27 protein-coding genes (1 of these 27 only partly in view) are annotated in these 57671 nt (G+C 70.1%); 11 read left to right on the forward strand and 16 right to left on the reverse strand.

Features of this window, described 5'->3' with window-relative positions; all coding sequences use genetic code 11:
* On the reverse strand, nucleotides 1-1739 hold the 5' portion of the coding sequence (locus OHT61_RS31325; RefSeq protein WP_329042842.1) for a hypothetical protein. Its footprint begins 7819 nt before the window's first position; 1739 of the gene's 9558 nt are visible here — the first part of the coding sequence; the start codon lies at nucleotides 1737-1739; its stop codon lies beyond the left edge, outside the window.
* An 833-nt stretch (nucleotides 1740-2572) separates the two neighbouring features.
* Nucleotides 2573-3244, reverse strand: a complete 672-nt coding sequence (locus OHT61_RS31330) for a TetR/AcrR family transcriptional regulator (protein ID WP_329042844.1) — start codon at nucleotides 3242-3244, stop codon at nucleotides 2573-2575.
* A 92-nt stretch (nucleotides 3245-3336) separates the two neighbouring features.
* Between OHT61_RS31330 and OHT61_RS31335 the strand changes: the two genes are divergently transcribed.
* Both OHT61_RS31335 and OHT61_RS31340 read left to right on the forward strand, forming a co-directional pair.
* The gene (locus OHT61_RS31335) at nucleotides 3337-4233 is read left to right on the forward strand and encodes an SDR family NAD(P)-dependent oxidoreductase (protein WP_329042845.1); all 897 of its coding nucleotides are present in this window, start codon (nucleotides 3337-3339) and stop codon (nucleotides 4231-4233) included.
* A 570-nt stretch (nucleotides 4234-4803) separates the two neighbouring features.
* Nucleotides 4804-11376 (forward strand): toxin glutamine deamidase domain-containing protein, encoded by a 6573-nt coding sequence (locus tag OHT61_RS31340; protein ID WP_329042847.1) that lies wholly within the window; start codon nucleotides 4804-4806, stop codon nucleotides 11374-11376.
* Nucleotides 11377-11641: 265 nt separating this feature from the next.
* On the opposite strand, the gene OHT61_RS31345 is transcribed toward OHT61_RS31340, so the two are convergent.
* From OHT61_RS31345 to OHT61_RS31360, 4 genes are all read right to left on the reverse strand, one after another.
* Complete coding sequence (locus OHT61_RS31345; protein ID WP_329042848.1) at nucleotides 11642-26020, reverse strand: hypothetical protein; 14379 nt, start codon at nucleotides 26018-26020, stop codon at nucleotides 11642-11644.
* 99 nt (nucleotides 26021-26119) lie between these two features.
* A complete protein-coding gene (gene eccCa / locus OHT61_RS31350; protein ID WP_329042850.1) occupies nucleotides 26120-30181 on the reverse strand; it encodes a type VII secretion protein EccCa in 4062 nt (1353 codons plus the stop codon).
* Nucleotides 30182-30613: a hypothetical protein gene (locus tag OHT61_RS31355; RefSeq protein ID WP_329042852.1), complete on the reverse strand. Its 432-nt coding sequence runs from the start codon at nucleotides 30611-30613 to the stop codon at nucleotides 30182-30184.
* 2 nt (nucleotides 30614-30615) lie between these two features.
* The gene (locus OHT61_RS31360) at nucleotides 30616-30912 is read right to left on the reverse strand and encodes a WXG100 family type VII secretion target (RefSeq protein WP_329042853.1); all 297 of its coding nucleotides are present in this window, start codon (nucleotides 30910-30912) and stop codon (nucleotides 30616-30618) included.
* Nucleotides 30913-31101: 189 nt separating this feature from the next.
* Here OHT61_RS31360 and OHT61_RS31365 point away from each other — a divergent pair, with 189 nt between their 5' ends.
* On the forward strand, nucleotides 31102-31728 hold the full coding sequence (locus OHT61_RS31365; protein WP_329042855.1) for a hypothetical protein: 627 nt from the start codon (nucleotides 31102-31104) through the stop codon (nucleotides 31726-31728).
* 35 nt (nucleotides 31729-31763) lie between these two features.
* On the opposite strand, the gene OHT61_RS31370 is transcribed toward OHT61_RS31365, so the two are convergent.
* The 5 genes from OHT61_RS31370 to OHT61_RS31390 all read right to left on the reverse strand — a co-directional run bounded on the left by OHT61_RS31370 (nucleotide 31764) and on the right by OHT61_RS31390 (nucleotide 39398).
* Nucleotides 31764-34457 carry a right-handed parallel beta-helix repeat-containing protein gene (locus OHT61_RS31370; RefSeq protein ID WP_329042856.1) on the reverse strand — a complete coding sequence of 898 codons (2694 nt, stop codon included), beginning with the start codon at nucleotides 34455-34457 and terminating at the stop codon, nucleotides 31764-31766.
* Between the two features lie 28 nt (nucleotides 34458-34485).
* Entirely contained in the window at nucleotides 34486-35844 is a 1359-nt protein-coding gene (gene eccD, locus OHT61_RS31375) for a type VII secretion integral membrane protein EccD (RefSeq protein ID WP_329042857.1), read from the reverse strand.
* A 73-nt stretch (nucleotides 35845-35917) separates the two neighbouring features.
* Nucleotides 35918-36244 (reverse strand): WXG100 family type VII secretion target, encoded by a 327-nt coding sequence (locus OHT61_RS31380; protein WP_329042859.1) that lies wholly within the window; start codon nucleotides 36242-36244, stop codon nucleotides 35918-35920.
* A 57-nt stretch (nucleotides 36245-36301) separates the two neighbouring features.
* A complete protein-coding gene (locus OHT61_RS31385) occupies nucleotides 36302-36658 on the reverse strand; it encodes a WXG100 family type VII secretion target (protein ID WP_329042860.1) in 357 nt (118 codons plus the stop codon).
* A gap of 742 nt (nucleotides 36659-37400) precedes the next feature.
* Complete coding sequence (locus OHT61_RS31390) at nucleotides 37401-39398, reverse strand: DUF5010 domain-containing protein (RefSeq protein WP_329042861.1); 1998 nt, start codon at nucleotides 39396-39398, stop codon at nucleotides 37401-37403.
* A gap of 759 nt (nucleotides 39399-40157) precedes the next feature.
* On the opposite strand from OHT61_RS31390, the gene OHT61_RS31395 reads away from it, so the two are divergent.
* A complete protein-coding gene (locus OHT61_RS31395; RefSeq protein ID WP_329042863.1) occupies nucleotides 40158-42053 on the forward strand; it encodes a glycerophosphodiester phosphodiesterase in 1896 nt (631 codons plus the stop codon).
* Between the two features lie 390 nt (nucleotides 42054-42443).
* On the opposite strand, the gene OHT61_RS31400 is transcribed toward OHT61_RS31395, so the two are convergent.
* From OHT61_RS31400 to OHT61_RS31410, 3 genes are all read right to left on the reverse strand, one after another.
* The gene (locus tag OHT61_RS31400; protein ID WP_329042864.1) at nucleotides 42444-43148 is read right to left on the reverse strand and encodes a hypothetical protein; all 705 of its coding nucleotides are present in this window, start codon (nucleotides 43146-43148) and stop codon (nucleotides 42444-42446) included.
* Nucleotides 43148-43669, reverse strand: a complete 522-nt coding sequence (locus OHT61_RS31405; RefSeq protein WP_329042865.1) for a SigE family RNA polymerase sigma factor — start codon at nucleotides 43667-43669, stop codon at nucleotides 43148-43150. Before OHT61_RS31405 ends, OHT61_RS31400 begins: the two co-directional genes overlap by 1 nt.
* Before the next feature lie 151 nt (nucleotides 43670-43820).
* A complete protein-coding gene (locus OHT61_RS31410; RefSeq protein ID WP_329042866.1) occupies nucleotides 43821-44390 on the reverse strand; it encodes a hypothetical protein in 570 nt (189 codons plus the stop codon).
* Nucleotides 44391-44657: 267 nt separating this feature from the next.
* Between OHT61_RS31410 and OHT61_RS31415 the strand changes: the two genes are divergently transcribed.
* The 7 genes from OHT61_RS31415 to OHT61_RS31445 all read left to right on the forward strand — a co-directional run bounded on the left by OHT61_RS31415 (nucleotide 44658) and on the right by OHT61_RS31445 (nucleotide 54332).
* Nucleotides 44658-45092, forward strand: a complete 435-nt coding sequence (locus tag OHT61_RS31415) for a VOC family protein (protein ID WP_329042868.1) — start codon at nucleotides 44658-44660, stop codon at nucleotides 45090-45092.
* A 439-nt stretch (nucleotides 45093-45531) separates the two neighbouring features.
* Nucleotides 45532-47712 (forward strand): discoidin domain-containing protein, encoded by a 2181-nt coding sequence (locus tag OHT61_RS31420; RefSeq protein WP_329042869.1) that lies wholly within the window; start codon nucleotides 45532-45534, stop codon nucleotides 47710-47712.
* Between the two features lie 258 nt (nucleotides 47713-47970).
* Nucleotides 47971-50085, forward strand: coding sequence for a discoidin domain-containing protein (locus OHT61_RS31425; RefSeq protein ID WP_329043446.1), 2115 nt, complete (start codon nucleotides 47971-47973; stop codon nucleotides 50083-50085).
* A gap of 264 nt (nucleotides 50086-50349) precedes the next feature.
* On the forward strand, nucleotides 50350-51201 hold the full coding sequence (locus OHT61_RS31430; RefSeq protein WP_329042870.1) for a septum formation family protein: 852 nt from the start codon (nucleotides 50350-50352) through the stop codon (nucleotides 51199-51201).
* 400 nt (nucleotides 51202-51601) lie between these two features.
* The gene (locus OHT61_RS31435; protein ID WP_329042871.1) at nucleotides 51602-51955 is read left to right on the forward strand and encodes a VOC family protein; all 354 of its coding nucleotides are present in this window, start codon (nucleotides 51602-51604) and stop codon (nucleotides 51953-51955) included.
* Between the two features lie 295 nt (nucleotides 51956-52250).
* The gene (gene fabV, locus OHT61_RS31440) at nucleotides 52251-53459 is read left to right on the forward strand and encodes an enoyl-[acyl-carrier-protein] reductase FabV (protein ID WP_329042872.1); all 1209 of its coding nucleotides are present in this window, start codon (nucleotides 52251-52253) and stop codon (nucleotides 53457-53459) included.
* A gap of 492 nt (nucleotides 53460-53951) precedes the next feature.
* Entirely contained in the window at nucleotides 53952-54332 is a 381-nt protein-coding gene (locus tag OHT61_RS31445) for a hypothetical protein (protein WP_329042874.1), read from the forward strand.
* 177 nt (nucleotides 54333-54509) lie between these two features.
* On the opposite strand, the gene OHT61_RS31450 is transcribed toward OHT61_RS31445, so the two are convergent.
* Nucleotides 54510-55520 (reverse strand): LLM class flavin-dependent oxidoreductase, encoded by a 1011-nt coding sequence (locus OHT61_RS31450; protein ID WP_329042876.1) that lies wholly within the window; start codon nucleotides 55518-55520, stop codon nucleotides 54510-54512.
* A gap of 162 nt (nucleotides 55521-55682) precedes the next feature.
* The gene (locus tag OHT61_RS31455; RefSeq protein WP_329042878.1) at nucleotides 55683-57614 is read right to left on the reverse strand and encodes an N-acetylmuramoyl-L-alanine amidase; all 1932 of its coding nucleotides are present in this window, start codon (nucleotides 57612-57614) and stop codon (nucleotides 55683-55685) included.
* Nucleotides 57615-57671: the final 57 nt, after the last annotated feature.

Here is a 57671-nt window from a genome sequence, read left to right on the forward strand (position 1 = left end):
AGGACGGCGGCCGCGGTGCCTTCCTTCACATCGATCTGCCGCAGCGCCCAGTCCCGGATGTGCGCGACCGGACCGTACGCCTCGGTGTTGGCCATCCGGAAACGGGACCCCGGGCCCAGGGCCAGGCGTTCCGGCATCGGCTTCTGGGGCGTCCGCGGCACCGTGATGCTGTCGGCGAGCCGCACCATGAGGCCGTCGCGCACCGCGAACCCGAAGGCCAACGGCGTCCGGGACGGGTCGCCGGCGAGGACGATCTCACCGTCCGGGCCGACCGGACGGCCGGATCGGTCCGTCAACGAGAACTCGTACCAGACGTCGTCCAGATGCGCGTGTGAGCCGTCCGTGGTGCGGGTCTCGGTCTGGTTCACCACCTGGTTGCGGAGGTTGTACTGCGCCTGTTTGCCGATGGCTACCTGCATGAACACCCGGCCCCAGACGGTGACGACGTGCTTGAGCGGACCGAGCGGAGCCGTCGGCGCCAGCGCCAGTGAAGTGCTGTTGACCTTCATCTCTCCGCTGGTCGCCGTCGACCTCTGCATCGTGTCGATCTTCACCGGCTTCCCCGCGCCGAAGGTGAAGCGCTCCCACTGCCCGTAGGGCCGGGCGGTCACGTGCAGCGTCCGGGTCTTCCTGCCGGCCGTGCGGTAGACGAAGCGCCGACCGTCGCCGAAGAACGACTGGGGGCCGGCCCGCAGACCGGCGTCGATCGCGTCGAGCAGACCGAACCCGCTCTCCTCGGACACGGGCCGGATGCCCGCCGACCCGGAGAGCGCGCGACCGAGTTCCTCCACGACGAGTTCGGTGCCACGCAGGGCGCGCGCGCTCTGGCCGAAGCTGAAGGACCGCTGGACGACGTCCTGGGGGAGCCCGGGCAGCCGGGAGGCCACGCCCCCGCTCATGTACAGGGGAAGCCGCGCCGAGTCCGAGAACCGTACGGGCCCGGTGGTGACGGGGGCTGCCGGCAGATCACGGTCCAGCCTGGGCGGACGCCGGGTGTCCAGGTCCTGCGCTATCGGCACGCGCCGCGGCACAGCGGCGGCGAGCGGAGCGAGGGCGGCGGCGATCCGCTCCTCGGGTATCGGAGGGAGCGGGGAACCGGGCACGTGTGGTGGCGGCACGGGGACGGCCGCACGGGGAGTGGTCACCAGGGTGCTGTCCGGCTCGTCGGTCCGGCCCCGTGCCGACGTCGAAGCGACCGGTCCGCTGCCGGACGGGAGGATTTCCGAGAGCCTCGCACCCGCCCGGATCCCCGAGCGGGCCCCGGTGCCGAACGCGTCGCGCAGTTGGATCGACAGTCTTCGTGCCGGGTGCTCCGCACTGCTCGGGGCGAGCCCTGACTCGTCCAGGGCGATGCTCTCGGCGACGAGATGGACGACGTCCTCGTGCCACCGGCTGTACCGGCCGGCGGCGACGCCTTCGCGGCCCGTCGCTCGGATGGGAGGAGGTGCGCGATGGGCTTCGGCGACGATGTCGGCCGCCTGTTTCAGATGACCGGCGGCGTCCGGGCGGTCCAGACCGCCCAGACTCTCCCGCGCCCGCGCGAACTCGTCGTGCCAGTGATCCCAGATGTCCTGGTCCACGGCGGGATACGTGCCTGCCGCGTGCCCGGTTTCGGCCGACTTGTCGAAGTACGTGGTCAGCGCCGCCAGGCGCCGCCGCGGATCGGTGAGCCGTTTCACCTCACGCGCGAGATCCTGCGGTACTTCGAAACACACCAGACCTTGGGGGACAGCAGCCATCCCCATCACATCCCCATCACATGAACGGGTCCGAGAACCGACTGGCACTCCCGCCGGCCAGGCGTCGGACGTCGGGAACGATCTTGCAGGATGCCCGGCCGGCACATGCGCCGATCGGCAAACGTTCACGTGAAGTTGAGGCGATGTGCGGTCACTGCTAGGAACTGTTTCCGGAATCTGCCTACGTGCGTGGGGTGTTGGGGTCAGGCTGTCGGTATGGGCCGTGGTCACGCATGCGGAGAAACGTGCCTCTACCTACCTCGGCACCGTCACCCTCGCAGCCCTCGTCATCCGGCTCGGAACATGATCCGAGAAGCAGTGGCCAAGCCGCTTCGGCAGACGGATGACGCGGTCGGAACGGTCCCTCCGCGGTCCGGCCCGGCTCGGAAATCCCGGTTCGTGGTGCCGTGAGCGTCCACCCCGCGTATGGCGCATTCGGCGCTCACCTCTTCGACTTCGACCCCGACCGCACGAACAACAAGGCCGTCCTGACGGTCGACTGACCAAACGGGGTTCGCAGCGCCCGCCCGGGCGGATGCTCCGGACCTGGCCCTTAGGCGGACGACCACGTCGCATTGTTGCGGGACGCGGTCGAGGACGGCGGTCACGAGAACCTCCTGGACGAAGCCCTGCCCACATCGATGGAGGTCTTGTTCCGGGTCAGGAGGCTGGAGCCCCACTCCTCACCGCTTTGAGATCACCTGGGGGCCAGGCCGGCCCCGGCGCGTTCGAAGGGCTGGTAGCCGACTTCGCCGACCACGAGGACGACCGGCCGGAGGTGGCTGCCGAGTGTGCGGGATCCGAGTGCCGGCGGGTGAGGTCCCACGTGCCGTTCAGTGCCCCGCGCGGCCCTCGTCGGCCAGGCCGGTGAGCAGGGCGGTGAGGAGGCGGCGCAGGCGGGGTTCCAGTTCGACGACGGCGTGACCGAGCTGCGGGTCGCTCGTGTAGAGCTCGCGCAGGCGCGGGCCGGGCGTGGCCATCTGCCACAGGGCCCCGGCCATGCCGGTTGCGGTGGCGATCGTGTCGACCGCCTGCCCTTCGGCCAGGCCGAGCAGCCGGAACAGCTCGCGGGCTATCAGGTCGACCTCCTCGAGCGTGCCGAGTTTGAAGGTGCGTACCGCCTCGATGGACACGTTGCGCTCCAGGTTCAGGGGCGCCTGTGCGAGCAGGTCGCAGAACAGCGGGCGGGCGGACAGCGTGGCGGCGAAGGCGTCCGCGACCAGGCCGGGTGTGGCCTGCTCGTGCTCGGCGAGGCCCGTGCGCAGTGCGGCGGACCATTCCCGCCACCCCTCGGCGGTGAGGTCGAGGAAGATCTGCTCCCGCGTCTCGAAGTAGCGCAGCAACGCCGACTTGTGCATGCCGACCTCGGTCGCGATGTCGGTGAGGGTGACGTCCCGGATGCCGCGGCGGCCTCCAAGGGCGCGGGCCGCGTCGAGGATCGCGTCCTCGCGCGCACGCTTGGCCTGGACGCTGCGTGCCCGCTGGAAGGCGGCCTGATCAGTCATGCCACCATCATAGAAGTTAGTACCGCAACGGTGTTGCGGTATTAAGGCAACAGTGTTTCACTAGAGGTATGAGTGACAACGTAAGCACTGGCATGAGCAACGAAACGGCAGCCGTCCCGGGGCGCGGCGGCGAAAAGCAACGGGTCTGGTTCATCACTGGTTCGTCCCGCGGTCTCGGTCGCTCCCTGGCGACCGCCGCCCTGGAGGCGGGCGACCTCGTCGTGGCCACCGCCCGTCGCCCGCAGGTCCTCACCGAGGTGTTCGGGGCGTACGGCGACCGCGTGTTCCCCCTCGCCCTGGACGTCACGGATCCCCAGGCGGCACTCGATGCGGTCGACGCGGCGGTCGAGCGCTTCGGGCGCATCGACGTGCTGGTGAACAACGCGGGGTACGCGAACGTCTCGCCGATCGAGACCTCGGACGACGCCGACTTCCGTGCGCAGTTCGAGACCAACTTCTGGGGTGTGTACAACGTGACGAAGGCTGCTCTGCCGATCCTGCGCCGCCAGGGCTCTGGCACCGTCGTGCAGTTCTCGTCGATCGGCGGGCGCGTCGGCGGCTCGCCGGGCATCGCTTCCTACCAGGCGGCCAAGTTCGCGGTCGACGGTTTCAGCCGTGTCCTGGCGACGGAGGTCGCGCCCTTCGGTGTGCGGGTGATGGTCGTCGAACCGAGCGGCTTCGCCACCGACTGGGCGGGCTCGTCGATGACGGTGCACGACATTCCGCAGGCGTACGACGCGACGGTCGGCGAGATGAACCGTCGGGTCCGGCAGAACACGGCCGGCGCGGCCGGGGATCCGCAGCGCGCCGCCGAGATCATCGTTCGCACGGTCCACCGCGACGACGTGCCCAGCCACCTCCCCCTCGGTGTGAACGCGGCGACCATGGCCTTGGACCACTCCCGCCGCCGGACGGCCGCGGCGAGTGCCTGGGAACAGGTCAGCCGCTCGGCGGACTTTGACGAGCCCTATCCGGTGGACCTGCCCTGATGTCCCGCCGTGCCCCCCCGCTCCAGGCATTTGTGCGGCATGGGGCGTCGGTTCGGCGTGTGCCCGTGCCGGACAGTGAGGAGCACGCTCCGGTCAGCGGGACGACTAACTGAAGTACGCCGCCCCACCGGCCGCGCAGCCCATTCGCGGTACAGTGCAGTCATCCCCGCGTGAACACCAGGCCGGCCGTGTGCCGCAGGCGGAGGCTGGTGTGGTCCAGGGGCGGCTGCTGTGCCCCGTGCTCGGTGGTGTTCGGGGGCAGATGCGACCCGGGTGCCGCTCTTCGAAGGCGAGAAGGGTGTCGCTTCGTGGCGACCGACGACGTGCCGGCGTGGAGAGTACGCGTCTCATGCCTTCGGACCGTCGGGGTGCTGGGCGCGAGGGAGCACGTCGCAGCCCCTCCCGGGCGCGCCGGCCGACTCCAGGCCGGTCATCGGCCTCAGGTGAACAACCGGACAGGTGTCGACCCTCCGTTTGAACCTGACGGCCGGCCCACCCCGAAGCATTTGCTCAAGCAAGTGTCTATTATCCTGGCGGACGCCCTCCGTACAACCGCACGACGGGAACAATATGACCGGCCTGTCCAGGATCTGCTTCGACGTCGAACCTCACGTCGCGAGACAGGTGAAGCGGCAACCCGACACGATCGTGCGGCTGGCCCTGCTCACCTCCTACTTCGCGCAGCAGGCCGCGGGTGAGCACCCGCAGTCGGTTGAGGTGACGGACGAAGGCGTCCGGGTACTGGAGACGGAGGCCGCCGACACGTCGGTCGTCGAGCCGCTGCCCACGACGCGTGCCGGGGAACGCACCCCCCTCCTGGACCCGGCCGGTCTGGCGGTCGCCGTCGACCGGGCCATCGCCGCGGCCGGTCGGGAACTCGGGGTGGAGGAGGCGGCCCTGGAGGCGCCCTCCCTGATCAACTGCGTCACCCTCCTCGAGGCGCTCGAGCGTCAGCTGTACCCGCCCCTCGCCGTCGGCCCCGGCCTTCTTCCCCCGACCTCGGCCGTCAGGGCTGCGGTGACGCAGGACGACCTTGCCGTGGGCAGCTCGAACCCCGAGCAACGTCTGGCTCGTGGACCTGGCTGGGGGCCGGTCACCTCCTGGCGGGACCTCGCCGCCGCCGTCGCCGATGCCGGGCCCGGTGCCACGGGGCTTGTCGTCACCCGCCGACGGCGGGGCCCCGGTCACGCCTTCGCCCTTCACCTCACCTCCGGCGGAATCCGCTGGATCGAACTCCAGTCGAAGTCCCGCCGGGTCGTCGAAGAGCACCCCGACGGCGAACCCTTCGACACCCGTGCCGTCGTCGTCGACCCGTACGGACGTGTCGTCCTTCACGGCATGGACAACCAGACGACGGAGGCGTCCCGGCAGGTCGACGCCCTCACCGATCCTCCCGCACAGCCCCACGCTGTCGGGGCCATCGGCGAGGAGGTGGAAGACCGCCACGTCCTGGGGGGTCGCCTCGCGGCGAAGACGGTCCTGGCCGAACACGACTCCGGCGTCAAGCTCGTCGTCGACAGGGAAGTGTTCTACCGGGGCACGGACGGCGGTCTGTACAACAGCGCCGACCAAGCCCGTGCGGTGCCCGGCAATGACGTTATACGGGAGGAGAACCGTCCTATCGTCGAGATCGTCGGCCCGCCCTTGGCGGTTCTGGCGGGGGACGTGGGACGTCTCAGCGTGCAGACCGGCAGGTCGGTTCGCCGTACGGTGCGACAGGCGCTGAACCAGACGGACTGGCAGGGCCGCGCCATCCCGCTGGGACAGCTCCTGCGGAACATCCCCGGCTGGCGCGTGAAGAGCATCGCGCGCGACGTCCCCGTGGAGCCTTCTCCCGCCGGACCGAATCACCCCGCCTACACGCAGTTCACGGTCGGTGTCGCGGCAGGCGGCCTCAAGCACATCCTCCATGTGGCGGAAGCGCGTATCGCCTACCCTGACCTCGCCCCCCTGATGGCAAGTGGCCGCGGCTTCGGGGACATCGTCGCCGCACGGTACGCCAGTGCCGTGCTCCAGCGGCCGGTCTCGCCCGACGACATTCCGTTCCTGACGGAATTCGCCGGGGTGGACGAAGTCCACGGATACGCATGGCTCGTCTACCTCCACGCGGCTGCGTCACCCGTCCTCGACCGGTTCTTCATGGACACTTTCGGCCTCTCCAAGAACATGCTCATCGTGGCGTTGCGAAACCCTTTCCACGTCCTGCGTGCAGCCCTGAGTCCGTCCGTCGCGCGTTACCTGTCCGTCGACACGCCTGCAATCATTCGGGCGTTCGAGGGACACCTCAGAGGGCTCGTCGCGCAGTACTCCGCGAGCGGTTTCGGGTCGGTGGGCGACGAGGACCTCATGGAGACCGGAATCGACCAGCACTCCCTCACCGATTATCTGATATATACATTGCGAGGCCACACGCCGAGCGGGCACACCGTCAGTCAGAATGACGTTTTCGGCCTTCAGGACTACCCCGCGTTGGACACGAACGGGCAGCGTTACCGCGTCCCGGCAGCGCTGCTCGAAATGCGCGACTTCGCCGCCGAACCGGCGCAGCGCGTGCCGGGCTGGCAGCCGACCGACATGACCGATGACGCGATCGACGCCTCGTTCGACCAGCTTGCCAGCTCCGCCGTGGAGGCCAATCGCCTGGCAGAACGCTTCAGGCCGGGCGGGGTGCCCGGCCTGAGCGCGTCGACCGCGGCGGCAGTACTGGAGCACCCCCTGATCCCGGCCGTGCGTGGTCTGTTCGCCGAACTGAACGGGCTTCTGCGTCCCGGACCTATGGGACAGGTCCCGATCGCGCCCCTGGCGACGCGCGCGTACACCATGGCCTCGGTCGCCCGGCATCTTGCCGCAGGCACAGCACCGCCGCAGGCAGTCGTGCAGGGGATGGTCGCTGTCCACCAGGAGGTGCTGAGGATGCTCAACAGCCGGACGCAGATGCCTGGGGAACTGCGTTCAAGGCTTCAGCGTGCGGCGTCGTACGGCGACCAGGCACTCCGGGGCATCCAGTCCCTCACGCGGCACGCTCCCACGCAGGCTGTCGCGAGCGGGTCCCGGCACCACGGGGCACAGCAGGGGCACTCCAGCGGCTGGGGCGCGGGTGAACCTCCCACCGTCTTCGGCGAGCCGGTCCAAGAGCCCTCCTCGGCGCACGGCAGTGCCGACTGGTACGCACCGCTGCCTGAAAGCACCGTCGGGGAACTGGCCGCGCGCCTCATCCACGTGCCGGACCAGGTGGAGCAGCCGGTCGCGGCCCGCCTGGAACTCACCCGGCTGCTCTCTCTCGTGTTCGCTCACCCGGATGCCGTCGCACGCGTGGAAAACATCCTCGTCGGCGCCGGCGACGCCACACGCCGGATCACCGGCATCCACATCGTCCCCCGCAACACTCCACTGCCGGAGTACATGAGCGCGATCGGTGTCGACCCCGCCCTGCACACCCACGACGGTCGTTCGGCCGACGCGTTGCGTTCCGTCGCGGATCTCCACCATCAGGTCGTGTTCGTCGCCGAGGAGAACCTCCTCGGCGAGAAGACCACGTACGAGAACGCACCCGCGCCACACCCGGACGGATACTCGTCCGTCCTTCACGAACTCGCCCACTACCTCTACACCTTCGGCCTCGGCGATGAGGACCGCAGCCTCGTCGAAGAAGTCCACGGCGAACGCATGGGAGCCGGAAACGAGATCCCCTGGGTCGACGGACCGCGTCTCGACCTGCACGGTGAACCGGTCGACAACTACGCGTCGCAGAACCCTGAGGAGTTCTTCGCCCAGCTCACGAACGCCTACTTCGGTGCCAACGCGGGCAATGACCCGCTCACCGGCCGGGCGCGCAACAACGGCGCGGCCTGGATCGAGGCGAACGAGCCTCGGATCCACGCTCTGCTCCACCGTCAGTACGGGGATTCCGCGCCGCTCAATCCGTACAACCCCGTCGGTCGGACGTCCGCCGAGAACGACCTCTGGCGGGGCTACCGCGAGTTCACCGGCCTCACCGAGAACACCGCGGTCGACCGGCCGGCGCCCGATGCGACGGACCAGGCCGCGACCGTTCGCGCGGGGGTGACCACGGCCGCCGAGGAGCGCTCCGCGACCCAGGACGTCGCCACCGTGCACTACGAGGCCGACGACCGCGAGGAGCGGCACGTCCTCGCAGGGCCGGAGACTCGCGAGGACGGTCGGCAGGACGTCGAGCCGGTTCGAACGGGGAGTACGGGCGAGCGAGTCGAGACGGATTCGTGGTTGGGGTCCGTCGAAGGAGAACCGATTCCCCGTGCGGCCAGCCCTGAACCAGCGGAGCACGAGAGCCTCTCCACGAGGGCCCACTCCGGCCGGAAGCCGTCACTGACCCTCGATGTCGCTGTTCCCTCCGTGACGCATGCGAGTTCACCGCAGTCCCCGAGGTCGGCGTATCTCGCGCTGGTTTCGCCCATCGACACCACACGCTCACACTTCGGTTTGGTGCGGACCCCGGAAGGGCCGCTGCAGTCTCCGATCCGACTCATTCGCACACCGTTGACCGCGCGGCCGGAAGCGTACTCCGTGCCGTGGTCCTCCCCTGGCGTCCATGATGTGCCGACCGAGGCCGAGGAAGAGAACGGCCGGCCGCTCGACGAAACCGCACTGACGTCGGCCGCGGCGATCCAGATACTTTCCGGCTGGATCGAAGGCGACATCGAGGTGACAGCCAGGGGACGTCTGGGCGCCGACCTCTTCGGTCTGCACACCCCCTCGCCCACGCCGGAGTTCCTGGTGGATCCGGAGTCCAATGCTCCCTACGACTTCAGGTCCCTGGACACCGACCAGTCGTCGCACTTCCTGCACCTCATGGACATGCGAGGTCACGCGACCCCGCCGTTGATGGACCCGCAGGCGTGGAACGACGTCACCGGAAAGTACAGTCTCGGCCGGGCGCAGGACCCGCTTGAGGCGACCGAGGTCGCGGACGCGCCCTTCCCGCCCGACCGGCAGGTGCGAACGCCCCTACTGGTACACGCCATCTGGCTTGGAGGCCCCCTGCGGGAGTCGGGGCCGAGTGCGGGCTTCTGGAGCCGCTTCGGGGACGCCGCGAAGCGGTTGAACGGTGAAGCCCTCTTCGCCCTCTGGACCGATGTCCCGCGCTACCAGATTCAGGAGGTCATGAACCTTTCAGCGACCCCGGAGGATCCGGTTCTCGCCCAGGTGTGGGGCATGGTCGAGTGGGCGAGGATCAATGGCGTCAAACTCCTGGACGTCCACGAGGTGTTCAACGAGTCCGCACCCATGGAACTCCACGATCATTTCATGGTCGAATCCGGAAAGGCCGTCGGGACCGGCTGGGCGGCGGCGAGCGACATCCTCCGCCTGGAGATCCTGGATCGCTTCGGCGGGCTCTATTCCGATGGTGACAACGTCATCAAGGATCTTTCCTCCCTCCACCAGGTGACGCAGAGCGAGGAGGGCTACGCCATCGCGGCGACCACCAAGTTCTTCTCGAACGCCGCGGTTGCGGTGACCAGCAAGAATGCCTTCCCGGGTATAGCGAAATCAATCATCGCGTCGAACTATCAGAAATCCCAGGTCGAATTGATCGGGAGAGGCGGCGCTGCGGCCTCGAACGACTTCTGGACCAGGGGTCCAGGGCGTTCGAAGAGGCATTCCGTGATCGTCCGGACCGGTCCGGACGCCTACGTGGGAATGCTCGACCGGCTCGGCCTGGAACGAACGACGGACATGCCGCGCCTGCGCGGGATCGACGTACGCTCGGACTTCAGCTGGTCCGCAGAGGAGCAGGCCAGGAAGGACGCCGCGGTTCCGGCGAACGTGTACACCGCCGAGGACACGATGCGTGTCGTCGCCGGGGTCGTGCAGACGATGGTGCGCAGTCTGCTCAACAGGCAGGGCGATCTTCACCTCACCCAGATCGAGCCCGTCGTCCGGCGCCACCAGGACCCCGACTTCGTCTGGGAGAGCGCGTTCGGTTTCCTCGCCTCCCGGGAGGAACTCCGGTCGCTCGTCCGGGGTGTGACGCGGACGACCTACCTCGGCAACGGGGACTTCTACCGGGTCGAGCTGCCGCAGACGGTGGAGTCGCTGCTGCTGACGCCCGAGGAGCACTCGGCTGCTCCCCTCGGCAACGCGGAAGGCTGGTGGCTGGGAGAGCAGTCGACGCCGGTGGAGCTGGCGCCTTCGCCGCTTGCCTTCGACCACCCCGCCGTGTCCGATGCGGACACGCGCACGGACCTCCCGGCAGCGTCCTATTCCTCCGAACTCCTCGACGATCTGGCTTCGCGCGTCCGGAGAGAACTGGAGCGGCTGGGCCGGACCGATCTGAGCATCGGTGCCGAGGACGTGGCCGACTACTTCGGCAGGACGCAGGAGAGCGCGGACGCCGGGCCTCGCGGCCACCTGGCCGGACGCATGGCGGGCTGGTTCGCCAACGACGGGCAGCATGTTGCCGAACCGTCCACCGAGAGCGGGCAGTCGACCGAATCCGCCGGCCGGGCACTCCGTGATGCCGAGGCCACGTCGCGAGCTCCTCGTGAACCGGGGCTTGTGGCATTCCTCGACGCGCCGCGTGGGAACGCCGGCCCGGCAAGGGGGGACGAAGTGGTGGAGCAGGGCAGCGATCCGGTGGTCACGGCCGCGCCGAAGGCGGTGGGTCCGCTGTCGTCGGCTCACCACCCCCGGCACCGCGAGGAGTCCGCCGAGGTCGGATCGGAGCCCGAGACGCACCGCACCGAGGTCTCCTCCGCCAAGCGCCGCGTGGACGACCTCGTGGAGCAGTTCAAGGAGGACGTCCGTCCGGCCTTGCGCGTCTGGGACCGGCCGGTCTCCTACGAGATCCAGGCGCTCAAGGGGATCCTGGGGTCGCCTGGCGCCCGGTCCCTCGTCTTCGGCCTGGATGCCGACGGCCCGGTGTGGGCGGTCAACATGGGTGGCACCCTCACTTGGCTCACGAATGTGCTCGTGCCCCTGTCGCCTCCCGAGGTTGTCGACGGACCGGTCATCTCCATCGACATCGACAGTCACGGCCAGCTGACGGGCCCGGCGGAGCAGAACCTGAGGGAACACGGCATCACGCTGTCGGACGGGGTGAAGACGGGGTTCTGCGACCTCAACTTCGGCACCGACATCGGGAAGGTCACAGGGTGGAAGGCCTGACGAGGTGATCGCCAGGAGGGCCGGGTTCCGGTACCGGCCCTCCTGGCGGTACGGCCCGGGGTCCTGCCGCACTTCTTCGTGAAGGGTGTGGAGACCCGGCCGTGCGTACACGCCACGGACGGGTCCTACCGGCACCACCCTCGGTCCGGGCAGGGCCCGCCGGGCCCGATGTGCGCGCTTCGCCGGCTCGGCCTAGATGAACAAGGGCGCCGGAGGAGCAGGGCCAGGACCCTGCTCCTCCGGCGCCCTTACGGCCAGGCCGGCCTCACATGAGGTGTTTCAAGTCCGCCCCCAGTGTCAGAGCACAGAAGTTCAGGCTGGTGGCTCGGGATTCTCCCGAGCCGGCCTCCTGGCGGAGCAGCATGCCCCCCGGATCCAGGTCGAGCGACTGCACGTGCATTGCGGTCAGCGGAGGATGCGTGTCCTGGGCCGTCGAGTTGTCCAGCCAGCGAACGGTGCCGCTCATGTTCCATGCCCACAACGGAGTGTCCGCCCGGGCACCCAGCACCAGGGACCGGGCACCGGGTCCTGCGTTCAGAAGCAGCTCCTGGAGTCGCTGGATCTCGTCCTCCACCGGTCCCGTCCAGTCCCGCTTGGCGAGCGCGACACGCTCCCGGAACCGGAAGAGATGTTCGATCTTCGCGAGCACCTCCGGGACGAATTCCCCTGCTGAGTCGACCGGGAGACTCGCAGTGAGCCCGTTCGGTACGTCGACGGTGAGCCTGCCCGGCTGTCCAGGGACACTGATGCGCACCCTGACGCCGAAGTCGACCAAGGCGTGAGGCCTGGTGGACTCTGCGTTGGTCTCGATCGTCTCGGAGACCCCGCGTTCGATCTTCTGATCCGTCGCCTGTCCCGTGTCGAGTGCCGACCGGACCAGCACGGCCACGTCGTCGACGCCCCCGCCCGCGTCCGGACCGAGTCCCCGGACGGTCTCTTCGACGCGCACGACGCCGGCCTCCCGGTCCTCGTCGACCTGTCGGTACTTCCGGTTCTTGGCGGTGTGCTCGCCCTCGGGCCGCCGTCGGGCGGATATCAGCTCGAAGCCGACGGTGACCGTCCGCCCCGCGACCGGGACTTCGTAGGTGTTCGCCAGCAGACGATCGATCCCCACCCGCATGGCGGTGATGCCGGTCGCCTGCGTGTAGGCCCATCCGGCGCTGGTTCCCGATCCGACGACGGCGACGTCCCGGGCGATGCCCAGAGGATCGCGTTCCCGTCGTCCGCCGGTGAACGCCACGGCCTTCGCCCATTGCTCGACGACGGCCGCTGCCGGCACGTCCCAGGGATGCATTCCCGCGATGGCGGTCTCCGCCTCGGAGACCTGGGGGCCCTCCGCGGGTACCCATGTGCGGTCCCAGGCGACGTTCCGTCCGGTGGCCTCGCGGATGAACGGCTTCTGGTCATGCCCCTCGGCGGGCACCGTGAGGAAGCGCGGCGTCAGGAGCCTGACCTGACCGGACAGCGTGTCGGGTGTGCTCTCGCGCCGCCACGTCCACGACCGGTGGGTGGGCCACGACTGCTCCCGCCAGTGCTCCTTCATCGCCTCCCGGTCACCCAGGGCAGTGGCCATGAGACCGACAGTTCCAAGGAACCTCGCCGGGGCCTGCAGGATCTCGGGCGCCTTCGAGGTGAGCGCCATCTCCACCGCGAAGTGGACCTTGTGGTTGAACTCGACGCTGCCCCCCTTGGGATTGGAGCGCGCGATGTCCAGCACCTTGTGCTTCTCCGTGGCCCCCCGGCCGCTCATCCGGAAGCGCGCGGCGCTGAAGTCCAAGCCCGCGTGGGCCTGCTGGTCCTGCCCGTGGCTCCCGCCCCGGCCGGCGAGCGCGACACCGTAGCGCACTGCTGTTCCCGCCAGCTCCCTGCTCTTCTCCTCCTCCACGCTCTCGCCCCGCAGCGTGAGCTTGACCTCGCCCCGGTCCCGGTGCTCCGTCGCAGGATCCATCCCCACGGCCCTGACGTTCACCCACAGGTAGTGGGACCTGCCGCCGAGCCCGGACAGGGTCGACGTCTCACGTCCGTCGAAGGGGAACCAGCCGGAGACTCCACCGGAGAGAAGCCGCGTCCAGTTGGTCGCCAGCGCGTCCGAGCGGAACCTGGCGAGCAGAGCGGTCCGGAGCGAGGTCGGGACGTCGTTTCCGGGCAGGACCCCCCGTTCCTTCAGCTTGTCGACGATGTACTGAAGGACCTCGTCGGCCTGGAGCGACTCGGCGTGCGTCCCCGAGACCATCAGACGTCCACCCGAGTACCCGCGCAGTGCGGACGCGGTTTCCGCTGACTTCGCGGTGTGCGTACGCGACGGCAGCACGTCCTCGAGCCGCCGCGCCGGAACCAGCAGGTCCATGCCGGACGCGATGCTGATCAGACGCGTGGTCGTCCGTGATTCGGCCTCCTTACCCTTCCGCCACCGCTGCATCGTGATCTCCCAGACGGCGTCGGCCCGGAACGGCTTCGACTCCGGGTACGTCGCGCGGGAGATCGAGATCTCGCCCCGGGACTCCTCCTTCGACGAGCCGCGCAGGTGAACGCCGTCCACGACGACCTGTGCAGCCTGCCGGCCCCCCGCCCCGTGGTGTCCGGGAGCCGCCTCGTGGGTTTCGACCGTGGTGACCTCCGCACCCGAATCCGAACCGAACCGGAGCTGCGGCCCCGCCGCCGCGGAGGCACCTGCCGACAACTGCCTTCCGGCCGTCCGCGAATGCGCCGTCTGCCCCTGGGAGTACTGCTCGATCTCGGTCGGTTGATCCTCTGCGAACGTCTCGACCGCCACCGGGTCGTAGCCGCGCAGCCTGACGGTCATCGCCGACTTCCAGCCCTTGACGTCCGGAAGCGGCACCACCAGGCCGGCGGGGTGGGTCAGGTGTCCGAAGGAGGCCGCCAGGGCGCTGGGCCGGAAGGCGCGCGTCAGCTGGACCGGCCATGCCTCCTCGTGATCCGCTCCGAGGGGCAGCCCGTGGACCGATGCGTACATTCGCCCGCCCAGCAGCATCAGCCGGTCGGTGGTGAGGAACGCCGGGTACAGGCCCGCGGCGCCCTTGGAGAAGTCGAACCGTGCACCGCCCTGGGGCCAGCTGCGCATGTACCGGACATCCGTGCCCGTCTCGAGCCGCTCGCGACGCGTGGCGGGAACGGCGGGCGCGTGGGACCGCGCGACGACCAGCTGGGCCACCAGGTTGCCGGGCTCGTCGAGCCAGTAGCGGAGCGCCTTGCGCGGACGGTCGACCGGCACCACCGACAACTCGTAGGCCACGTCGTAACGGTGCTCGTCCACCGCACCGACGTTCTCCATACGCCGGTAACTCTTGGCGGCACCGGTGAGCCCGCGTCCCTGGTAAGCGCCGTACGTTCCATGGATCCGGACCGCTCCCAGCTGCAGCCGTGCCTGGGGACCGCCGTCGACACGGGCCGCCGCACCGAAGCCGAAGCCGATCCGGTAGCCGTTCTCCATGCTGCCGGCGACCGTCTCGCCCAGCGCGGCCCGCCTGTTGACCGAGGAGTCGTAACCGACGGTGCCACGGCCGTCCAGCAGATGCGCCCTCACCTTGAGGCGGAACTCGCGGCCGTCGACCAGCACGTCCTGGTGGACGCCGGTGAGCAGGTCGGCCACCTCCGCCCCCTCCAGAGCAGGCCTGCCGAAGAAGGTGGCCAACTGACCGTCGGCCGCACTCCAGTCGAAGCCCGCGCCCGCCCCGACCGCGTCACGCAGGAGGACCCGGAACGACTCCTCCACGAGTTCGGCGCCGGGGAGCGCGGCGGTGGCCGCGTATCCGACTCCACGGCGCGCCGCCAGAGCCAGCGGCTCGGGTGCCGATCCGACGGCCCTCGCCGGCCGTGCTTCGCTCCTCAGTTCCTGGAGGCGCCGTTCCGTCCTTCCGGCATCGACCATCCACGTTCGCAGCCCTGAAACCTGTAGCAGCCTCCTGACGTTCGGCTGCGCCACCTCGGGCGACGTCTCGCCGACCGGCCGCGCCAGCAGCTCGGGGCTGCGTACCTCACCCAGGACAGCGGCCTCGAACTCACGCGCCGTGCGCCACGGGACGCCTGCCTCGCCGTACGTGCTCACCTCGACCGTATCCAGCTCCGGGTGTGTCGTGCTGTGCCACTCCAGGGAGATCTTGACGGTTGCTCTGTACCTCGCCATCTGCTCCTGGGTCTTGAGGATCGTGTGGTTGAGCGTCTGGCTGGTCAGGCCCAGTGACCTCTTGGAGTCGGAACCGACCACCAGGGACGTCAGCGGCAGCAGGCCCTTCGCGGCCGGGTGCTCCTGCGCGGGGTCCGCCACTCCCGTGAGACTGGCCACCGCGGTGACGGATGCCGCGCTCCTGCCGCCACGTTCCTGGACGATCGAGACGCCGGCACCCAGGTCCTCGCGGACCGCCCACTCGGCGGGGGCGTCGACGAGGCCGAGGTCGACGTAGTCGGCCTTGACCCTGAAGTACCCGTGGAACCCGCCCAGTCCCGGAGTGCCCACGGTGATCGGCACCGAGACGTCACCGCTGGTGAAGATCCACCGGCTGCGGTTGCGGGCGGCGGGCTCGGTCAGCCACCGCATGCTGTGACGGACGACCTCGGCCGCCGCACTCGGCGACACCCCGGCGTCCAGCAGTGCCGACGTGTTCGCGTCGACCAGACCGGTCAGGTCGACACTGTTCAGTACCTCGCCGGCCAGCCGGAAGCGCCGTCCGCCCCCGTGCGTGTGTGCGCCCGAGGGCACCGGCCGACCTTTGCGGAAGGTCGCGGGTACCCGGTCCGGCGTGCGAGGGGTCTCGACAGGACGCGACAGGACGGCCGGGAACTCCACCAGGACGCCGCGCGGCACCGAAGGCTCCCGCACAGGAACCTGCTGCACACCGTCCAGCGACAGTCTGAAGCGGACCTCCGCTCCGAAGCCGACGGAATTGTCCACGAACAGTTTGCGTCCGCTGATGACGTTCTGTTTCACCCCCCACTTCTCCGAGTCGGCGGAATGCACGCCGAACTGCGGCACGCCGATGACGGCAGTGGACGCGGCCACCCCCGCGATGCGTGTCGCGAGGAACACGGCCAGGTCGGCGCCCTGAATGTGCTCCTGCGCGTTGTCCACCGTCAGCGACGTCGAGGCGAACCGGACCGTGTAGTTGCGGACCGCGCCTGTGTCCACGTCGGTCAGTGCCCGCGGCTCGTGCAGCTCCGGCCGGAGCCAGGCCACCCGCCCGTCGGGAAGCACGAAGTGCTCGCCGCTCTCCAGCCAGACGCGCCACTGGTCGAGGTCGCCCGAGAGCAGCATGTCCGCGGTGTGTTCCGCGACGGCGGCGCGGACACCCGGTGCGGCGAACGCGTCCGCGACGCCCTGGGCGTGCTCCACCGCATCTGCGGCGTCCCAGGATTCGAGCCCCCGCAGCGTGAACTCACCGAGCATGCCGTGCTCGACGTACCACGGTGCCTGGTGGGGCGGGGCGGCCGTTTCCTGGGCACCCGTCTGCTCGTCCCGACCGTCCTGGGCCGTGACGGACTCGCGCTCGGCCGGCTCCGTGTTGGCCGTCTGCTCGGCCGCCTCGGCCGTATCGAGGAGGTCATGCCTCGGCGTACCGTCCGAATCCAGGAGGCCGGCCGTGAAGTGGAGGTCGTCGTCGGCGCGGTCGTGCGTGAGTGGTGACGCGCCGAGCGGTTCGGGCTGGTCGGAACGGACGTGAGCGGCTGACGGCTCCCGCTGCGATTCGGACGGGCCGAAGGCCGCGGATGCCGTCCCCGAACCACTGGCCAACGGGCGCGTGGACGAGCTCGGCTCCGGCGCGTACGACAACCAGTCGTCGGCGATGCGCTCAGCCAGCGCGTGCAGGGGCTGCCACCCCCCGTGGACTGCACGCGCCGTGCGGTACAGCTCCGCCGTCTGGGCCCGGCTCGGACGAACCTGCTGCGAAGGCAGATCGAGCAACTGTTCCAGCACCTGCTGGTACAGCACCTCCATGTCGTCGGGGCTGTGCCCGGGAGCGTGGACACCGTCCTGCTCGCCCTCGACTTGGTGAGCCCGTTCCTTGCCCTTGGCGGAATGGGTTCCGGCGGCGCTGGACCCCTGCCCGGGAGACATCGTGACCGCCGGCGGATCCGACTGAACCGATTCGATCGCCCCGGTAAGCGTTTCCCACGCCTCGTCGGCTGCGGCACGCGGAGAACGGGTCCCGTTGGGACCCAATGTGAGCAAGCCGCCTTCCAGCTCGGGCCATTCTCCGGACAGCCAGCGGTATGCGATGCGCTCGGCCAAGGCGTGCAGCGGGTAGCGCCGCTTGTACGTGTCGGCCATCGCGGCATAGAGATCGACGATCTCCTGCTCGCTCGGCCGTCCCTTCGCCTCCGTCGCATCCATCCTGCTCAAGGCGACCAGCACGTCCACGTGCAGGAGTTCCGTGTCGAGACCCTGTGCCCCGGATGTGGAAGACCTGTCCTGGACGGCTTGCGGAGCCTCCGTCGCCTCCTGCTGCCGCTCCGCCTGGCTGTCCTGCGTCGAGGCGGTCTTCACCTGGGACACGGCACTCATAGGCGGCAGCCAGGATGTCCTCGCCGACGCACGGGCTTCGCCGGGGGCGAAGCCCACCGGGCTCGGGAAGGCGCCGACAGGGCTCGGCGGCGCGAAGGACAGCGGTCGGTCCAGGCCGGCCGCCGTGGCCGGGGAGTCCAGCTTGAGGTACTCCAGGGTGTGATTCAGCGGCGAGGGAGCAGCCGTACCCGTCGGATGCATGTCGATCTCGAAGAGGGCCTGCCGACGCAACACGTCGGCGGGGCGCTCTTTGGAAGGCTGTGAGCCGAGGGGGAACGCACGCCCCCTGTTGTGGGGCGTGATGACGAACTGTCCGGCGTCCAGTGCGATGCCCGAGTGTCGGTCCGACCGCTTCTGCAGGTCGCGGAGGCTGTTTCGCAGCTCCTGCTGGAAGGTTTCCGTCAGGGCGTTGATGCGGGTGTCCGCCTGCTTGCGGGCGAGCTGCTCACGGTGCGGGACGAGCACCGACTGTGCGCCGTTGCCGCCTGCCGAGATCCGGACGGTGGGGAGCGGTCGCCCGTTGCGGGCGCTCCACAGGCCGATGCGGGCGACCCTGTGTGCCATGGACGAGATCTTCAGACGGTCGTCCGCGGTGACCTGGTCGGAACCAGGAGCGAAGTCGATCCTGCGCGAACGCTCGCTGATGTCGCCGTGGGCTCCGACAGCAACCGCGGTGAGCGGGTTCACCACGATCCCGGGACGGTCCTTCTCCAGCATGCCTGCCATCTGGTCGTGGAAGGTGGCGTGGTCCTTGCTGACGAACCTCATGTGCCACAGCTGCCCGGGGGTGGTCAGACGGCCTGTCTTCCCCGAGAATGCGACGATCTTCCGGCTGGCGGCCGCCGCAGCGGACTGCAGGGCGTTCTCGGCCGACCGGATCGCTTCGGGCTCCAGCGGCGCCTCCTGGGCGGTGAACAGTGCCGCCCGGGCATCACGCAGTTCGATCAGTGCCGCCGCTGCCTCCCGCCCGGCTGTCGCCCGTGCCGTCGCTGCTCTGAGCTCCTGCGCCGGCAGGGTGTCCGGAAGCTGTTCCACGCTGCGGGTGTAGGCATCCAGTGCCGTTTCCAGCGAGCCGTCGGGCAGCCCCAGGTTCCGTTCGACGGCCTGGTCGAAGGTCCGGCGTGTGACGCCCAGACGGTTGTAGTTCTCGAGTGTCACCTGCGACCTGCCGTCCTCGCTCTCGAGGACGACCGTCGCGTAGTGGTAGCCGAACGGATTGGTGATCGGGTGGAACGCTCCCGCGTGATCCTCGAGCGCGAATGCCCCGTCAGGGCCCCGATGCCCGATGGACTGGGACACGTACGCCTCGCCGGGCCGCGCCCACGCCTGGCTGTTGATACCGATCTGCGCAGAGATGTCCCACAGGGCCTGTCGCTCCGCCTCGTACGGCTGGGAAGGGCCGAGGAACGCGCCGTAGGTCTGGCCGGGCAGAGGCGTTCGCGGGTCTGCGGCGTTGTCCTGTGCGATGGACTTCGTCGCAGCCCATGAGACATCCGGTGTGGTCGCCGACAGCCGTCTGCCTGCCACCGTGTCGGTGACCGCCTGCGCGAGGTGGTGCAACTCGCTGACCTTCAGACCGTCGGCCGCCCGCAGGGGGCCGAGGGACGTCCGGCCGTGGTGATCGCGGTAGACGACCTTGTCCGGTGTTCCGCCGATCAGTTCACCGGCAAGGTCGCGGCAGACGTCCGTCGGCCTCGAGGCGAACTTCGGCCTGACCGGGTGCAGAGTGCGCCGTCTGCCGTTGTGCGTGAACGACAGCATCACACTCGTGTCCAGCTCGAGTGTCACACCGCTGTCCGCCTGCTTGAGGGCGAGTGACGCGCGGGCGACAGCGCCCTGCGTCGCGAAGGCCTCCTGCACCTCGCCCCGCGCGCTCATCGCGAGCGTACCGTCGGCGGACACGTGCAAGTCAGGGTGCTCGTCGGCGACGACTCCCTGAACGACGGTCACCAGACCTTCCGACGGTCCTGCCTTCTCGCCGCCCACCGTCTGCGCCGACCGGTCGTCCGAGAAGAGCAACGGGGTCACACGGCTGAAGACCGCGGAGGCGGTCGCGCCGTCCGCCTGCTTGATCACGTAGTTCCGGATGATCCGGGGCCTGTAGTCGAGCACCAGGCGGGCCGGCCGCGCGCGGGTGCCCGATACCGTGGAGACGGTGCCGCCTACGCCGGTCTGGCCGGCCTTCTTCTGCGTATCCGTCTGCGTCGCGCCTGCCACGGGCCCGTCCAGCAGATCCGTACGCGGGAAGCCGTTTCCGTCCAGCAGCCCGGCGGTGAAACGCAGCTCGGGGAAGTCCTCGTGCACACCGGTGTCCGCCGTGGCTGCCTGCCGCGAAGGGGCTGTCTGCGTGGCCTCCGCCGTCGGGGTCGCGGGCCTTATGAGTACGGAGGGGGGTACCGACGTGCTCCCGGGCGCCGAGAGGACGCCGACCGGGGCGGTGCGGGGGGCGAACGTCGCGAAGGTTCCCGGCTGTGCGTCCTGCGCGTACACGGTAAGCAGCGTCGTTCCGTCGGACGAGGACGTTTTCAGGGCCACTTCGCCGTTGGGGGCGTGCACGGTCACGCCGAGATCGTCCGCCAGTTGCTGGGCCATGCTCTGATGGCCCGTCAGCCCGGCCTCGCAGATGGCCAGTACGACATCGACCGGCTGTGCGGAGAGCTTCGAGAAGACGGAGTCCTGGCGCAGGATGCGGCTCAGCCCCTGTGCATCGATGACTTTCCGCCGACCGGAAAGCAGGTAGGACTTGGCCTTGTCGAACTCGCCGTGGGCGGTGACGTAGAAGACCGGACGGCCCGTGCCGCTCCAGGGCACCGGCTGCATGCGGGATGTGGGGGAGCCCGGGTACATCGAGGCGTAACGCCCCTCCGCACCCTGGTACTTCGCCCAGAGCGGCCGACGAGCGGTCCAGTCCTCGGCGTTGTGAAGACTCAGAACCCCCGTGGTCACGCCGTCGCCCGCCCGGTTGACCCGGATGTTGCTGACGTCGTGATCGCTGAGCACGTCCACCACGGCGTCGCCCGGCGCATCGGGATTGGCCGGAACCCGGAGCTCACCCCTGTTGCGCTCGCCGGGCACCAGCCTGCCGAACTTCTCGGCGAAGAACTGGCGCACACTCCTGCCGGCTTCTCCCAGGCCGCTCTCCGTGAGCACCGGGTCCATGGCCGGAGCGGCCAAGGGCGCCTGCTTCCAGACGTCCCATCCCGGAATCCCGTCCTGCCGGAACACACCGAACACGTCCCGAAGGTCCGTGAGCACACCGGCGAGCCCGTCGGGCCGGTTCGAGGAGACGGCCATGCCCCAGGCGCCCTGGGCGTCCAGCACCCCGACGCTCGGACGCAGGTCGTCGACGCGGATCACCCCGCCGGCCGGCGTGGGAGACGCCGGGTGCACGGACAGCTGGTCCGCTCCCTGCTCCTGCACGGGCTCCCGCGGGACGGGGGAGGTGCGGGGGGACTCGAAAGTCTTTTCCGGCGTGACCCGGACGACGCCGTCGACCAGGCTGACGCTCTGGTGATCCCGCATGTGCCCCGCGACGACAACGCCCTGCTGGTGCGCGGAGAGCTGACGGAAGGGTGACCCGTAGAGGTCGGAAAGCTCCCTGTGCACCCCCACGATCTCGGAGCTCCTGGGGTAGACGAGAGTCTGCTCCTCCTGGAGCAGTCGCTCGGTCGCGGCCCGCACCATCCTCGACGTGCCGTGGTCCAAGGCGCGACCGACCTCCGCCGCCTGCGTACGCAGGGGAAGCCTCGTGAAGGAGGGCAGCTGCTGCAGAAGTTGCTGGTGCTCGGTCTCGATCTCGGAGCGGGTGAACGTGTGCTCCGAGTGGGTGGAGAGCCAGTCGCCGACGGCGCGCGGAAGGTCCACCCCCGCCGGCTCGGGCCTCGGTTCGAGCCGGCCCTGCTCCGCTCGGACCGTCGTCTTGTCCCGGACCCCGGTGTGGGACGTCGCGGACACCTGGCCACGGCTCGTGGCGCCGACGGCAGCGGCCGCGTCGCGTCCCACCGTGACCTGCGCCTGCTGCGGGCCGGCCGAGGACTCGATGTCGGATCGTGCCGGCCCTCCGTGCGCCTCCGCCTGCGTGTGGCTCTCCCTCGGCAGGGGCGCGGGCCCCGCGTCGGCCGCCGCCGGGTCGACGACCGCTGCGTCGGCTTCCGCGGGAGCCTTCCCGCCGGTTCCCGCGGCGGCGACGTCGCCGTCCGTCGCCGGTCCGGTCGCGTCGTCGCGCCGGGCCGAGGAGACCGGTCGCGTCTCCTCCTTCCGCAGATCGTCGAGGACGAACTGGAAACCGTCGTCGTGCGCCGACTCGTGTGCGAGCCACAGGTCGGACCTGTGCTCCGCCGAGGCGTGCAACTCGTCGTATTTCAGAACTCGTTCGGTGCGGAAGTCGTTGCCGAGCCTGGCCAGCGTGTCCTCGTGGAGCTGGAATGCCTCCACGCTGTCCGGGTGGCCGACGATCCTGTGGAACTCGAACCCGGCGTCCGTCACCACCCCCTGCAGCTCGTTCTCGTGGCGGATGGTGCGGGGCAGAGGGGCCCGTACGTCGTCGCGTCTGCCGGTCCAGGCCGCGTTGATGGCGTCCAGGGGGTGGCCGCCTTCGTGCATGGCGGTGAAGTGGCTGCTCGCGATGTCGCGTACGCCGTCGAGGTACTCGCCCACGACACGCTGCTGGCCCGTCTCGCCGATGGAGTTGGCCAGCGTCTCGTCGAGTTCGGACATGTGGTAGTCCGCGTAGTCGTTCTCCTCGGACAGCTTGGAGCGGATGAACTTCTCCCGCTCGATGCGGCTGGGGAGGTCGTCGATGGCGCGGGTCGTCACCTCGTCCCACAACCGGTTGGGCGTCCCGTCGCCGAAGCCGTTCTCGTAGATGATGTCGTTCTGCGTACGCAGATCGCGCTGGAACTCCCGGCGTATCCGCGACACGAAGCCCTCGCCGAGACCGTCGTGTCCGTCGGGCCCTTCGGCATACCGGCCGATGACCTCGTCGAACTCCCGCTCCGTGGAGACCTGGATACGGCGCTCCCTGACGGCGATGGCGTCGAGCTCGCCCCCCATCCCGCTCGTGACCGCGTCCAGCTGGTGCTTCGTCGCGGGCGGCAGCGTGGTCAGGCCGTCATCGGCGAGGAAGCGGCCGAAGACGTCGTTGAACGCCTCCATCTTTCCGATGAAGTACTGCTCGACCTGGTTGAAGTCGGCTGACTTGTCGCGGAAGTGATCGACGGAGGCGTCCGACCGGCTCTTGTACTCGACGAAGACGTCGATGTCGGGGGAGCCGGTCGCGTCCTTTCCGGACGCGGGCCTGACGGTCGGTCCGTCGAGGCCTTCCGCCGGGAGTCCGTAGATCCTGGCGTCGTCCCGCACGTACGTGTTGAGCTTGGCGTCGAACTTGTAGTCCAGGGGAGCGGAGTCGAACTCGGCAAGCTCCTTGCGGTAGTTGAGACCGCTGGTCCGGAAGTCCGAGACCTCCGCCTTGAAGCGCGCGATGAAGCGCTCGGACTGATCGGCCCACACGAGGTACTTGTGCGCCTTGTTGCCGGCATCACGCACGATGCCGTTCATCGACTCCGCGGAGACCGATCCGGACTTCTGGATCTCGCCGCGGAACGCCTCCGTGATGTCGCGGCGCCACTTCCACCGGGCGTGGTTCGCGGCGTGACCGTCCCGGGCCACGCCGGTGACGCCGAACGCGTCCTCCCGGCTGAACCGGTCGTACCCCTTCTGCCACGCGGCTTCGAGTTCCTCGGCACGCAGTTCGAGACGGGCCTCCGCCTCGACCAGCGGGGTGTTCCGCTTGATGTGGTCCTTGGAGAAGGCGTTCCACTCCTGCGCCTTGGCGGCCTCGTCGGCATGGGGCGCGGGCGTGTCCGCCGGATGGTGGTGGGTGGCGCCTGCGGCCCCGCCGTCGACCGGAGTACCGGCGTCCGCGGCCTGGTGGCTCCCGGCGCCGTGTGCCGTCGGGCCGTCCGCCCCGGAGGTCTGGGTGTGGGTCTCGGTGGTCGGGGTGTCGCTGTCCGTCCGGGTGGTCTGGGTGTGGGCCTCGGTCTCGGTGGTCGGGGTGTCGCTGTCCGTCCGGGACGTCTGGACGTGGGTCTCCGCCTCGGCGCCCGTCGCCGTGCTGTGGACCGTGGAGGTGTTCGCCTCGCCGTCCGACAGGCCTGAACCGGGGGTGTGTTGCTTGGCGCCCTGCGATTCGAGGGTCTGAGCCCCGTGGGAGCCCTGGTCGCGCGACGGTGCGCCGACGGCCTTCGTCTCCGCCGATGTCTGGGAGCGGGCGGTGGTGCCGTTCGGCTCCGCGTGCCCGCTGGAGTGCGCCGTCCGGCCGCGGCTGCCGGGAGCCGGCCCGGCACCCGTCGTCGGGTCGGGGGCGCCGGAGCCCGCCGGTACGCGGTTCCGTCCGCCGCCTGCGGCCTCCGGGGCGGCGTTTCCGCGGGTGTTCTGCGGCGTGTCCTGAGCCGGTCGGGTCGTGCCGGGTGCGTCCGCGCCGCCGGCACCGCGGGTGTTCTGCGGAGCTTCGTGGGCGGGACGTGCCCCGCCGGCCGCCTCCGGGGTGCCCGGCCTGGTGGTGGCTCCGGGAGCGTTGTCCGACGGCCCCCGGCTCCCGGGCGTGACCGCGGAGTCCGCCTGGGTGCGCGGTCGTCCGGCGCCCTGGGGCGCGCCCGTGCCGCGGCCCGGAGTCGTCGTGCCCTCGGTTCCCGCGTGCGCGCCCTCCGGACCGCGCGTGGTCAGGGTGGGCGCACCCTCGGCGCCGCGCCCAGGGCCGACGCCCGCGCCGCGGCCCGGGCCGACGCCGTGCGACGTGGCCGTGCTCGGTGCGGTGCCGGAGACGCCACCGCTGTGCGAGGTGGCGGTGTTCGGCGGCAGGACAGCGGCCCCGCCGGACTGTGCGGGAGCGGAGGTGGTCGGAGGTACCTCGTCACGTACGCCCGGTCCGCCGGTGGTGACTCCCTTGCCGCCCCCGGCGGTCCCCTGCGGCGCCGTCGGGGGCGTACCGGCCTTGCCCGGCCCGTCGCCCACGCTGCGGGGCGGGCCGTCGAGGTAGGCCTGCGGCGTTCCGGACGTGGGGGCGACGTTGCCCCTGACCTGGTTCGGTGGAGCCTGTTCGCCTCCGCCCACCGAGACCTGTTTGCCAGGGCCGGTCGGTGAGGTGACCCCCGGTCCCGCGCTCACGGGGCGGCCCGGACCGTTCGTCTGGCCCGGGGCACTCCCGGAGGCGAGGACGTTCCCCGGCAACGCCGGCGCCCCGCCGCCGCCCGCGTTGTTGCGCGGAACGCCGGTCTGCGGGCTCAGAGCACCGGAGCTCGTCGGCGGCATGTGGTTCGCCTCGATCACCGAGTTCATGTTGAACGGAGCGAGCTCGACAGCGCCGGGGATCGGATTGTGGACACTCGTCGAGGTGTTCGGGAGCGTGATGTTCGCCGGGGTGGGAGTGGGGACGGGGGTCGTGGAGACGTTGGTCAGCCCCTTGCCTCCGGTGGCATGGGGGTCCAGGAGGTGTTGCTCCACGCCTCCCATCCCCGCGCCCGCCCACACGCCCAGCCCGATGTTGAGCGCCTCACCCTGCCAGTCGATCGTGATGGGTCCCTTTGCGGCAGCCGAAGCCGTGATCGAAGCGAGTACGTCGGTACCCAGTGTGATCGCCGCGTTGAGCACCGAGTCGGCGGTGAAGGCCGCTGCACGCCCGATCGCGGCCGCGGCCGCGGCGAGCCTGGAGATGCTCGCGAGAATGCTCTCCACGATCTCGCCGACCATGGTCGCGATGCGGCTCAGCAGACCGGCGATGCCGAACGAGGCTATGCCCAGGACCATTCCGAAGACCGCGGTCAGCGCCTCGATCAGATGGGCGCGGTTGATCTCCTTGATGGTCTTCTGCAGCTCGTCCGCATAGTTGATGATTGCCTTGCCGATCTCCTGGGCGACGTACCCCGCCTCCCAGATGGCGTGCCAGATGTTGTGGTCCGCCACCCCGTTCCAGACCAGCTGTGCCGCACGGCCCGCCTTGCCGGTCCAACCGCCGGCCATGGACTGCACGCTGCCGTGCATCGTCCCCAGGTACTCATGAAGCCGCACACCGTCGCTGATCCACATGTTGCCGAGATCGCGGATCTGCGAGTCGTCGAAATGAGCTGGCATGGCGTTGGTTCCTCACAGGTGGGCGGCCCTCGGGGGGGCCGCCGCACGGGTCATCGGATCGGGCGTGGAGACGGCGGTCGCGGCGCGGGGGACTGCCCCCTACTCCTCCGCGGTGTCGTGGACCGTCTGGACGAGGGCGGCACCGCTGCGGCGGGACACGAGGATGCCGCGGCCGGGCGGGAGACGGCGCGCCCGCTGGTCCCCGAGCACCGCTCCTTCACGGGGATCACCGGACAGGATCAGGCCGGCGGATCCGAGTTCCCGGATCCGGCCCGCCACCGGGTCGGTGAGCGACCGGCCCATCCCGCCGCTCCGGCGGGCCAGCACCACGTGGAGGCCGATGTCGGCCGCCTGGGGGAGGTAGTCGCTCAGCACCGCCAGCGGCCCCCGGCCGGTCGTACCGCTGCCGGCCACCAGGTCGTAGTCGTCCACGACCACGTACAGCTCCGGCCCCGTCCACCAGTCGCGCTTCTTCAGTTCGCGTGGCGTGATTCCCGCGGGTGGCATGCGCTCCTTGAGCTTCTCGACGACCTGCTGGAGATAGGCGGTCGAGGAATCCGGGTCCCCGGCCACCGCGCCGACGTAGTCCTCGGGCACGGCACCGAGCAGGCCCCGCCGGTAGTCGACGACGATGAAGCGAAGGTCCCAGGCGGAGTGCTGCCGGGTCATCGCACGCATCCACGACCGGAGGAACGACGTCTTGCCGGAGCCCGAGTCGCCGTACACGAGGAAGTGCGGTCCGTCGGCCGCGAGGTCGAGAACCGCGGGCTTCAGGTCGAAGTCCCGGATCCCGATCGGCACCGCGCCCGTGGGGAGCGAGGCCGCCCCGCCCGGGAGCGCGCCGGAGGCCACTTCCAGGTCGGCGGGAGTGACGAGTTCCGCGAGCACCCGCAGCGGCGGGGCGACCGGGCCCGGCCAGTCGGCGACGAGGCGGTCGACCACAGCCGCCTGAGCCTTGCTGAGGCCGTCGGCCGACGCCATCCCGTCCAGCCGGGGGAGCGCCGTGTGGAAGACGTTACCGGGCGCCACGATGCCGCGCCCCGGCAGGAACGCGCGCAACTGCCTGGCCAGCGGCCGCGAGATCTCCGACTCGGAGGGCTCGGTGAGCCGGAGCTCCAGCCGGCCCGTGATGGTGTCGCGCAGGTTGGCGCGCAGCTCCGCCCAGCGGTTCGCGGTCAGCACGAGGTGGATGCCCACGCCGAGGCCGCGTACCGCGATGTCGGGTACGACCTGCTCCGCGTCCTCCACGGCCGTCCGCAGGCCCGCCCAGTTGTCGATGACGAGGACGATGTCGGCGGCGTTGACGCCGTCGGGCAGCGCGCCCTCGTCGCGGAGCCTGCGGAAGTCCGCGGCGGAGTCGATGCGCAGCTCCTGGAAGAGCTGCTCCCGGTCGTCGGTGAGCTGCCGCACGACGGACAGCGCGCGCCGGGTGCGGGCCTCGTCGTGCCGGTTCGTGACGCCCGCCACGTGCGGTGCGCGCTCCAGGCCTGCGAGACTTCCACCGCCGTAGTCGATGCCGAGGAACTGCAGCTCGTCCGGGGTGTGAGTGAGCATGGCGCTCATCATCAGCGAGCGCAGCAGGGTGCTCTTGCCGGACTGGGCCCCTCCCACCACGATCAGGTTGCCCTGCTGGCCGGACAGGTCGAGCAGCATGGCGCGCTGTTCCTGACGGCTCGGCAGGTCCACGACTCCGATCGGGAAGGAGAGGTTCCCGCCCTCGGGCCACAGCGGCGAATGGAAGCCGCGCTCCTTGTCGGCGGTGACCGGTCCCAGCATCGAGTCGAGCTCGATGCCCGAGGGCAGCGGCGGCAGCCACACCTGGTGCACCGCATTGCCGTGCGCCCGCACCCGCTCCACCGCCACCTGCATCTCCGTGCGCTGTCCGGGCAGCGGCCTGGCGAGCGTCACGGACGGCTCGTCCTCGTCGTCGTCCTCCGTCCGGGCCTCCTCCGCCGTACGCAGACGGAACGGCACCGGGACCGGCGACGGCCCGGCCACGGGGGCCGGCTCGCCCTCCTCCCGGTACGCGCCGGAGATGTGGGCGACACGGAAGCGCTCGTACACGGACTCGTCGACCTTGAGGTAGGCGGATCCGGGGATGGAGGGGAGGCGGTAGGCGTCGGGCGTTCCGATCACCGCCCGGCTCTCCTGCGCGCTGAAGGTGCGCAGACAGACGCGGTACGAAAGGTGCGACTCCAGACCGCGCAGACGCCCCTCGTCCAGACGCTGGGTGGCCAGCAGCAGGTGCATGCCCAGGCTTCGGCCGACCCGCCCGATCTGCACGAACAGCTCGATGAAGTCGTTGCGCTGGGCGAGCAGTTCGCCGAACTCGTCGACGACGATCATCAGGTACGGCATGGGTTCCAGCGGCCTGCCGTCGACATCGCTGCCGCCGGCCTCCTGCAGGATCTGGTACTCCCGGACGGAGTCCACGTTGCCGGCCCTGCGCAGCATCTGCTGACGCCGCTGCTGCTCGCCCTGGAGCGCCGTACGCACCCTGTCCACCATCGCGAGGTCGTCCGCGAGGTTGGTGATCAGGCCCGCCACATGGGGCAGCTCCGTCACGCCCGCGAAGGTGGCGCCACCCTTGAAGTCGACCAGGACGAAGCTGAGGTGTTCGGGCGCGTGGGTCATCGTCAGACCCGTGACGAGGGTGCGCAGGAGTTCGCTCTTGCCGGAGCCCGTCGCCCCGACGACGAGCCCGTGCGGGCCGATGCCACCGAGCGCGGATTCCTTGAGGTCGAGAACCAGAGGAGTGCCGTCACCCGTGAACCCGATGGGCAGACGCAGCAGCGCCTCGTCCTCGGGCCTGCGCCACAGGTCGGTGGGGTCGAACGAGCCGAGGTCGCTCACACCGAGCATCTCCGGCAGCGCGACGGCACGGGAGAGGACCTGCTCCTGCTCGCCGGAGAGCTGCAGCGGAGCCAGCGCCCTGGCCACCTGCTCGCCGAGCGGCCGCGGAAGCACGTCGGCCACCGCGTCCTCCACGGCCTGCACCAGCCCGGGGTGCCGCGTCTCCAGTCGCAGGTTCCCGTCCGCGTCGACGCGGGCCCGCGCGTCGACCCTGCCCGGTTCCTCGCTCTCCTTGCCCACCACGCACACGACGTGGACGCCTGAGTCGGGGCCGGCCTCCGCCAGCAGGTCGGACACGAGCGGCAGGCGCGTCCACTCCGCGTCCGGCCGGAAGCCGTCCAGGATCACCACGAGATGCTTCGAGGCCCGTGACTCCCTGCGCAGGCCGAGGGAGACCGCGCGCTCGGCGCGCTCCTCGCGGACCCGGTCCACCTGGGACTGGAGGAGGTCGGCGATGCCGTCCAGGCTGTCGGCCACCATCGGGACGAGATCCGTCCGGCCCGGCTGACGCGCGTGCGGCAGCCACTTCACCCATCCCCAGGTGTGATCCTCTCCGGGGGTGAGGGCGGCGATCTGGACGTCGTCGGGAGCGTGCAGGACCGCGAGCTGCATCAGCAGCGAGCCGGTGAGTTCCGCGGTGCGGTCCGCAGGCCCGAGGAGGCTGAGGACACCCGTGTTCGCCAGGTCGACCCAGGCGGGCTGGAGGCTGACGGATTCGAAGTCCTTGGAGAGCCGCTCCGCACGCCGGTGCGACTCGGGATCGTGCTCCGTCGTCGGATCGCTGTGCTTGCTCAGTGTGATGCGCATGGCCGGCTGCCCCCGGCCGATCCCGAGCCGGAGCTTCAGGAAGTCGGCGTCGGCGGGCCGGCGCTCCCACACCCGTCGCGGACCGGTGGTGGCGATCGCCCACAGTCTCTGCGGGCCCGGGTGGACGAAGGCGCTGACCGCGCGCTGGGCCGCGGCCGACTGCCTCGCCTGCCCGCGGATGTCGGACAGGTACTCCACGTACCGGTCGCGCTGACGGTACTGGGTGCGGCGGCTGGCGTTCTTGGTCTGCGTCCTGACCAGGACCATGACCCCGACGGAGATGACGACGAAGCCGATGCCGAGCATGATCATCCACGTCTTGCCGAACGTGACCATGTAGGCGGCCATGCTGACGCTGCTGAGCAGCGGCAGCAGCATGTACAGCCAGGTCTGGGCCTGGTTCTGCGCGGCCTTCTGTGGCGGGGCCGCGAGTGCGACCTGCTGCTCCGGGACCGAGGGCGGGAACGTCCTCGCCGGGCGGTGGAAGTCTTTCCTGGTCATTTAGTTCGGGAAATCCTGAGTGATGGGGAATTCGGATCCGGTGTGGTCGACGGGGCCGCCGCCGCCGTCGCCGGAGGGCACGGCGAGCTCGTTGGAGAAATTGGTGAAGGCTGCTTCCAGTTCGAGTTCGACGTGACTGAAACCGACAGCCGTACCCGTAACTCCGCCGGCCATTGCGGGCAATACGCCGGTGGCTCCGTCCTTCTGGCCGAACATCTGCGTCATCACGCGCACCCAGCGGTCGCCGAAATTGTGAGCCTCTTCGGCACTCGGCGCGACCCAGCCCAGCACCAGATCGGCGACCGTATTGTTGATCCGGATGATCGAATCGCCCATCTCATGGGCGAGTGCCAGCATCGTCTCGCCCTCCTTGCCGAGAGGACCGGGGTCGACCTTCAATGTGCTGACGTCGTAATCAGCGTTGTCGGGCATGATCAGCCTCCGGTGTTGTGGGTGTTGGCCCGCTCGGCGGCGACGTAGTTGTCGTAGGCGGTCTGCATCCGCTGCGCCATCTCCGCCAGCAGGGCCTCGAGTTCGCGCGAGGCCGTCGTGAACCACGTCGACGTCCTCTCGAACGTCGATGCCGAGGGGCTCTGCCAGTACGCATGGGCCTCGTTGAAATTCCTCTCGATCTGCTTGATCAGATCGGAGACATGTCCACTTTCCGCGCGCACGAGACCCAGTGCTGCACGGAGTTCACTCAGTGCGACCTTGAACTCACCTGCGGTCATTTGCGGCATAATTCACGCCCCTTCCTGCTGCCTTACCGGATTCGGGCGGAGGTTGACCGCCACCCTCCCGTAATGTGTGGTACGGCCTATCACTTCAGGATTCCGGTGTGTCAAAATGCTGGTGGCCGGTGACGGTCGATCCACGCACCGGCCCGGCTTCATTGCCGGCCGCGCACACGGGAGAAGAGAATGCCAAATCCCCATCAGAATCATTCGGGGTCGGACGACGGCTCCATCGACGATCCGGACGCAGGGAAGGACCTCAGCAACCTCGTTCCCACCATGGGTGTCGGCTGGACCGCCCCGCCGAGCTTCAACCTCGACCCGAACGGTGGCGCCGGAGGCGGCCAGTCGGTGAGCAACGTCGCCGACAGCGGCCCGATCCTCTTCGACGGGCCCACGGTGCGGGCCACCGAGAACACGCTGCTGAACGAGGGCCGGAACGCCATCTCCGACTACGAGACCCTGCGCGCCCGGGTCGACGCCGTGGTGCACACACCGAACTTCTGGGCACCGAAGCACCCGGACTCGCCGATCGCCGCGATGAACACGGGCAGCGCGACACCCAACACGGGGTACTACCAGTCCAAGGAGGACCGGGACAACCAGGACCAGGAGACCCTCGCACAGATCGGTGAGGAGTTCGGCCGGCACATCGGCCCGGCGATGCAGAAGGCTCTCGCCATGCAGAGCAACTCCTTCCAGCTGCTGGGCAACTTCGTCGCCATGATCAACAACTCCGGCCAGTCCTACGGCCGCGTCGACCGGGCCTCGCGCTTCCCCGAGCCCCCGGGTTCCGTCACCGGCGGAGCCTGACGGCCCGCGCCCCCCGATGTGCTCCCGGCGCCGGTTCACCCGGTCACCGCCGGGGGCACGTCGGAGGGCAGCAGCGCGGTGAGGTCCCCGTCGTCGGGAGCGGCCAGGTCCGCCACCCGCATCGCATGGTGCTCGGTCATCCGCTGGAACGTCTGGCGGGCCGTCCGGCCGTTGCCGAAACGCTCGGTCCGCTCGGTCGCCTCGAAATGCGCGAGCAGCGCCGCCGCGGTGGCCTCGCCGATGCCGTATTCGTGGCTGCCGGCCTGGTACTCCACGATCCGTACGAGGTCGGCCGAGGAGTAGTCGTCGAAGGTCAGGGTCCGGGTGAAGCGAGACGCCAGGCCAGGGTTGGAGTCGATGAGGCGCTCCATGTCCTCCGGGTAGCCCGCCGCGATCACGACGACCTCGTCACGGTGGTCCTCCATGAGCTTGACCAGGGTGGAGATCGCCTCCTGCCCGAAGTCGTTGCTCTGCCCCGCCGGGACGAGCGCGTACGCCTCGTCGATGAACAGCACGCCGCCCAGAGCCCGGCGGAAGAGCGCCGTGGTCTTGGGCGCCGTGTGTCCCACGTATTCGCCCACCAGAGCGCTGCGGTCGGCCTCCACCAGGTGCCCGCTCGCCAGCAGGCCGAGCGCCGCGAGCAGCCGGCCGTACAGCCGCGCGACCGTGGTCTTTCCGGTGCCCGGATTGCCCGCGAAGATCAGGTGCCGGCTCAGGGGCGGCGGCTGCAGGCCCGCCTCCTGGCGCCGCTTGACCATCTGCATCACCTTGGCCATGGAGGCCACTTCCCGCTTGACGCCCTCCAGGCCGACCAGCCGTTCGAGTTCGGACAGCAGCTCGGGAAGCAGTTCCGCGGCCGCGGTCTCCCGCCCGTCCGCCGGGGCGACGGTTCCCCCGGCCACAGCGACCCGCCCGGGGCCTGCGGCTGTCGCCTCGGCCTCGTCAGCCATCGGCATGGTGGAGACCTTGACGTTGCTGGTGCGGCACTGCTCGAAGCGGGCAGCCGCGTCGTCGGCCTGCGACAGGTCCTCGTCCGTGTCGTGCACCAGACACCGGCGCAGCACGGGAGACGCCCCGGCGCCGACGTACACCGCGGGGTAGCCGGTGGCGGTCACCGAACAGTCCTCCAGCAGCCCTTCGGCGCCGTCACCGGCGTACACGCCGTTCTTCCCGGTGCCCGAGATGGAGACCGAACGCACCCTGGGCCGGGCCCCGGACCAGATCACCAGTCCGCTGCCCTTGCTGTCGGCGATGGCCAGGTCCTCGATCACGGCCTCGCTGCGCTCGTCGAGGAAGACGCCGGCCGACCCGGCGGCCTCCACCCGCCCGCCGAGCAGCAGGGCTCCGGTGCCGGGAGCGATCTCGATGCCCGTTCCGGTCGGCCGGAGCACCTCGCAGCCCTCCAGCAGCGGCCGGTGACCGGTTTCCAGCCGGATACCGGTCGCCGTGTCACTGATCACGCACCGGCGGAGCACCACGTCCGCGTCCCGCACGTCGAAGCCGGTCATGCGGGCGTGCTCCACCCGCGTGTCCTCCGCGACGAGGTCCGCCCTCTCCTCCACCCGCACGGCGTGCTGCGTGCTGTCGCGCACCGTGCAGGAACGCAGCACCGCCTTGGCGCTCCCCCCGAAGTGGAGGGCGGTGAAGGCCGTGGCCGTGATCTCGCACCCGGTCAGGCGGACCGCGCAGGTCCCCGTGGCATGCACGCCGTTGGCACCGGTCCGGGCCACCGTGCCGCCCTTGACCGACAGTTCGGCGCCGTCCAGCGCGGCCAGACCCGTACCGGGTACGTCGACCACCCGCGTCCCGTCGAGCTCCACCCGGCACGTACCGGCCGCGATCACCCCCGCCCCGCCCGTCTCCCGGACGTGACAGTCACGGAGCCGGAGTTCGCCCGAGCCGCCGGCCAGTACACCTTCGCGCTCGGTGCGGAAGACCTCGCACTTCTCCAGCCGGACCTGGGGTTCCTCCCGGCCGGCTGCCGCGGAGGCACGGTCGGTGCCCGGTTCGGCCGGGGCCGCCGTGCCGGGGCCGTCCGCGACGACCAGCCCCTGGGCACGGGTGTCGTGCATCCGGCACTCGCGCAGCAGCACGCGCGCCGGGGTGTTCACGCGTACCGCCGCCTCACCGGTGTGCCGGACCGAGCACTCGTCGAGGGTCGCGAGCGAGTCCCCGGCCATCACGACCCCGCATCCGGTGACCCGTTCGAAGGTCGAGCGGCGCACCTCCGCCCGCGCGGCGTCGCTCAGTGCCAGGCCGTGCCCGGCCGCCGACCGTACGACGCAGTCCTCCAGCGTCACGCGGGCCGTGCCGGTGACGTGAACGCCGGACTGCGCGGTGTCCTCGACGGTGCAGGAGCGGAGTTCCGCCGTGGCGTCGCGGATGACCTCGATCCCGCCGCCGGTCATCGTGCACCCCTCCAGGACCGGGGCGCCACCACCGACGAGCACCGACGGTCCGCCGCCCGGAGAGCCCTCGAACGAGATCTCCCGCAGCACCGGCCGATCGCCGGTCACGCTGAGCGCGGGACCGTGCGGGGCGACGATCCGCACGGTGCCCGGACCCTTCTCCGCGAGCACGGTGACCTCGGCGTCGAGGGAGAGTGACTCCCGGTAGACGCCCGGCTGTACATGGATCACCGCGCCCTCCCCGGCGGCCCGGAGCGCGGCCGTGACGGTGCGGTAGGTTCCCCAGCCGCGGTCCGCCACCCGCAGCACGTTGCGCTTCACCGGCACCGCACTCCGTTCCCCGGGACCGTCACGGCGTCTGCCCGGAGCTCAGCAGGGACGTGTACACGTCGAAGACGCCCACCGCGAGCGGAACGGAGACCAGCAGCAGGAACCCGGCCAGGGCGTCGATCCACGAGGGCCGCTCGTCGGCGCCGTCGCCCCGGAAGGCCCGGGTCAGGCCGAACACCAGGGTCAGCGCGGCCGCGACGACCAGCGCGACGGCACCGGCCCAGTGGGGGGCGCCGAAGTTCGCCGGTGCCCGGGTGAGCGTGGTGGCGAGGCCGACCGATCCGGCCACCACCATCGGCACGACCGCGGGGGCCATCGTCAGCCTTCCCGCCCGGAGGACGAGCGCGAGCCCGACGCAGCCGGCCAGGGCCACCGCGAAGGGCTGGTGCGTGCTGCCCAGGATCACCAGGGACGCGGCGGCGACCACGGAACCCAGGAGGTTCGTCCCGACGAGCAGCCGCTGGCCCCGCTTGACGAGGTGCAGCACGTCGGCCTCGCCTCCGTACGCCTCCGCTCCCGCGCCGGACGTCCCCGCCAGCACCGCGAAGTGTCCCGCGGCCTTGGGGGCGGCACTGAGCACCGCCATCATGCTGACGGCCACCACGGCGGCCGCCTCCGGCAGCGAGGCGCCGCCCAGTGTCAGGCACACCGTCAGCAGCAGCGTGATGCCGGTGATGGCCGCAGCCATCAGAGTCGTCGCGTGGCGCAACGCCAGCAGGGCGGCGAGCCCTCCGACCAGAGCCCCCGCGCTGAGCGCCGTCAGCAGCGACGCCGTACTCGTGCCGGCGGCCGGCAGCGACGCGGCGCCGATGGCGAGCAGGGGAACGGCCGAGTACGCCATGACCAGCCGCAGGCCCAGCGCGAGGGACCAGCCCTGCCGGGTCGCGTGCCAGGCCAGGAGAGTGAGGGTGAAGGCGACGACGATCGCCCCGGCGCCGGTGGCGGGCAGAACCGTGTCCCGGTCACCGGTCGACGCGAGCACCACGAACCCCGCGATGATGCTCAGCAGGCCCAGGACCATGGTGGTGTAGGCCCGCGTTCGACGGCCCCACGCGGTGATGTCCTTGTCGGCGTTGGCGACCGACTCCTCGAGGTCGGTGACCACGGGTTCGTCGGATTCCCCCGCCGCGGCGTCGCGGAGGTACAGCGTCGCGCCGTCCGCGACGCCAGCTTCCCGGAGCGAGTTCTCCGGGGCGAACGGCGGTGCGCCCGGCAGGGCGAGCGACCAGACCGGGGGGAAGGTCTCGTCGAACTCCACCTGTCCGACGAGTTTGAGCAGCGCCGGCGTGTACTCGGCGATGGCCGCGTCCGCGGGTACCGCGAGATCCACCCGCCGTCGTGCTCCTACCACGGTCACGTGGCAGCGTTCGTTCTCCACTGAGGTCATTCCTTGTCACACGTCGACGAGGGCCCTGCGGGGCCGTGCGGCGGGGTCGTGCAGATCTGCTGGATCAGTGTGTGGAGTTCCACGTCTTGATGTTGGCTTCCTCGGCGTCGACGTAGTTGCCCCAGTTGACGTGCAGCGCCTTGGCGATCTCGCCGAGCACACCGTCCTCCGCCTCGCTGCCGAACAGGCCGACGGCGGCCAGGTCCCACTCGTGCATGCGCGCCTGGTAGTCGGTCGCGGACTGGGCGTTCCAGGTGTCGATCAGCGAGGCGATGCGGCTCTTCAGGGCGTGCAGTTCACCCATGATGTGATCCGCCTGACCGTTGAGGTACGGTCCCGCGCCTTCCAGCGGGCGTCCGACGCGGATATTGCTGCTTTCGATATCGGGCATCTTGGTTCCTCCGACGAAAATGTGTGTGCAGCGGGCAGGGCGCGACGCGAGCAGTCGTCAGGACAGACGGGCGGGCGGAAGGTGCACGGCGTTGAGGTTCGCCAGGTTCACGTGCTCACCCTCGGTGTAGTTGTTGGCGGTGGTCTGCAGACCTTCGGCGATGCCGCCGAGCGCGTGCTGCAACTGTGCCGCGTGCTGATCCCACTCGACCATCAACGCCTGGAAGGTGTCGGCCGCGATGCCGCCCCACGACTGCTCGAGATTCTTCACGTAGTTCTGCAGAGCGGAGAGTTCACCCGCGACGGTCTCCTTCGTCGTGATGATGTCTCCGGCCTTCTCCTTGAGTTCCGCGGGCGTGGCGTTGTACAGAACTCCGTCGGATCCCGTGATACTCGTGTTGTCGGTCGCCGCCATGACGCCCACCTTCCTGAATCGGTTGGAGGCCGGTGCTCGGGACATCGGCCGGCTGGGAAACGTGTGCCAGGTGAAACCTTCAGCAGAGGGCTTCGCACCGGGGACGGGGAGACACCCACGTGGCGCAGTGGGCTCCCGTGATCATGCGATGCTATGCCGTCGCGCCGCTGACGTGGTCAGGTGTCGCCGAACGTACATCAATAATTGACCAAACAATGTATTACTCGTCGGTCACCGCCGGGGCGGTCCACCATCTCGTCCGGCGCCCCGTCCGAGGTGTCGAACAGGGTGGGAATGCCGCAGGCCGCCCTTGCTGCTGACCGGCTGTTTTGCGGAATCGGTCCGGTTCGGCCATTCCGCCAGGACCGTGGGACCGGGTGAGGCCGGGGTCCGTGTCCAGCGGTACTCATCACGCATGCGACGGGGGTCCTGAGGATGGGGGGAGTCTGCATTTCAATTGACCGCGCAATTATGGCGAGGTCCCGGACTCGCTGTCAAAGCGAGGAACGAGGCGGCGGGAAAACGGGAAGGGTGACCGTGTGGGTATGCCGAGTCGCCTCACTGCCCCAGGCCCTCGTGCACGTTCGTGTTTCCCGGGTGGAGATGTACACGGCCCCAGCTGCGGAAGAAGTCCGCGTGCCCCTCGTGTGAACTGCCTCGGTGAAGGCACGTCCCCGCCCCGGCGATGCCGGCCGTCTCGTCAGCGTCATCCCCGCCACTGACGAGACGGCCGGTTCACATATCAGGCCGGCAGGGCCCACTTCTGGTTGGCGCTGGCCGCACAGTCCCAGATCTGCAGACGCGTGCCGTCGGCCGAGCTGGGCCCGGTCGCGTCGAGGCAACGACCTGACTGCGGGTTGACCAGCGTGCCCGACGCGCCGGGCTGCCACTTCTGGGCGCCGCCGCCGTTGCAGGTGGCCAGCCGCACCTTGGTGCCGTTGGCCGTGGCGCCACCGGTGACGTCCATGCACTTGCCCAGCGCCTTGAGGCTGCCGTCCGTCGCCCTGGTCCACGTCTGTGCGGCGGAGTCGTTGCAGGTGTAGAGCTGCACGGCGGTGCCGTCGGCCGGGTTCGCTCCGGCGATGTCGACGCACTTGCCGCCGTATCCGCTGATCCGCCCCGTCGGCTCGGCGGTCCGGTCGGCCCGCCACCAGTTGATGTTCTGGCCGCCCGCCACCTGCTGCAACTGCACGGTGTGATGCGTACCGGGGGAGAACTGGAAGGTTCCTGCGTCGATCGTCTGCCAGGTCTGCCAGTCCCCGGTGCTGGGCACGTCCACGACGGGTCCCGCGACGCCGTCGACCACGAATCGCAGCCGGGCGCCGCTGTTCGGCGTGGCGACGCGGAGCTTGAGGTTCTCGGTGCCCTGCATCGGCACCTCACGCCACTGCATCCATTCGCCGGCCGCCGCGCTGCCTACGTTCCAGCCGCCCCCTGTGTCGGTGGTGGTCTGGACGTCCAGGTCGTCGTCCCGGTAGACGCCCCAGAGGTTGCCGGCCGTGGTGTCGCTCACCGAGTCGGCGGACTCCGCCTGGACGACCATGCCGGCCGGGAAGGGGTCCTTCGAGTACCGGCGCAGGATGTTGAGGTTCTGGTTCGGATAGTCACGCTGCGTCGTGCTGTACGGCGCGTTCCGGGTGCGCCACAGGGAGGCGTTCTCCTCCCAGTCGGTGAACCCCTCGAAAAGAGTGATCCTGTTGCCGCCGTTGACGGTGGCCTCCAGGTTGTTCACCAGCGTCTTGCCGTGATCGGGGTCGATCACCATGTTGGTGGACCCGGATACGAAGCGGAAGCCCGGCACGCCCATGCCGTAGGACTGACCGTTGAACGTCGTGTTGGTGTACGACGGACTCGGCACCCCGAACCAGCCGTTCGCCCCGTTCACCACGGGGGTCACCGCCGAGTCGTTCTTCAGCCAGCTGTTGTCCACGACGAAGTAGGGGCTCTGCCCGAACTCCGACTGCGCCTGCGACCGGACGTGCTGGAGGAGCCGGGCCGAGTTGCCCCCGCCCTGGCCCGAGAAGGCGAAGGTGTTGTTGGACCAGAGGTAGACGACCGGCTGACCGTCGACCTTGTAGCGCAGGTCGTCGGGCACGGACTGGAAGTACGCCCTGAGGTCGTTGTCCCAGAGGTACTGGTAGCCGCCCTCGCCGGCCCCGTTCGTGTCACCGATGTCGAAGACCGGCGAGTAGCCACCGGTCTTGTGCTTGACCTGGTTCTTCTTGTCGGTCATCGACGCCGGCGTGTCGTCGAAGGCGGCGACCTTGAGCTTGTCGGAGTAGCCGCCGCGCCGGATGGCGTCCACCAGCCCGGTGATCGCTCGCGGGTCCCCGCCCTGGTTGGGCACCGCGGATCCGGGAACGTAACCGCGGGTGACCATGGCGACGAAGTCGACGCCCGAGGTGACCAGCTCCTCGACGTAGTTGTCCCAGAACCGGTCGGAGGACCCCGTGGCAGCCTGGTACATCGGCAGGTTGTCGATCCGGTTGCTCTGGTTCTCGTACGGCCCTCCGGCCAGGGTCCGGGTGGAGAAACCGAAGGTCACGCCCAGGTCCCCGGTCCGCCCCGGTGCCCGGTGCGACAGCGCCGTCCCGCCCGTGTCGACGACCACGGCGGTCGGTGCGGCACCGGCGGGCGTGGTGGCGGCGGTCGCCGTCGCGATCCCGGCGGTGGCCGCGAGAACCGCTGAAATCAGTATGTGTCTCCGGCGGTGCTTCCGGTGAAAGGCACGTATACGCACGTCTGCACGCTCTCTCGGAGTCGTTCGGTGGAGTGTGGCCCGTGACCGTTGTGACGTGGCCCGGGTGTGGGTGATCCTGCCATGCCGCGGAGGGACGGAGTCACACCCTGGTCCGGGCTCCTGGGCCCGCAAGGTGTAGCCGCCGCCGCTCAGTTAGACTTCGACGATTCATCGAGGGCCGTGCCGGGACACCCGTACACCGCCCCGTTCCGGAGACGCGACCCGGTGTGCGAGCGGGAGACACATATCTCTCCCACAGGTTTGCTCGGAGTCCCGATACCTGAGACACCCCTCGCCCCGATCCCACGAGGACGATCCTGACGTGGATGAAATGGACCCGGGCCGAAGGCGCCTGCTCAGGATGTCCGGACTCGGCGCATCCGCGACGACCGCGGCCGTTCTCCAGGCCGATCCCGTGCCGACCGTGACCCTCGGCTACGACGAGAGCACCGGCGTGACCGCCGCGGCTCACCGGCCGCCCACCGGCCCGGCCCGGAGCACCGCCGCGAAGAAGACCGCGCTTGATCGGAGGTACGGCGGCGGAACGGGCGACCGGCTTCCGCGCCACGGCGGCACGGCACGGATACGCTCAGCCGTCAGAGGCCGTCCGGCTCCGGGCCGTACGGCTCCGCCGTCCGTGCGAGGGAGCAGACCGTGCACCGTGTTCCGAGCCGCCGCCGCGACTGGACTTCTGCCCGACAGCCGGCGTTCACCCGTAAGGGCCCTGAGCGATCGCCGGAACTTCCTAACGTCACCCGCATGCCTCGTACTTCTCGCACCTCACGCCCAGGCCTCGCCCTCCTGGCATCCGCGCTGGTCGCCCTGTCCCTTCCGGCGATCGCCTTCGCCGACGACTCCGCACCGACAGTCGGAACCGGCCCGGGCCGGGTCGTCGTCTCCTCGGACTTCTCCGGAAGCACCGTGCCCGAGGGGTTCAAGGTGGCGGAGGGTTCCTGGCAGGTCAAGGACGGTCGCCTGTACGGGAGTTCCGCGAGCTCGTCGCAGCTGAGCCGGATCACCTTCGGCGAGCACCTCGGCGACTTCCGCATCGAGGTGACCGCGCGCTTCGAGTCCGCCGCCGACGCCGCCCGCTGGACCGCCATGGGACTCGACATGCCTGCCGGCGGGAGCGTGCCCTGGTCCATCGCCACCATGCGGACCGGCACCACGGCGGCCAACGGGCTGGAGTTCGCCCAGCGCACCTCCTCGAACACCTGGAACGTCACGGACACCCACGCGGCGCCGTCCAGCGCGGGGACCGGCAAGGACGTGAAGATCGCGGCGGAGGTGCACGGCACCAAGGCCGTCTGGTACTTCGACGGCAAGGAGGTCATGCGGACCGCCAAGGTCGCCCGCTCCGCGGACGGTGTCCAGGGCCTGCTGGTGAACGGCGCCTCCGTCTCCTACGACGACCTCGAGGTGACGGAACTTCCGCCGCAGAGCTACATCCGCCCGGCCGGTGCCCCGTTGACCGTCATCGGCCACCGCGGCGCCTCCGCGGCCGCCCCCGAGAACACCCTGGTCTCCCAGGAGATCGCCCGCCGCGGCGGCGCCGATTTCATCGAGAACGACGTCCAGCCCAGCAAGGACGGCGTCCCCTACATCCTTCACGACGCCACCGTCGACCGGACGACCGATGGAACCGGCCCGGTCCGTTCGCTGACCTCGGCCCAGCTCGACGCCCTCGACGCCGGTTCCTGGTTCGCACCCCATTACAAGGGAGCCCGTGTCCCGACGCTGGCCGCCCAGCTCGACGACCTGCGCACCCGTGGCGGTGACCTCCTGCTGGAGATCAAGGGCGCGCACACCAAGGCAGAGGTGTCCACGATCGTGGACACCATCCGCTCCCACGGCATGACCGGACGGGTGTTCGTGCAGAGCTTCGAGGTCGACGCCCTGCGCTACACCCACGAGCTCGCCCCCGACCTGCCGCTCGGCCTGCTGCGCAGCACCCTGGACGCCGACCCCGTCGCGCTGGCCGAGGAACTGCACCTGGCCGCCTACAACCCTGAGGACGGCGCACTCGGCAAGAAGCCGTCCGTCGTCGCCGATCTGCACAAGGCCGGCGTGGCCGTGATGGTGTGGACCGTCGACAACGCCGACCGCTGGAAGGCTCTCGAAAGCGCCGGCGTCGACGGCGTCATCACCAACCGGCCGACCGAGCTCAACGGCTGGAACAGCGCCTTCCGGCAGGACGGGGCGACACCCCCGGCCGAGCCGAAGGTGACGATCACCTCGCCCGCCCCCTCCGCCGTGCTCGACCGCGCGCAGTCGCCCCTGCCGGCCGTGCAGAGCGATCACGCGGACTCGGTCGCCCTCAGCCTCGACGGCCGGCCCGTCACCGCCGGAACTCCGCTGGACCTGACCACCCTGACGGCCGGACCGCACACACTGCGGGCCGTGGCCTCCGGGCGCGGCGGCACCACCGAGGACACCCGTACCTTCACGCTGGACGCCACACCGACGGGCCTGGCGCACCTGATCTTCACCTCCGGCGCCAAGGACGCCTCCGTGAGCTCGATGACGGCCATGCTCGGGCTGAAGCAGTACGCGCTCCTCGGCACCTGGGCGAAGCTGCAGTCCGGCAAGTCGCTGAACGCAGACCGTGCGGCGCTCATCGCCGCCGACGCACACGCCCTCGCCGCCGCTCGCTGACGCCTACGCCGGCGAGCGCGGGACCGGCCCGGCGCCGAATGCGCCGGGCCGGTCCCGTTCTCAGATCGTGCGGGCCCCGCCGGCCACGGGGAGCAGTGCCCCGTGCATGCCTGACGCCTCGTCACCGGCCAGGAAGGGCCACCCCGCCGATCGAGCCCATGTCGATCGCCGAGCCCCCGTCCCGAGCCCCCGTCCCGCGCCACCGTGCCGGGCACCAGGGCCGCTGTGAGGAGGCGCGGGGCCTTGCTGTCGACCTCAAGGACCTTGTCGATCTGTTCCTCGGCCGACACCGTCACCGGATGAGGCGGTACGAGGAACGCCGCTTTGCCGACCAGGATGTCGATGGGCCGGCCCGCCCGCTCCGTCGCCTCGAATCACCCGGCGCAGCGGTCACGGGCGGGAAGGGGTCAGGGAGCCGGTCTCCTCTCCGTGCTCGTCGAACAGGGTGACCCGGTCGATGGTGAGGTCGTCGTGGAGGGGGACGTCCGTGTACCAGGCACCCCAGCCCGGCGAACCGGGCAACCGCACCAGAGGTGCGGTGACCTCGCCGTCGGAGGTGCTGACGACGACATACCGGGAGCGATCGCCACCCGTGTACACCCCGGAGAGGAAGTAGCGGTCATCCAGAATCTCGGTGTTCAGTCCCACACCGGGGTGCCGGAGGTCGATGTTGCCGTCGACCACGCTCCGGAACTGGTGGTCCATCTCCGGTGTCGACCAGTGGGTGCCCTCCTCGGTGAGCCATATCTCGACGCCCGCCCCCGCCCGGACACGCTCACCCGGCGCGACGACCCGCACCGGAGGCACGGCCGGTACGTCCGGAGGCGACGGATGCGCCGCGACCCCCTCACGCACCGGTGGGACGGAGCCGGGGGAGACCGCGCGCACCGTGACCGAGACGAGCGGCAGCAGCAGCAGCCCGCAGCCGACGGCCAGCCCGGCCGCGCGCAGCCGCCGCCGGGCACGGCCCGCCCTCTCGATGGCGGCCAGGGGGACGGGGGAGGGCGCGAGCGCGTCGGCCACCGCGCCGAACGCGTCGTGCAGTCGCTCAGCCTCGTGCCGAGACTGTGGGGAGGGCTGGGAGGTCCGGGACATCAGCTCTTCGCTTCCTGGTCGGCCGGGCGGAGGGCGAGCAGTGGATGGGCGCGCAGGACCTCCAGACCTCGGCGGGCATGCGTCTTGACCGTGCCCACCGAGCAGTTCAGGGCCGCGGCGATCTGCTGCTCGCTCATGTCCTCCCAGTAGCGGAGCACCATGACGGCACGCTGACGGGCGGACAGGGCCGACAGGGCCTGCATGAGGACGGCGCTGTCCTCGACGGACTCGGCGTGGCCGCGGTGCCGGTGGGCCGACTCGGGCAGGAACGGCATCAACAGGTGGGCTATGCGCTTCTTGCGTAACCGGCTGATGTTGTTGTTGACCAGAGCCCTGCGCATGTACACGTCGACTTCGGCGCGCGGAATCTTCCGCCATCGTGCGTACACCTTGACCAGCGTGGTCTGGACGAGGTCCTCGGCCTCGTGGAAGTCGCCGGTCAGCATGTGGGCCGTACGCACCAGGCGGGGCCAGGCCAGTGCGGTGAACTCGGCGAAGTCTGCCTGGCTCTCGTGCGTCACGGCAGCGGATCCTTGGGGGTCGGAGGTGGGGGAAGGTGGCGTGTGAGGAGTCGTCAGCGGGAGAGGGAACGGGGGCCGGCCACCGGCCGGCCCCCGCCCTCCGGGTCACGTCATGAGCACTGCGACGGCCCTTCGAGAGTCCTCGGCGTACCTACGGGTGCGAAGGGGACAGCGACGCGATCTGCTTGCCGCGCCCGTCGAACAGGGTGACGCGGTCGACGGTGAGCTCGTCGTGGAGGGGTACGTCCACGTACCAGGCGCCCCAGCCGGGCCTCCCGGGCAGCCGCACCACGGAAGCGTCGACCTTGCCGTCGCTGGTGTCGACGACGACCCGGACCGAGCCCTGCCTGGCCACGAGGATGCCGGAGAGGAAGTAGCGGTCGCCCAGAACCTCGGTGCTCAGTCCCACGCCGGGGTGCCGGAGGTCGATGTTGCCGTCGACCACGCTCCGGAACTGGTGGTCCATCTCGGGTGTCGACCAGTGCTTGCCCTCCTCGGTCAGCCATATCTCGACGCCCGCCCCGGCCCGGACGTGCTCACCGGGCGCGACGACCCGCACCGGTGCGGCTTCGTCCGCCGTCGCACCGGCCTGCCGGTCCTGGGCCTCGGCCTGCACCCGCACCGGCGCCACCGCATGCGCCGCGGCCGGCACCGCTGCCAAGGCCGCTGCCGCGATCGCGGCAGCGGCCACGTACTTCTTCGTTCCCGTCAGGCGTGTCATGGACGTGGGACTCCTTGCGAATCGTTCGGGTCAACTGGTGGAGGGCGCCTCTCCATCCCTAGTAACGCCGTCCGTTCCCCATTCCGATGACACGGCGCGGCGTCGGATGTCGAGCGGTACAGGTGTGTGGGTGGAGGGCGGACCGGGCGGTGGCACCGCGGCTCACGGGCCCGCTGCTCCGGCACGCAGGTGCCGCTCCCACGAGGCGGCGCGGGCGCGAGGGAAATCCGCTTTCGGCGGGCCGCTCGCGCGGCCTATGGTGGGCCGATGGCGTCCATCAGGCAGGTCCAGGTCACCTTCGACTGTGCAGACCCCGAGCGCGTCGCTCGGTTCTGGTGCGAGGTGCTCGGATACGTCGTCCCGCCGCCGCCCGACGGGTTCACCGACTGGGACGCGTACGGCCGCTCGCTGCCGCCCGAGCGTCAGGGGGCGGGTTTCGTCTGTGTCGACCCCTCGGGTGCGGGCCCGCGCCTGTACTTCCAGCGCGTCCCCGAGGGCAAGGTCGTCAAGAACCGGGTGCACCTCGACGTCAGGGTCGGCACCGGGCTCGTGGGGGAGGAGCGCCTGGCCGCCCTCGAGGCCGAGTGCGGACGGCTGCTCGCCCTCGGTGCGACCCGTGTACAGCTGCAGGTCGCCGACGCGTACGACGAGTCGTGCCTGACGATGCAGGACATCGAGGGCAACGAATTCTGTCTCGACTGAGGTCGGTCTGCGTGATGCTCGCGCCGTCCCCTGGAGGCCGGCGGGCGTGACCGCTCGCGCGGTCCCGGGGAGAGGCCGGCGCGTGTGAACCACCCCAGGAGTTCGCGTACGTGACGCCAGGGTCGTCCCGGGGCGGGACGCGAACCCGCCCCGCCCCGCGTTCCGCGCCAGTTTCCTTGGCGGAACGCGGCGTGGCTGCGCCTCCTTGAACCCGCCGCCGACCAAGTGCGGCGAGATCCACTCCACGCGTGAGCGTCGCTCCGCGCCGTGAGTGGGTGCAGCGAAGTGTCCACCGCCCAGGGGGCGTTACTTAAATCAAGTCAAAAGAAAAGTCGTGTCGGAGTTATTGACCCTGCCGGGATGGGGCGGCATGGTTCGGGAGAGCGCTCTCCCGAGCGCCGTATCCCTACAGGGAGTTCCCCCTATGTCTCTATTTGGCATGCCCCTGGCGACCTGGTCGCCACCCCGTGGGCGCGTGCGCAGCGGCCTCGCGAGTGCGGTCGTCACCGCGCTGGCCGCGACGCTCCTGGCCGTGGTCCCGGCGTCGGCGGCGCACGCCGCACCGGTGCTGCTGTCCCAGGGGAAGCCGGTCACGGCGTCCAGTCAGGAGCACTACGGGACCGCGGCGGCCGGGGCCGTCGACGGGGACCTCGGTACCCGCTGGTCGAGTGCCGCGTCCGACGGTCAGTGGCTCCAGGTGGACCTGGGCAGTCCGGTCCCGCTCAGCCAGGTGGTGCTGCGGTGGGAAGCCGCGTACGCCAAGGCCTACCGGATCGAGCTGTCGACGGACGGCGCCTCCTGGTCGACGGCCTACGCGACCACGACCGGGGCGGGCGGCACGGAGAGCGTCGCCGTATCAGGCTCCGCCCGCTACGTGCGGATGCAGGGCGTGACGCGAGCGACCGGATACGGTTACTCACTCTGGGAGTTCCAGGTCTTCGGCGGAGGTGACGGCGGCGGCCCGACCCTGCCCGGGGGCGGCGACCTGGGACCCAACGTCCACATCATCGACCCCTCCACCCCGGACATCCAGGGCCGGCTGGACCAGGTCTTCGAGCAGCAGGAGTCCGCACAGTTCGGCACCGGCCGCCACGCCTTCCTGCTCAAGCCGGGCACGTACGACAACCTCAACGCGCAGATCGGCTTCTACACCCAGATCGCCGGACTCGGGCTGCGCCCCGACGACACGACCATCAACGGTGACGTGACCGTCGACGCGGGCTGGTTCAACGGCAACGCCACGCAGAACTTCTGGCGAGGCGCCGAGAACCTGGCCGTGGCTCCGGTCAGCGGAACCAACCGGTGGGCCGTCTCGCAGGCCTCGTCGTTCCGCCGTATGCACGTCAAGGGCGGGCTCAACCTGGCGCCCGACGGATACGGCTGGGCGAGTGGCGGATACATCGCGGACAGCAAGGTCGACGGGCAGGTCGGCAACTACTCGCAGCAGCAGTGGTACACCCGCGACAGTACGATCGGCGGCTGGTCCAACTCCGTCTGGAACCAGACCTTCTCAGGCGTCGAGGGCGCGCCGGCCACCGGTTTCCCCGAGCCGCGCTACACCACCCTCGCCACCACCCCGGTCTCCCGTGAGAAGCCGTTCCTCTATCTGGACGGCGGCGAGTACAAGGTGTTCGCTCCCGCCATGCGGACCAACGCCCGGGGCACGACGTGGGCGAACGGCACCCCTCAGGGGGAGTCGATCCCGCTGAGCAGGTTCTACGTCGTCAAGCCGGGTGCCACCGCCGCCACCATCAACCAGGCACTCGCCCAGGGTCTGCACCTGCTGTTCACCCCGGGGATCTACCACGTCGACCGGACGATCGACGTCGACCGCGCGAACACGATCGTGCTCGGCCTGGGCCTGGCGACGATCATCCCCGACAACGGAGTGACGGCCATGAAGGTCGCCGACGTCGACGGCGTCCGGCTGGCGGGCTTCCTGATCGACGCCGGCCGCGTCAACTCACCCACCCTCCTCGAGGTCGGCCCCCAGGGCGCGGGCGCGGACCACTCGGCCAACCCCACCACGGTCCAGGACGTCTACGTCCGCATCGGCGGGGCCGGCGCCGGCAAGGCGACCACGAGCGTGGTCGTCAACAGTGACGACGCCATCATCGACCACACCTGGGTGTGGCGGGCCGACCACGGCGAGGGCGTCGGCTGGGAGACCAACCGCGCCGACTACGGGGTCCGCGTCAACGGCGACGACGTACTCGCCACCGGCCTGTTCGTCGAGCACTTCAACAAGTACGACGTCGAATGGTTCGGCGAGCGCGGCCGCACGATCTTCTACCAGAACGAGAAGGCGTACGACGCGCCCGACCAGGCCGCCATCCAGAACGGTGCCACGAAGGGCTTCGCCGCCTACCGCGTCGACGACTCCGTCACCACCCACGAGGCCTGGGGCCTGGGGAGTTACTGCAACTACAACGTCGACCCGGGCATTCGTCAGGACCACGGATTCAAGGCCCCGGTCAAGCCCGGCGTGAAGTTCCACAGCCTGCTCACCGTCTCCCTGGGCGGCAACGGCCACTACGAGCACGTCATCAACGACACCGGGGCCTCGACCGTGCCCGCCGGCACCTCCACCGTGCCCTCGACGGTCGTCTCGTACCCCTGAGCCACCCTCTCCCTCGCACCGTCCGGTGGTGAGGACCACGACTCCCTTCCGGGCCGGGCGTCCACGCCCCGCCGGCCCGGCCCGGAAGGGCGAGCACGACAGCACCCGCACGCCCTCCAGCAGCCACGCCGGACGCCGAGCCGACCCTCCCGAGTCCGGCTCGCCGCCCCGTGCGTCACGAGACAGCCAGGAGCACACGTGTCAAGACCTCCCTCCACCCCCACAACCTTCCGTCGGCGCAACGCGACCTCGCTCGCGATGCTGGGTGCCCTCCTGGCGTCCTCGCTGACCCTGACCCCGTCCTCACCGGCACAGGCGGCGGAGACGCTGCTCTCCCAGGGCAGGCCTGCCACGGCCTCCTCGCAGGAAGGCGAGGGCTACAGCGCGTCCGCCGCCGTCGACGGCAACCTGACCGGCACCCGCTGGTCCAGCGAGCGGCGTGACGGCGAATGGATCCAGGTCGACCTCGGGGCGAGCAGGAGCCTCAGCAGGGTCGTCCTCACCTGGGAGGCCGCCTACGGCAAGAACTACGAGATCCAGGCGTCCGACAACGGCACCGACTGGCGCACGCTGAAGACGGTCACCGGCAGCGACGGCGGCACGGACGAGGCCGCCGTCTCCGGCTCCGGCCGGTACGTCCGTATGCAGGGCGTCACGCGCGCCGGCGGCTACGGGTACTCCCTGTGGGAGTTCCAGGTCTACGGCGGCGACGGCACCACCAACCCGCCCCAGGGCGGCGCCGTCAAGGTCACCGGCTCCCAGGGCAACTGGCAGCTGACCGTCGGAGGGCAGCCGTACACGGTCAAGGGACTCACCTGGGGTCCGTCCGTCGCGGACGCCCCCAGGTACCTCCCCGACGTGAAGTCCATGGGCGCCAACACCATCCGTACGTGGGGCACCGACGGCTCCACGAAGCCGCTCCTCGACGCCGCGGCCGCCCAGGGCATACGGGTCATCAACGGCTTCTGGCTCCAGCCCGGCGGGGGCCCCGGCTCCGGGGGGTGCGTCAACTACGTCACCGACGCGACGTACAAGAGCACCATGCTCACCGAGTTCGCGAAGTGGGTCGACGCCTACAGGAGCCACCCGGCGACCCTGATGTGGAACGTCGGCAACGAGTCCGTCCTCGGCCTGCAGAACTGCTACAGCGGCACCGAACTGGAGGCGCAGCGCAACGCGTACACCTCGTTCGTGAACGACGTCGCCAAGAAGATCCACTCCATCGACCCCGACCACCCCGTCACCTCGACCGACGCCTGGACCGGAGCCTGGCCGTACTACAAGCGGAACGCCCCGGACCTCGACCTGTACTCGATGAACTCCTACGGCAACCTGTGCAAGGTGCGCCAGGACTGGACCGACGGCGGCTACACGAAGCCCTACATCATCACCGAGACCGGTCCGGCGGGGGAGTGGGAGGTCCCCGACGACGCCAACGGCATTCCGGACGAGCCGACCGACGTCCAGAAGGCTGAGGGCTACACCAAGGCGTGGGGCTGCATCACCGGCCACCAGGGCGTCGCTCTGGGCGCGACGATGTTCCACTACGGCGTGGAGCACGACTTCGGCGGCATCTGGTTCAACCTGGTGCCCGACGGCCTGAAGCGGCTGTCGTACTACGCGGTCAAGAAGGCGTACGCCGGCTCCACCGCGGGCGACAACACCCCGCCGGTCGTCACGAACATGGCCGTGACTCCGGCCACCGGGGCCCCCGCCGGCCGTGAGTTCACCGTGCGCGCCGACATCCGCGATCCCGACGGGGACCAGATCACCCCCAAGATCTTCCTCAGCGGGAACTACGCCAACGGCGACAAGCGGCTCGTCGAGGCGCAGTGGCGCTCCACCGGCAACGGCACCTTCGCCGTGACCGCGCCCGACAAACTGGGCGTCTGGAAGGTCTACGTCCAGGCCGAGGACGGTCACGGCAACGCCGGCATCGAGACGAAGTCCGTCAAGGTGGTCGCACCGCCCGTGGCGGGCACCAACGTCGCCCTGAACCGGCCCACCACCGCCTCCTCGTACCAGACCCAGTACGGCGACTGCCCCTGCGCGCCCGCCCTGGCCACGGACGGGAACCCCACGACCCGGTGGGCCAGCGACTGGAGCGACCCGCAGTGGATCCAGGTCGACCTCGGTGCTGCCAAGGCCATCCGCACGGTGCAGCTCGTGTGGGACCCCGCCTACGCCAAGTCCTATGAGGTGCAGGTCTCCGACGACGGCACCAACTGGCGCCCGGTCCACTCCACGACGGCCGGCAACGGGGACATCGACACGATCGACCTGTCCGTCACCGCACGTCACGTCCGTCTCCAGCTGACGGCCCGGGGCACCGGATGGGGCTACTCCCTGCACGAGTTCGGCGTCTACAGCTGATCGCACCCGACACTCCACGCGGGGACGACGCGGCTGACGAAGGGGCCACGCCGGGTGAGGGCACGACCTTCACCCGGCGCGGCCCCGGCTCCCGTTGCGGGAGCGGAGGCGAGGGCCCAGGGCACTCCCCAGGGGCGGCCCGGCCCGCCCCGGGGAAGGGCGCGGCCGGGGCGTCGTCCACGTCCCGGCTGGTGAGGAGTGGTCGCGGAAGTGCCATACGATGCGCACACCTACACGCAAATTCCGTTAGAGGATGCACACGTCATGTCTTTCGGTGTCACGTCCCGTTCCCTGCGCGGTATATCCGTCGTCGTCGCACTTCTCGCCATCGGCGCTTCGGGCTGCTCCGACGAGGGCGACGCGAACAAGCACGCGGTCTCCTCCCTCGCCACCGGTGACTGCTACAACCTGGACGGTACGTCCAGCTCTTCCGAGGAGCCCGCTGTCCACTCCGTGTCGTGCGAGGAACCGCACGTGGGGCAGGTCGTCGACGAGTTCAAGATCGACGACGAGGAGTCCTTCCCCGGGGACGACGCGGTCGCGGTGATCGCCGACGGCCGGTGCCCGGCCGCGGCGGAGAAGTTCGCTCCGGACCCCTGGGCACTGCCCGAGGGGGTCGACGTCTTCTACTACCACCCCTCGAAGACGAGCTGGGCGGCGGGCGACCGTGCCGTGAGCTGTGCCTACACCAGCACGACGGGCGAGTTCTCGGGCTCGCTGAAGAGCGACCCCCTGGACGACGACCAGCTCGCGTACCTCAAGGGTTCGGCGGCCGTCTACGAGGCCCTGTGGTCCCACCAGCCCGAGGGCGAGAAGGCCGCCGACGACCTCCCCGGATACAAGAAGCAGGCCGGCGCCGTGGCAGCGGCGCTCGACACCCACCTCCAGACGCTGCGGGGCATCGAGCAGCCCGAGACCGGCAAGCTGCGCGAGGAGTTGGAGAAGGCCGAAGCCGAGTGGAAGACGGCGGCAGCCGCCGGCGACGCCGACTCGTTCCAGACCGCCTACGACGCGGCGTTCGCCGGGCTCGACCCCAGCAAGTCGGTCGCCGCCCGCAAGGAACTGAAGCTCGCCACGACCGTCCCGGCCGACGAGGCCGAGGGCTGGGCAGGCTGACCACCACCCGTCCGCCGCGAAACCGATGCCCCGGTCCCGCACCGGGGCATCTGCAGGCGCCCACGGTCACCGGTCACCTCGTACGCGTCTGCCACGCCGCAGCGCGCGCGACGCCGTCTCCCCGTGAGGCCGGCGGCCAACTCGCCCACCGCAGCGACGTCGTGGCGCCTGCCGCCGGGGCCGGCCCAGCGGGCCCTCGACCTCGTCGATGACCCCTCCCGCCCTGCTGGATGACGCCCCGGCACCACGACACCGGATGGCCGGCCGCCCCGGTCTCCCCGGGGACGAGGAACCCAGCCGAGGAGTCGGATCGGGCCGTCCGGCACTCCGCGGCCGTCCCGAGCGGTTGATGGTGTGGTGCCGACCGGCGGGAGCGGCCGCCTCCTGGCAGGATGAGGCCATGGAACATGTGCTTGGAATCGGTGGCTACTTCATGCGTGCCGCCGACCCGGCGGCTTTGAGCGCCTGGTACCGCGACCGCTTGGGCCTCGACGCCGACGCGTCCGGCCTGTGGCGTCAGGACGACGGGCCGACGGTCTTCGCGACGTTCGATGCCGACACCGACTACTTCGGTTCCCGTGCTCAGCGATCCATGGTCAACTTCCGGGTCCGCGACCTCGATGCGATGCTCGCGCAGCTGCGCGCCGGGGGAGCGGACGTGGCACAGGAGACGCAGGACATGGAGGGTGTCGGCAGATTCGGCTGGGTCACCGACCCAGAGGGTAACCGGATCGAGTTGTGGCAGCCCGCCTGACCGCCTGACCGCCTGACCGCCTGAGATCGCGGGAGTACCGCGCCGGGCCCTCAGGGGCCGGGCCCACGCCCGGCCTGCCGTGGAGCGCACGGCGTCAGCGCACAGGCCGCCGATCGAGGCCGGAGTCCCCGATTCCCCTGCCGGGACCCCGCTGGTGGATTCCTCCAAGCGCAGCCGGCCATCGTTGTGCCTGTCAAGATCACGTGCTTGTTCCTCACCGTCGCAGACTTGCATGACGGGGTGGCCGAGGCGGGTGCCCCTTCCTTGTCCGTGACGACACCTGGGGGACCACACCGTGAGCGAACGCGTCATCGCGCCCAAGAGCCGGGGCTTCCTGTTCCTCGACTCCCATCCCACCGGCTGCCGACGGCTCGTGGACGAGATGTGGCAGGCCGTGCCCGAGCCCGTGCCCGCCGGGGGTGAGGGGCCGGTGGCCCTGATCATCGGCTCGTCCGCGGGGTACGGCCTGGCCGCCACGATCGCGGGCCTGGCCCGGGTCGGCATCCGTGGCATCGGCGTGTGCTTCGAGAAGGCGCCGGCGCGGCGCACCGGAACGGCCGGCTGGTACCGCACCGCCGCCACCGCCCGGCTCGCGCGTCAGCACGGGAGGGACATGGTCTTCCTCAACGGGGATGCCTTCAGCGACACCATGAAGGAGCAGGTCGCCGGCCTCCTGGCCGAGCGCTTCGGGGGACGGCTCGACTTCCTGATCTACTCCGTGGCCGCTCCCCGCCGCACCGACCCCGACACCGGCCACGTCCATGCCTCGGTCCTCAAGCCGATCGGCTCGCCCTGCACCACCAAGACGCTCGTCTTCGACGACGACGGTGCCCCGGAGGTGAAGGAGGTCACCACCCCGCCGGCGGAAGGCGACGACGTCGAGCAGACCGTGGCAGTGATGGGCGGCACCGACTGGGAGCGCTGGATCACCTACCTGGACGACCGGTCCCTGCTCGCCGAAGGCTTCGCGACCGTGGCCCTGTCCTACATCGGCTCGCCGCTCACCGCGGGGATCTACCGGCAGGGCACCATCGGCGCCGCGAAGTCCCATCTGGAAGCCACCGCACGCGCGTTGGACGAGCGCCTGGGCAAGGCCCTGGGGGGCCGTGCCCTGACTTCGGTCAACGCCGCTGCCGTCACCCAGTCCTCCACCGCCATTCCCGGCATCGCCCGGTACGTCGGGCTGCTCCGGGGGGTTCTCGGCGACGCCATGGTCTCCCCGACGGGCCAACTGGTGGAGCTGTGGGACCAGCTGACGGGCGACGGTCCGCTCGTCCTCGACGAGGAGGGCCGGATCCGCCTCGACACCTGGGAACTCGATCCCGCCGTCCAGGACGCCGTCGCCGAGCGCTGGAGCGTGGCCACCAGCGACACCGTCCCGGAGCTCGCCGATCTCGACTGGTTCGGTGACGAGGTCCGACGTCTGTACGGTTTCTCGGTTCCGGGCGTCGACTACTCCGCCGCTGTCGACACCGAGGTCGCCTGGCCCACCCGGATCAACTGACCGGCGACACCTGTTCCGTGCCGCGCGTCGCGGCCGGACGGCGTCGACCGGCGACCGGGATCCGGCCAATTCGACGCCGACCGTCAGGGACTGTCGGAGCGTCGGCACATACGACGGGCCGGCCGGCGGCGTCTGCGCCGGCCCTCGGGCGGGTCGCCTTCCTGCCCTCCACCGGTGCCGCAGCCGCCATCCCACGTTTCCACGCTCTCGGACGGTGTGGTCCGGTTCCGCGGGGGCACATCATCACGCATCGCCCGGAGCGCGGGGCGGTCCGCCCGGCCAGGCGGTCGCCGTCCGGCAGGCACCGGGGCCGAACAGGTGTGATCCGGACAAGTGCAGAGACGTGTGACCCGCGTCAAACGAACTGCCGCTTGCGGGAGTTGAACAACAAGCGTATTACTTGCTACAGCAAGTACATGATGGTTCCGCTCTCGCGGCCTGCCTCTTCGTGACGGCGCGCGTGTGCGGGACCCTACGCAAAGGGGCACTCGCATGGACACCCGCACGATCCTCCGCCGCAACAGGCGCGTCCTGGCCATCGCCCTCGCGGGAGGGGCACTCGTGGCCGGCGCGGCCGTGGCCCAGCCCGCGGCCGCGGCCGGGGTTCCCTGGGGGCAGGCCAACTTCTACACGGAAGCCGATTTCGCCGGGACGGTGCATCCCGTCCAGGCCACCGGTTCCGAAGCCGAGTGCATCAACCTTCCGCAACCCATGAAGTCGGTCGCGAACTTCAAGTACGCCTATGTGGACGTGTTCTCGGGCACGGACTGCACCCATGGATTCGCCCGGATCACCGGTCTGCACGCCGGAACCCTCAGCATCCCGGCCGCGAGCTACAAGGTCCTCGTGTCCTACCCGCCGGTCCGCCCCTGAACCGCCCGTGGTGACCGTGCGGTGGCTCGGCGGGTGCCGGGAGAGGGCGATGGTGAAACGACTTCCCGATCCGCCCTCTGTCGCCGCACCGACACTCGATGTGTCCGCCGGCCGGGGTCCGCTCGCGGACTCCGGCGGGGGAGCGGCGACGCTCGTCGTCGCCGCTCGGTCCGTCGATCAGGAGTCGCGCGGCCCGGCGGCCTCCGCCAGCAGTTCCGCGGACCGCAGCCAGGCCTTCCGGTCGACCGGCAGTGACGTGGTGATCAGCTCGTCCGCCTGCGTCGCCGTGGTGAAACGGTCGAGGTAGTCGCGGACCTCGGCCGGGGTGCCGACGGCGGCGTAGTTCAGCTCCTGGTCCACCTGCCCCAGGACCTGCTTGCCGACCGGGGTCTCCAGGACCGTCGACGCCGCGTGGGCGGGCACGTCGACCCCCGCGCGCCCCAGCAGCTGGATCACCCTGCGGCGCTTGGCCGCCAGGAAGTGATCCTGGGCCTCCTGCTCGGTGTCCGCCGCGACCACGTTCACGCCGGCGATGAGATACGGCCTCTCCAGCTGCGCGGAGGGCCGGAACTCGCTTCGGTACAGGTCGGCCGCGTCCAGCAGCGCGCCGGGCGCGAAGTGGGAGGCGAAGGCGAAGGGCAGACCGAGCGCCGCCGCCAGGCCGGCCCCGAAGAGGGAGGAGCCGAGGATGTACAGGGGGACACCGGAACCCTTCCCCGGCGTCGCCTCGACACCCGGGACCAGGGTCTCGTCACTCAGGTATCCGCGCAGCTCGACCACGTCGTCCGGGAAGGTGTCGCCGGACTCAGGGTCCCGGCGCATGGCACGCATGGTCTGCATGTCGCCGCCCGGCGCGCGCCCCAGACCGAGATCGATGCGACCGGGGTAGAGCGTTTCGAGCGTTCCGAACTGCTCCGCGACGGACAGGGGGGCGTGGTTGGGCAGCATGACGCCGCCCGCTCCGAGCCGGATGGTCCGCGTCTGCGCCGCGATGTGCGCTATGAGCACGGAGGGGGCGGCGGAGCCCACGATCGACATGTTGTGATGTTCGGCATACCAGATGCGTCGGAATCCCCACGTCTCGGCGTGCTGCGCCAGGTCCACGCTGGCCCGGAAACTGTCGGCTGCTGTCTCACCGGCGTTGATGTACGCCAGGTCCAGGAGGGAGAGGGGGACGGACGCGGTCATGGCAAACCTTTCCATTGGGAGAGGGCGCGGAGGATCTGCTTTCCGGCCCATGGCCGAAAACCGGCGGTGTGCCCGTTCTGTTCCCCTCGCGGGCCGCGCGGTCGTGAAACATGGGCGGGGGTCCGGCCGAAGCCGGGCCCCCGCCCATGCGGAGCGGGATGATCAGTTCCCGCGGTTCTCCCAGTGCCTGGTCACCGGGGTCGCCGTGACGCCGTTCTCGTAGACGAGTCCGACGCGGTGGTTGTACTGGATCGTGTACATCTTCTTCTTGCCGAAGACGACCGTTCCGCTGCTCTTGAAGTAGTCGTCCGTGAGCGCCGGAGCCTGAGTGGCGACGTACGCCTGCCCCGCCGGAACGCTGTACATGCTGAGTGCCGACTGCGTCGACGGGCTCAGACCTGCCGGGTACTCCGCGGCGTCCGGGTAGCTCTGACCGTAGACGGCCACCGAAGCGGATCCCGACGGACGAATGGTCTTCACGCCGTAGGTGATCTTGGCGTTCTTGCCGTCCGGGTTGTGGAACCAGACCTTCGCGCCGCTGAACCAGATGGCCGTCCACTCGCCCTGGACGTCGGCGACGACGAACTGCTGGCCGGACTGGGCGGTGCTGCCCCAGTCGTTGATGCGGTTGGTGCCGTCACCCTGCCCGTGGATCGACTGGTCGCCGAAGAGCGGAGCGCCGGCGTCCGGAGCCTTGCGCAGGTAGACGAAGTTCGACTCCTGCTGCTTGTCGGCGCAGGCCGTCGACGACGAGTCGCTCGGGTCGTCCCCGGGGCAGACGCGGACGGTCTGCACGTTCCCGGCGAAGCCGGGGTCGATGGTGACGACCGAGCCCACGGTGGGCGTGCTGTGCACTCCGCTGTAGCCGTGGCCGAGCAGCCCCATGAAGTGGCCCCAGTCCCAGCCGTTGCCCGGGTCCCAGTGCATGCCGGACACGTACTTGTCGGCCGGGCCGGGAACGTTGTCGTGGCCGATGACGTGCTGACGGTCCAGCGGTATGTCGAACCGCGCCGCCAGGTACTTCACGAGGGTCGCGGTGGCCTCGTACTGGGCCTCCGTGTACCAGGTGGCGCCCTGGGCGGCGTACCCCTCGTGCTCGATGCCGATGGAGTGCATGTTCGTCGAGTAGTTGCCGGCGTGGAAGGCGATGTTCGTGGTGGGCACCATCTGGGTCACCGCGCCGTCGGACGACCGCATCACGTAGTGGGTGGCCGCGGGATTGGTCGGCGAGGCCAGGCCGTTGACCCCGGCGTCGTAGGTGCTCTCCAGGTCGTGGATGACGATGGTGTCGATCCGGATGCCGTTCGCGGGCCGGTTCGACACCTGTACGCCTGCCGGGGACCCCGGCACGAACGTGCACTGGACGGCCGGCGGGCACTCGATGTCCGCGTTGGCCGAGTTCTTCAGATGCAGGCGGTCCACCTGGGTCTCGGTGGGGTCGACCGAGGGGGAGGCGGAGAGATGGAGGCGCTGGCCGTCCTGCGTCGTGTGGGAGGCGCCCTTGCGGACGGTGTTGAAGACGCGGTCGGCGAAGCTCACCGCGCCCTGGCGATGCGTCGACTGGCTGTAGCGGGCCACGGCGCCGTACCACTTGTCGGCGTCGGCGGTCGTGCTGCCGGCGACGGTCTTCTGGTACGACGCGAGGAGCGCCGCGCCACCGCGGATGTTCGCGGCCGAGTCCTTGCGCAGCGTGTCCGGCGACTCGCCGATCAGCTTCGCGGCGGTCTGCAGCGTGTGGAGCGCGGGATTCGAGGCCATGGACGCGAGGTCGTCACGGCCGGCGCCGCCCGCGTCTCCCGCGGCCATCATGGCCGGGGTGACATCGGTGAGGTGCATCGGGCCGAAGCCGCCGCTGGTGCTGTGGTGCCCCCCGTGGGTGTCCCACGCCGACTCCTGGTAGGCGAGGCCGAGCAGGACGCTGACGGGTACGTGGAACTCCTCGGCGGCCGAGGCGAATTCCTGCTGCCGAGAGGCGGAGTCGGTCTGGGGGTCGGCCGACGCGCTGAACTGCACCGTGGCTGCCAGACCGCCTGCGGCCAGGACGCCCGCCGCGATGACGACGGGGAGCCGCAGCCCTTTTCTCCTCTTGTGCAAAGTGCTGGTCCTAACGGGATGTGGGGGTTGCGAGGTGCTCAGGTGGATCGCTGCCAA

The sequence above is a fragment of the Streptomyces sp. NBC_00178 genome (assembly GCF_036206005.1).
Classification (GTDB): Bacteria; Actinomycetota; Actinomycetes; order Streptomycetales; family Streptomycetaceae; genus Streptomyces.

What these genes read in the sequence shown, in the direction of transcription:
- OHT61_RS31340 (WP_329042847.1), top strand. Translation starts at nt 4,804, where the DNA reads ATGACCGGCCTGTCCAGGATCTGCTTCGACGTCGAACCTCACGTCGCG.
- OHT61_RS31400 (WP_329042864.1), bottom strand. Translation starts at nt 43,148, where the DNA reads ATGTCCCGGACCTCCCAGCCCTCCCCACAGTCTCGGCACGAGGCTGAG.
- OHT61_RS31430 (WP_329042870.1), top strand. Translation starts at nt 50,350, where the DNA reads ATGTCTTTCGGTGTCACGTCCCGTTCCCTGCGCGGTATATCCGTCGTC.
- OHT61_RS31415 (WP_329042868.1), top strand. Translation starts at nt 44,658, where the DNA reads ATGGCGTCCATCAGGCAGGTCCAGGTCACCTTCGACTGTGCAGACCCC.
- OHT61_RS31450 (WP_329042876.1), bottom strand. Translation starts at nt 55,520, where the DNA reads ATGACCGCGTCCGTCCCCCTCTCCCTCCTGGACCTGGCGTACATCAAC.
- OHT61_RS31330 (WP_329042844.1), bottom strand. Translation starts at nt 3,244, where the DNA reads ATGACTGATCAGGCCGCCTTCCAGCGGGCACGCAGCGTCCAGGCCAAG.
- OHT61_RS31425 (WP_329043446.1), top strand. Translation starts at nt 47,971, where the DNA reads ATGCTGGGTGCCCTCCTGGCGTCCTCGCTGACCCTGACCCCGTCCTCA.
- OHT61_RS31435 (WP_329042871.1), top strand. Translation starts at nt 51,602, where the DNA reads ATGGAACATGTGCTTGGAATCGGTGGCTACTTCATGCGTGCCGCCGAC.
- OHT61_RS31355 (WP_329042852.1), bottom strand. Translation starts at nt 30,613, where the DNA reads ATGCCCGACAACGCTGATTACGACGTCAGCACATTGAAGGTCGACCCC.
- OHT61_RS31395 (WP_329042863.1), top strand. Translation starts at nt 40,158, where the DNA reads ATGCCTCGTACTTCTCGCACCTCACGCCCAGGCCTCGCCCTCCTGGCA.
- OHT61_RS31360 (WP_329042853.1), bottom strand. Translation starts at nt 30,912, where the DNA reads ATGACCGCAGGTGAGTTCAAGGTCGCACTGAGTGAACTCCGTGCAGCA.
- OHT61_RS31385 (WP_329042860.1), bottom strand. Translation starts at nt 36,658, where the DNA reads ATGGCGGCGACCGACAACACGAGTATCACGGGATCCGACGGAGTTCTG.
- OHT61_RS31410 (WP_329042866.1), bottom strand. Translation starts at nt 44,390, where the DNA reads ATGACACGCCTGACGGGAACGAAGAAGTACGTGGCCGCTGCCGCGATC.
- OHT61_RS31345 (WP_329042848.1), bottom strand. Translation starts at nt 26,020, where the DNA reads ATGCCAGCTCATTTCGACGACTCGCAGATCCGCGATCTCGGCAACATG.
- OHT61_RS31365 (WP_329042855.1), top strand. Translation starts at nt 31,102, where the DNA reads ATGCCAAATCCCCATCAGAATCATTCGGGGTCGGACGACGGCTCCATC.
- OHT61_RS31420 (WP_329042869.1), top strand. Translation starts at nt 45,532, where the DNA reads ATGCCCCTGGCGACCTGGTCGCCACCCCGTGGGCGCGTGCGCAGCGGC.
- OHT61_RS31445 (WP_329042874.1), top strand. Translation starts at nt 53,952, where the DNA reads ATGGACACCCGCACGATCCTCCGCCGCAACAGGCGCGTCCTGGCCATC.
- eccCa (WP_329042850.1), bottom strand. Translation starts at nt 30,181, where the DNA reads ATGACCAGGAAAGACTTCCACCGCCCGGCGAGGACGTTCCCGCCCTCG.
- OHT61_RS31335 (WP_329042845.1), top strand. Translation starts at nt 3,337, where the DNA reads ATGAGCAACGAAACGGCAGCCGTCCCGGGGCGCGGCGGCGAAAAGCAA.
- OHT61_RS31380 (WP_329042859.1), bottom strand. Translation starts at nt 36,244, where the DNA reads ATGCCCGATATCGAAAGCAGCAATATCCGCGTCGGACGCCCGCTGGAA.